This is a genomic window from Kribbella sp. NPDC050241 (genome assembly GCF_044459685.1).
GTDB lineage: Bacteria > Actinomycetota > Actinomycetes > Propionibacteriales > Kribbellaceae > Kribbella.
This window is the reverse complement of sequence record NZ_JBITJE010000001.1, coordinates 1,585,491-1,640,812: the sequence shown is the minus strand read 5'-3', so window position 1 is coordinate 1,640,812 and position 55,322 is coordinate 1,585,491. Positions and strand designations below refer to the sequence as shown.

55 protein-coding genes, 1 pseudogene and 1 riboswitch (2 of these 57 cut by a window edge) are annotated in these 55,322 nt (G+C 68.7%); of the genes and pseudogenes, 38 read left to right on the top strand and 18 right to left on the bottom strand.

Translation table 11 applies throughout. The features are described from left to right. A protein-coding gene (locus ACIBG5_RS07760) for a LysR family transcriptional regulator (RefSeq protein WP_396390729.1) crosses the window boundary here: on the bottom strand, window positions 1-473 show its 5' portion. 388 nt of this gene lie to the left of the window's left edge; only the first 473 of its 861 coding nucleotides appear in the window; the start codon lies at window positions 471-473; its stop codon lies beyond the left edge, outside the window. Between the two features lie 73 nt (window positions 474-546). Here ACIBG5_RS07760 and ACIBG5_RS07755 point away from each other — a divergent pair, with 73 nt between their 5' ends. Both ACIBG5_RS07755 and ACIBG5_RS07750 read left to right on the top strand, forming a co-directional pair. Next, window positions 547-1,752, top strand: a complete 1,206-nt coding sequence (locus tag ACIBG5_RS07755; protein ID WP_396390728.1) for an MFS transporter — start codon at window positions 547-549, stop codon at window positions 1,750-1,752. Continuing rightward, window positions 1,712-2,452 carry an N-acetyltransferase gene (locus ACIBG5_RS07750; RefSeq protein ID WP_396390727.1) on the top strand — a complete coding sequence of 247 codons (741 nt, stop codon included), beginning with the start codon at window positions 1,712-1,714 and terminating at the stop codon, window positions 2,450-2,452. The genes ACIBG5_RS07755 and ACIBG5_RS07750 overlap by 41 nt, the downstream gene beginning before the upstream one ends. A gap of 3 nt (window positions 2,453-2,455) precedes the next feature. Here ACIBG5_RS07750 and ACIBG5_RS07745 read toward each other — a convergent pair whose 3' ends face one another. The 3 genes from ACIBG5_RS07745 to ACIBG5_RS07735 are packed head-to-tail and all read right to left on the bottom strand — an operon-like array spanning window position 2,456 to window position 4,528. After that, window positions 2,456-3,274 (bottom strand): ABC transporter permease, encoded by an 819-nt coding sequence (locus ACIBG5_RS07745; RefSeq protein WP_396390726.1) that lies wholly within the window; start codon window positions 3,272-3,274, stop codon window positions 2,456-2,458. Then, on the bottom strand, window positions 3,234-4,061 hold the full coding sequence (locus ACIBG5_RS07740) for an ABC transporter ATP-binding protein (protein ID WP_396390725.1): 828 nt from the start codon (window positions 4,059-4,061) through the stop codon (window positions 3,234-3,236). The genes ACIBG5_RS07745 and ACIBG5_RS07740 overlap by 41 nt, the downstream gene beginning before the upstream one ends. Then, window positions 4,058-4,528 (bottom strand): MarR family winged helix-turn-helix transcriptional regulator, encoded by a 471-nt coding sequence (locus tag ACIBG5_RS07735; protein ID WP_396390724.1) that lies wholly within the window; start codon window positions 4,526-4,528, stop codon window positions 4,058-4,060. The genes ACIBG5_RS07740 and ACIBG5_RS07735 overlap by 4 nt, the downstream gene beginning before the upstream one ends. Window positions 4,529-4,630: 102 nt before the next feature. Between ACIBG5_RS07735 and ACIBG5_RS07730 the strand changes: the two genes are divergently transcribed. Beyond that, window positions 4,631-5,050: an ester cyclase gene (locus tag ACIBG5_RS07730; RefSeq protein WP_396390723.1), complete on the top strand. Its 420-nt coding sequence runs from the start codon at window positions 4,631-4,633 to the stop codon at window positions 5,048-5,050. Between the two features lie 10 nt (window positions 5,051-5,060). Continuing rightward, window positions 5,061-6,083 carry a LuxR C-terminal-related transcriptional regulator gene (locus ACIBG5_RS07725; RefSeq protein WP_396390722.1) on the top strand — a complete coding sequence of 341 codons (1,023 nt, stop codon included), beginning with the start codon at window positions 5,061-5,063 and terminating at the stop codon, window positions 6,081-6,083. On the opposite strand, the gene ACIBG5_RS07720 is transcribed toward ACIBG5_RS07725, so the two are convergent. Then, window positions 6,058-6,243, bottom strand: coding sequence for a DUF5703 family protein (locus ACIBG5_RS07720; protein ID WP_131356698.1), 186 nt, complete (start codon window positions 6,241-6,243; stop codon window positions 6,058-6,060). The two genes, ACIBG5_RS07725 and ACIBG5_RS07720, sit on opposite strands and share 26 nt — an antisense overlap. A 31-nt stretch (window positions 6,244-6,274) precedes the next feature. Beyond that, window positions 6,275-7,216, bottom strand: coding sequence for an aldo/keto reductase (locus tag ACIBG5_RS07715; protein ID WP_360446827.1), 942 nt, complete (start codon window positions 7,214-7,216; stop codon window positions 6,275-6,277). A gap of 51 nt (window positions 7,217-7,267) precedes the next feature. Between ACIBG5_RS07715 and ACIBG5_RS07710 the strand changes: the two genes are divergently transcribed. After that, window positions 7,268-8,320 (top strand): LLM class F420-dependent oxidoreductase, encoded by a 1,053-nt coding sequence (locus ACIBG5_RS07710; protein WP_396390721.1) that lies wholly within the window; start codon window positions 7,268-7,270, stop codon window positions 8,318-8,320. Continuing rightward, window positions 8,320-9,147, top strand: coding sequence for an undecaprenyl-diphosphate phosphatase (locus ACIBG5_RS07705; RefSeq protein ID WP_396390720.1), 828 nt, complete (start codon window positions 8,320-8,322; stop codon window positions 9,145-9,147). The genes ACIBG5_RS07710 and ACIBG5_RS07705 overlap by 1 nt, the downstream gene beginning before the upstream one ends. Here ACIBG5_RS07705 and ACIBG5_RS07700 read toward each other — a convergent pair. Next, window positions 9,144-10,115: a magnesium and cobalt transport protein CorA gene (locus ACIBG5_RS07700; RefSeq protein WP_360446833.1), complete on the bottom strand. Its 972-nt coding sequence runs from the start codon at window positions 10,113-10,115 to the stop codon at window positions 9,144-9,146. The two genes, ACIBG5_RS07705 and ACIBG5_RS07700, sit on opposite strands and share 4 nt — an antisense overlap. 49 nt (window positions 10,116-10,164) lie before the next feature. Between ACIBG5_RS07700 and ACIBG5_RS07695 the strand changes: the two genes are divergently transcribed. Genes ACIBG5_RS07695 through ACIBG5_RS07685 form a run of 3 tightly spaced genes read left to right on the top strand, consistent with a single transcriptional unit; the run spans window position 10,165 to window position 12,237 of the window. Beyond that, window positions 10,165-10,860: a histidine phosphatase family protein gene (locus ACIBG5_RS07695; RefSeq protein ID WP_396390719.1), complete on the top strand. Its 696-nt coding sequence runs from the start codon at window positions 10,165-10,167 to the stop codon at window positions 10,858-10,860. A 13-nt stretch (window positions 10,861-10,873) separates the two neighbouring features. Further along, window positions 10,874-11,449, top strand: a complete 576-nt coding sequence (locus ACIBG5_RS07690; RefSeq protein ID WP_360446837.1) for a DUF3090 family protein — start codon at window positions 10,874-10,876, stop codon at window positions 11,447-11,449. Then, entirely contained in the window at window positions 11,446-12,237 is a 792-nt protein-coding gene (locus tag ACIBG5_RS07685) for an SCO1664 family protein (protein WP_396390718.1), read from the top strand. Before ACIBG5_RS07690 ends, ACIBG5_RS07685 begins: the two co-directional genes overlap by 4 nt. A gap of 7 nt (window positions 12,238-12,244) precedes the next feature. Here the strand turns inward: ACIBG5_RS07685 and ACIBG5_RS07680 are convergent, their stop codons facing one another. Then, complete coding sequence (locus ACIBG5_RS07680; protein WP_396390717.1) at window positions 12,245-12,733, bottom strand: DUF1269 domain-containing protein; 489 nt, start codon at window positions 12,731-12,733, stop codon at window positions 12,245-12,247. A 203-nt stretch (window positions 12,734-12,936) separates the two neighbouring features. Here ACIBG5_RS07680 and mshC point away from each other — a divergent pair, with 203 nt between their 5' ends. Then, window positions 12,937-14,157 (top strand): cysteine--1-D-myo-inosityl 2-amino-2-deoxy-alpha-D-glucopyranoside ligase, encoded by a 1,221-nt coding sequence (gene mshC / locus ACIBG5_RS07675; RefSeq protein ID WP_396390716.1) that lies wholly within the window; start codon window positions 12,937-12,939, stop codon window positions 14,155-14,157. Window positions 14,158-14,262: 105 nt separating this feature from the next. On the opposite strand, the gene ACIBG5_RS07670 is transcribed toward mshC, so the two are convergent. Next, entirely contained in the window at window positions 14,263-15,108 is an 846-nt protein-coding gene (locus tag ACIBG5_RS07670) for a polysaccharide deacetylase family protein (protein WP_396390715.1), read from the bottom strand. 58 nt (window positions 15,109-15,166) lie between these two features. On the opposite strand from ACIBG5_RS07670, the gene ACIBG5_RS07665 reads away from it, so the two are divergent. Then, complete coding sequence (locus ACIBG5_RS07665) at window positions 15,167-15,529, top strand: MerR family transcriptional regulator (protein ID WP_396390714.1); 363 nt, start codon at window positions 15,167-15,169, stop codon at window positions 15,527-15,529. Between the two features lie 26 nt (window positions 15,530-15,555). Here ACIBG5_RS07665 and ACIBG5_RS07660 read toward each other — a convergent pair whose 3' ends face one another. Further along, window positions 15,556-16,404 carry a PAC2 family protein gene (locus ACIBG5_RS07660; protein WP_396390713.1) on the bottom strand — a complete coding sequence of 283 codons (849 nt, stop codon included), beginning with the start codon at window positions 16,402-16,404 and terminating at the stop codon, window positions 15,556-15,558. A 238-nt stretch (window positions 16,405-16,642) separates the two neighbouring features. On the opposite strand from ACIBG5_RS07660, the gene ACIBG5_RS07655 reads away from it, so the two are divergent. The 7 genes from ACIBG5_RS07655 (at window position 16,643) to ACIBG5_RS07625 (ending at window position 25,283) form a co-directional block, all read left to right on the top strand. Continuing rightward, entirely contained in the window at window positions 16,643-17,278 is a 636-nt protein-coding gene (locus ACIBG5_RS07655; RefSeq protein WP_396390774.1) for an HAD family hydrolase, read from the top strand. A 63-nt stretch (window positions 17,279-17,341) separates the two neighbouring features. Further along, window positions 17,342-18,913 (top strand): ABC transporter substrate-binding protein, encoded by a 1,572-nt coding sequence (locus tag ACIBG5_RS07650; protein WP_396390712.1) that lies wholly within the window; start codon window positions 17,342-17,344, stop codon window positions 18,911-18,913. A 243-nt stretch (window positions 18,914-19,156) separates the two neighbouring features. Then, on the top strand, window positions 19,157-20,149 hold the full coding sequence (locus ACIBG5_RS07645; protein ID WP_396390711.1) for an ABC transporter permease: 993 nt from the start codon (window positions 19,157-19,159) through the stop codon (window positions 20,147-20,149). A gap of 66 nt (window positions 20,150-20,215) precedes the next feature. Further along, window positions 20,216-21,988 carry an ABC transporter substrate-binding protein gene (locus ACIBG5_RS07640; protein WP_396390709.1) on the top strand — a complete coding sequence of 591 codons (1,773 nt, stop codon included), beginning with the start codon at window positions 20,216-20,218 and terminating at the stop codon, window positions 21,986-21,988. Window positions 21,989-22,090: 102 nt separating this feature from the next. Further along, complete coding sequence (locus ACIBG5_RS07635; RefSeq protein ID WP_396390708.1) at window positions 22,091-23,104, top strand: ABC transporter permease; 1,014 nt, start codon at window positions 22,091-22,093, stop codon at window positions 23,102-23,104. Window positions 23,105-23,166: 62 nt separating this feature from the next. Further along, complete coding sequence (locus ACIBG5_RS07630; protein WP_396390773.1) at window positions 23,167-24,195, top strand: ABC transporter ATP-binding protein; 1,029 nt, start codon at window positions 23,167-23,169, stop codon at window positions 24,193-24,195. Window positions 24,196-24,263: 68 nt separating this feature from the next. Next, on the top strand, window positions 24,264-25,283 hold the full coding sequence (locus ACIBG5_RS07625; RefSeq protein ID WP_396390772.1) for an ABC transporter ATP-binding protein: 1,020 nt from the start codon (window positions 24,264-24,266) through the stop codon (window positions 25,281-25,283). A 4-nt stretch (window positions 25,284-25,287) separates the two neighbouring features. Here ACIBG5_RS07625 and ACIBG5_RS07620 read toward each other — a convergent pair whose 3' ends face one another. From ACIBG5_RS07620 to ACIBG5_RS07610, 3 genes are all read right to left on the bottom strand, one after another. Beyond that, window positions 25,288-27,711, bottom strand: a complete 2,424-nt coding sequence (locus tag ACIBG5_RS07620; RefSeq protein WP_396390707.1) for a tetratricopeptide repeat protein — start codon at window positions 27,709-27,711, stop codon at window positions 25,288-25,290. A 62-nt stretch (window positions 27,712-27,773) separates the two neighbouring features. Next, window positions 27,774-28,949, bottom strand: a complete 1,176-nt coding sequence (locus ACIBG5_RS07615) for a hypothetical protein (RefSeq protein ID WP_396390706.1) — start codon at window positions 28,947-28,949, stop codon at window positions 27,774-27,776. Then, window positions 28,946-29,470 carry a SigE family RNA polymerase sigma factor gene (locus ACIBG5_RS07610; protein ID WP_396390705.1) on the bottom strand — a complete coding sequence of 175 codons (525 nt, stop codon included), beginning with the start codon at window positions 29,468-29,470 and terminating at the stop codon, window positions 28,946-28,948. The genes ACIBG5_RS07615 and ACIBG5_RS07610 overlap by 4 nt, the downstream gene beginning before the upstream one ends. Before the next feature lie 231 nt (window positions 29,471-29,701). On the opposite strand from ACIBG5_RS07610, the gene ACIBG5_RS07605 reads away from it, so the two are divergent. The 3 genes from ACIBG5_RS07605 to ACIBG5_RS07595 are packed head-to-tail and all read left to right on the top strand — an operon-like array spanning window position 29,702 to window position 33,855. Next, complete coding sequence (locus tag ACIBG5_RS07605) at window positions 29,702-30,538, top strand: MIP/aquaporin family protein (protein ID WP_360446863.1); 837 nt, start codon at window positions 29,702-29,704, stop codon at window positions 30,536-30,538. A 39-nt stretch (window positions 30,539-30,577) separates the two neighbouring features. Continuing rightward, window positions 30,578-32,095: a glycerol kinase GlpK gene (gene glpK / locus ACIBG5_RS07600; protein ID WP_396390704.1), complete on the top strand. Its 1,518-nt coding sequence runs from the start codon at window positions 30,578-30,580 to the stop codon at window positions 32,093-32,095. 47 nt (window positions 32,096-32,142) lie between these two features. Further along, entirely contained in the window at window positions 32,143-33,855 is a 1,713-nt protein-coding gene (locus ACIBG5_RS07595) for a glycerol-3-phosphate dehydrogenase/oxidase (RefSeq protein WP_396390703.1), read from the top strand. Window positions 33,856-33,861: 6 nt separating this feature from the next. Here the strand turns inward: ACIBG5_RS07595 and glpK (ACIBG5_RS07590) are convergent, their stop codons facing one another. From glpK (ACIBG5_RS07590) to ACIBG5_RS07580, 3 genes are all read right to left on the bottom strand, one after another. Continuing rightward, the gene (glpK, locus tag ACIBG5_RS07590) at window positions 33,862-35,379 is read right to left on the bottom strand and encodes a glycerol kinase GlpK (RefSeq protein WP_396390702.1); all 1,518 of its coding nucleotides are present in this window, start codon (window positions 35,377-35,379) and stop codon (window positions 33,862-33,864) included. A gap of 60 nt (window positions 35,380-35,439) precedes the next feature. Then, complete coding sequence (locus ACIBG5_RS07585; RefSeq protein WP_360446871.1) at window positions 35,440-36,198, bottom strand: IclR family transcriptional regulator; 759 nt, start codon at window positions 36,196-36,198, stop codon at window positions 35,440-35,442. A 77-nt stretch (window positions 36,199-36,275) separates the two neighbouring features. Then, a complete protein-coding gene (locus tag ACIBG5_RS07580) occupies window positions 36,276-37,163 on the bottom strand; it encodes a RecB family exonuclease (RefSeq protein WP_396390701.1) in 888 nt (295 codons plus the stop codon). Window positions 37,164-37,288: 125 nt separating this feature from the next. On the opposite strand from ACIBG5_RS07580, the gene ACIBG5_RS07575 reads away from it, so the two are divergent. The 5 genes from ACIBG5_RS07575 (at window position 37,289) to ACIBG5_RS07555 (ending at window position 43,075) form a co-directional block, all read left to right on the top strand. Beyond that, window positions 37,289-38,164: an intradiol ring-cleavage dioxygenase gene (locus tag ACIBG5_RS07575; protein ID WP_396390700.1), complete on the top strand. Its 876-nt coding sequence runs from the start codon at window positions 37,289-37,291 to the stop codon at window positions 38,162-38,164. Between the two features lie 35 nt (window positions 38,165-38,199). Beyond that, window positions 38,200-39,354: a site-2 protease family protein gene (locus ACIBG5_RS07570; RefSeq protein ID WP_396390699.1), complete on the top strand. Its 1,155-nt coding sequence runs from the start codon at window positions 38,200-38,202 to the stop codon at window positions 39,352-39,354. 405 nt (window positions 39,355-39,759) lie between these two features. Next, window positions 39,760-40,716 (top strand): tRNA (adenine-N1)-methyltransferase, encoded by a 957-nt coding sequence (locus ACIBG5_RS07565; protein ID WP_396390698.1) that lies wholly within the window; start codon window positions 39,760-39,762, stop codon window positions 40,714-40,716. 69 nt (window positions 40,717-40,785) lie between these two features. Further along, window positions 40,786-42,531: a proteasome ATPase gene (gene arc, locus ACIBG5_RS07560; protein ID WP_396390697.1), complete on the top strand. Its 1,746-nt coding sequence runs from the start codon at window positions 40,786-40,788 to the stop codon at window positions 42,529-42,531. A 202-nt stretch (window positions 42,532-42,733) separates the two neighbouring features. Then, window positions 42,734-43,075 carry a hypothetical protein gene (locus ACIBG5_RS07555; protein WP_396390696.1) on the top strand — a complete coding sequence of 114 codons (342 nt, stop codon included), beginning with the start codon at window positions 42,734-42,736 and terminating at the stop codon, window positions 43,073-43,075. Between the two features lie 7 nt (window positions 43,076-43,082). Here ACIBG5_RS07555 and ACIBG5_RS07550 read toward each other — a convergent pair whose 3' ends face one another. Further along, entirely contained in the window at window positions 43,083-44,315 is a 1,233-nt protein-coding gene (locus ACIBG5_RS07550) for a phosphotransferase (protein ID WP_396390771.1), read from the bottom strand. 82 nt (window positions 44,316-44,397) lie between these two features. On the opposite strand from ACIBG5_RS07550, the gene dop reads away from it, so the two are divergent. The 8 genes and pseudogenes from dop to ACIBG5_RS07510 all read left to right on the top strand — a co-directional run bounded on the left by dop (window position 44,398) and on the right by ACIBG5_RS07510 (window position 51,312). Next, complete coding sequence (gene dop, locus ACIBG5_RS07545; protein WP_131515973.1) at window positions 44,398-45,918, top strand: depupylase/deamidase Dop; 1,521 nt, start codon at window positions 44,398-44,400, stop codon at window positions 45,916-45,918. A 75-nt stretch (window positions 45,919-45,993) separates the two neighbouring features. Further along, a complete protein-coding gene (locus tag ACIBG5_RS07540) occupies window positions 45,994-46,203 on the top strand; it encodes a ubiquitin-like protein Pup (RefSeq protein WP_130448384.1) in 210 nt (69 codons plus the stop codon). A gap of 8 nt (window positions 46,204-46,211) precedes the next feature. Then, entirely contained in the window at window positions 46,212-47,054 is an 843-nt protein-coding gene (prcB, locus tag ACIBG5_RS07535) for a proteasome subunit beta (protein WP_360446891.1), read from the top strand. A gap of 36 nt (window positions 47,055-47,090) precedes the next feature. Further along, window positions 47,091-47,948 (top strand): proteasome subunit alpha, encoded by an 858-nt coding sequence (gene prcA, locus ACIBG5_RS07530; RefSeq protein ID WP_396390695.1) that lies wholly within the window; start codon window positions 47,091-47,093, stop codon window positions 47,946-47,948. Continuing rightward, window positions 47,945-48,559: an NUDIX hydrolase gene (locus tag ACIBG5_RS07525; protein ID WP_360446895.1), complete on the top strand. Its 615-nt coding sequence runs from the start codon at window positions 47,945-47,947 to the stop codon at window positions 48,557-48,559. The genes prcA and ACIBG5_RS07525 overlap by 4 nt, the downstream gene beginning before the upstream one ends. Before the next feature lie 7 nt (window positions 48,560-48,566). Then, window positions 48,567-49,577, top strand: a pseudogene (locus tag ACIBG5_RS07520) (beta-N-acetylglucosaminidase domain-containing protein); the annotation flags it as partial. A gap of 166 nt (window positions 49,578-49,743) precedes the next feature. Next, window positions 49,744-50,349 (top strand): beta-N-acetylglucosaminidase domain-containing protein, encoded by a 606-nt coding sequence (locus ACIBG5_RS07515; protein ID WP_396390694.1) that lies wholly within the window; start codon window positions 49,744-49,746, stop codon window positions 50,347-50,349. After that, window positions 50,350-50,439, top strand: a riboswitch (ZMP/ZTP riboswitch). It begins immediately after the preceding gene. 30 nt (window positions 50,440-50,469) lie between these two features. Continuing rightward, window positions 50,470-51,312: a bifunctional 5,10-methylenetetrahydrofolate dehydrogenase/5,10-methenyltetrahydrofolate cyclohydrolase gene (locus ACIBG5_RS07510; RefSeq protein ID WP_396390693.1), complete on the top strand. Its 843-nt coding sequence runs from the start codon at window positions 50,470-50,472 to the stop codon at window positions 51,310-51,312. Between the two features lie 22 nt (window positions 51,313-51,334). On the opposite strand, the gene ACIBG5_RS07505 is transcribed toward ACIBG5_RS07510, so the two are convergent. Next, window positions 51,335-52,210 carry a phytanoyl-CoA dioxygenase family protein gene (locus ACIBG5_RS07505; protein WP_396390692.1) on the bottom strand — a complete coding sequence of 292 codons (876 nt, stop codon included), beginning with the start codon at window positions 52,208-52,210 and terminating at the stop codon, window positions 51,335-51,337. A gap of 101 nt (window positions 52,211-52,311) precedes the next feature. On the opposite strand from ACIBG5_RS07505, the gene ACIBG5_RS07500 reads away from it, so the two are divergent. The 4 genes from ACIBG5_RS07500 to cmk form a co-directional block, all read left to right on the top strand. Next, complete coding sequence (locus ACIBG5_RS07500) at window positions 52,312-53,217, top strand: helix-turn-helix domain-containing protein (RefSeq protein WP_396390691.1); 906 nt, start codon at window positions 52,312-52,314, stop codon at window positions 53,215-53,217. A gap of 106 nt (window positions 53,218-53,323) precedes the next feature. Continuing rightward, a complete protein-coding gene (gene aroH / locus ACIBG5_RS07495; RefSeq protein WP_360446905.1) occupies window positions 53,324-53,692 on the top strand; it encodes a chorismate mutase in 369 nt (122 codons plus the stop codon). A 3-nt stretch (window positions 53,693-53,695) separates the two neighbouring features. Then, entirely contained in the window at window positions 53,696-54,760 is a 1,065-nt protein-coding gene (locus tag ACIBG5_RS07490) for a prephenate dehydrogenase (protein ID WP_396390690.1), read from the top strand. A gap of 39 nt (window positions 54,761-54,799) precedes the next feature. After that, window positions 54,800-55,322, top strand: the 5' portion of a protein-coding gene (gene cmk, locus ACIBG5_RS07485) for a (d)CMP kinase (RefSeq protein WP_396390689.1). 158 nt of this gene lie beyond the right edge of the window; only the first 523 of its 681 coding nucleotides appear in the window; the start codon lies at window positions 54,800-54,802; its stop codon lies off the right edge, out of view.

The window sequence follows — 55,322 nt, the reverse complement described above, 5'->3', positions numbered from 1 at the left end:
GCGATGGCGCCGCGGGGGAGCGTCATCTGGTCGGCGATCGCGATGAAGGCAGCGTCCATGGTGCCCTCGGCAACACGTTCGACCAGGAAATGGCCGTGGTCGACCTGCTGCTCGATGTCCAGGTCCGGCAGGTCGGCGTCCAGGATCGGGAACAGGATGGCCGCGATGCTGGCGAACGTTCCGACCACCAGCCGCTGACCGGTCGCGGCCGCTCGGGTGGCGTCGTACACCTCCTCGAGGTGGCCGAGGATGTGGTCGGCCCGGCGGCTGAGCTCGGCGCCGGCTGAGGTCGGCCGGGCGCCGCGGGTGTCGCGCTCGAACAGCTTGGTACCGCACATGCGTTCGAGGCGGGCCAGTCGCTGGGACGCGGAGGGTTGGGAGATGCGCAGTTCACGCGCGGCGGTGCCGACCGCGCCGGTCCGCACGATCGTCTGCACCAGCTGGAGATCCTCGACCGATGGCAATGAGGCCATAGGTTCAGCCTATGGCAAGCACCAAGCATCGGATACCTACCGAGGGCAGCTGATACGTCAAAGAATCAAGGGCATGAGAGCGCGGACCGAGGCGCTGGCGTTACTGGCCGGCGGGGGAGTGGCGGACCTCGCGCTCCGGTTCACGCAGGTCGCGTTGCCGCTGGTCATCCTGCACGAGACCGGCTCGGTCGCCGCGACCGGTCTGGTCGGTGGTGCCGCCGGCGTACCAGTACTGCTCTCGCCATGGTGGGCCCGCCGAGCCCGCCAATGGGTCGACTCCGGCACCCGGCTGGCGGTCATCGCGGTCGTTCAGGCCGTCGCCTTGGCAATGGTGCCCGCAGTTGCGGCCCTCGACCTGCTCACCCCCGGGGTCCTGATCGTCAGCGGCCTGCTGCTCGGTTGCGGTGAGGCACTCGCCGGGCCCGGCAGGTCGGCGCTCCTTGCCGACACCGGAGACCGCTGGGCCAAGGACAGAGCCGTCGTGCTCCTCACCTGGCAGGACGGCCTCCGCAGGATCGGTATGACGATCGGCCCGATGATCGCAGCATTCGCGGTGTCCGCCGGCGTGACCAACGGCCTCCTGTGGACCGAAGCGGTGGCGGTGCTCGGGTCGGGCCTCCTGGCCTGCACGGTGAAAGCCGAACGCACGCCCGCCACCAGCGAGCCACCCTCGATCCGCGCCAGCCTCACAGGTCGCCGCGACGTGCTCTACGGATGGATCACCCGCGGAACCGGCTGCGTGACGTGGTTCGCGTTCACCCTCGGCCTGTCGGTCATCGGTGCCGAGAGGGACCGGCCGGGCCTCTACCTGGCCGCCGGGATGACCGGGTACGGCGTCGGCTCCGTCATCGGCACCGCAATCTCGCTCGCCGTCGTACGTCGTATCCCGCCGGTACGGCTCGCGGCCTTCGCCTGGATCTGGATGGGCGGGTGCTGGATCGGTATGGGCCTGTGGAGTACCCCACCGGTGATCGCGGTGCTCGGGGCGCTCGCGGGTGTCGCCGTCGTACTGGGCATCGCGGCGATCTCGATCCTCATCACCCGGTCGTCAACGGGCGCCGAGCGCAGAACGCTGTTGTCCGGCCAGACGGTCGTGGTGAACGCGGGGAGCTCTGCCGGCCTGCTGATCGGCGGGCCGATCATCGCGGTCGCCGGAGCCGAGAGCACGCTCGTCGGTGCCGGACTGCTGACGGCAATTGTCGCGACAGGCGTCCTGGTGCGCTGTCAGACTGCCGAGCATGTCGGAGATCGTGATCACCACCCTCGCCGCGCGGCCTGAGTACCTCGAGCGGATGTACGAGTTCGCGGACGCGTGGCCGGCGTTCATGCACAACGACCCGATCGGCAACGCCTTCATGGGTCAGGTACCGCGCCAGTTCCCGGACCAGTGCGTCGTCGCCACCGAGGACGGTGAACTGATCGCGCACGGCCGGAGCATCCCGTTCGTGTTCCCGGACGAGCACCGCACCGAACTGCCAACCGGCGGCTGGGACCGGGTCCTGCACTGGGGCTTCATGGACCTGCGCAACGGACGCGAGCCGAACGTCTCGAGCGCCTTGGAGATCCTGATCCGGCCCACGCACCTGGGCCGCGGCCTGTCGCACGAGATGCTCCAGGCCATGCGCGCTGCGGTGAAGGCCAAGGGCCACACCGCCTTGTTCGCGCCCGTCCGTCCGAATGGGAAGACGGACGCCCAGCTACCGATGACGGAGTACATCAAGCAGGTCAGGGAGGACGGTCTCCCCATGGATCCATGGCTGCGCGTGCATGTGAAGGCCGGTGGGACGATCGTGCAGGTCGCGCCACGGTCGATGGTCATCGCAGGCAGCCTGGCCGAGTGGCGTGAGTGGACCGGTCTGCCGTTCGACACCACCGGGGACGTCATCGTGCCGAAGGCGCTTGTGCCGGTGCATGTCGACGTCGAGCACGATCACGCGGTGTACGTCGAGCCCAACGTCTGGATCCGCCACGACCTCTGAGCCTCAGCGAGCAAGCCGGTGCAGCAGTGAGGAAGCCGCGCAGATTCCTGCGACAGCAGCCACGATGAGGACGCCGAAGTCCAGCCAGTAGTTGGTGGGCTGCCCGATCAGCAACCCGCGCAGGGCGCTGACCTCGTACGTGAGCGGATTGGCATGGCTGAGGACCTTCAGCCAGCCGGGCATGATCGCGATCGGGTACAGCGCGCTGGACGCGAAGAACAGCGGCATCGTGATCGCCTGTCCGATCCCCATCAGCCGATCACGCCGCAGTACCAGACCAGCGATGGTCATCGACAGGCACGAGAAGAACGCCGCACCGAGGACAACCACCACGAGAACCGCCAGCAGCTTCAGCGGATTCCAGGTCATACTGACGCCGAGCAGCGCGGCGACGATGATGACGACGATCGCCTGGGAGATCGTTCGTACGCCGGCCGCGAACGCCTTCCCCGCCACCAGCGCGGACCGCGGGCTGGGCGTGACGAGGAGCTTGGTGAGGATGCCCGCGTCGCGTTCCCAGATGATCTGGATGCCGTAGAAGATCGCGACGAACAAGGCGGACTGCGCGATGATGCCCGGCGCGAGATAGTCCAGGTACGGCACGTCTCCGGTCGGGATCGCGCGGATCCGGCTGAAGGTCTGGCCGAAGATGACCAGCCACAGGATCGGCTGGATCGCACGGGTGATCAGCTCGGTCCGGTCGTGCTTCAGCTTCTGCAACTCAACCAGGCAGAACGTGGCGATCCGGGAGAACAACCGGGTCGTGGCCCGGAGCCGGGTCTCAGCCCATGCGCTGGGCGGTGCGGCGGGTGCCACGGACATCGCGCAGACCTCCCTTCTCGCCGGCGGCGAGGCTCTCGCCGGTGTGGTGACGGAAGACGTCTTCGAGGCTGGCGTCGGGTCCCAGCTCGGTCTTGAGATCGGCCGGACTCCCGACAGCGCGCAGCCGGCCGAGGTGCATCAGGGCGACCCGGTCACACAGGATGTCGGCCTCCTCCATGTAGTGCGTGGTCAGCAGCACGGTCATCCCGTACTTGTCCTGCATGTCCTGAACGCGTGCCCAGACGGAATCCCGCGCGACCGGGTCGAGACCGACCGTTGGCTCGTCCAGCACGAGCAGCGCCGGCCGGTTGACCAGCGCCTGCGCCAGCTCCAGACGGCGCACCATTCCGCCGGAGTACGTCGAGGCCAGCCGGTCAGCGGCGTCGGTCAGGTCAACGATCTCCAGCACCTCGGCGACCCGACCGGCCCGTTCCCGGCGCGGTACGTCGAACAGGCGCGCGAACCAGGACACGTTCTCCCGGCCGGTCAACGCTCCCTCGATCGACAGCTGCTGCGGGACGTAGCCGAGCATCCGTCGTACGGCCATCGCCTGGGAACGCACGTCCAGCCCGAAGACCCGGACCGTGCCGGACTGCGGCGGGTAGAGGGTGTTGAGCACCCGGAGCGTGGTCGTCTTGCCGGCACCGTTCGGACCGAGCAGACCGAAGCACTCGCCCGGCGACACGGTCAGGTCCAGGTCCTCGACGGCGAGATGATCGCCGAACCGGTGGCTCAACCCGTCGATCCGCACGGCCGGCACCGGCTCGATCGCCTCTTCCGCACTCATACGCGCTCCTTGCTCGGCTCGATCTCGGGATGCAGTCGCTCCGCCAGTACGCCGAGGACCGGTAGTGCTGCCCGCAGTACCTCTCGTTCGTCCCGCTCGAGGCCGTCGAGGGCTTGAGTGACGAGCGCGGTACGGCGGTCGCGCCAGGCCTCGACCTGCTCGCGGGCCGGCTCGGTCAACGTGAGCCGGGCGACGCGGCGGTCTGACTCGTCCGGTGCCCGCCGCAGCAGCCCACGCTCGGTGAGCTGTCCGACCAGGGTCGACACCGTGTTCGCGACCAGCCCCAGCTCGGCGGCGGCCTCGGCGACCGAGATCCCGGGGTTGCGGCGCACCGTCCGCACCAGCTCGGCCTGTGAGCTGGTCAGTGCCGACAGCGGCGAGGGTCTCCCGGCCGATCGGCGCAGGTGCCGGCGGACCAGCCCGATCGCGCCCAGCAACTCCTCCGCGAGGACGTCGGTGGTGTTCACGCGTCCACGATACCTCTGTCGCAGAGATATTTCCGCGACACGAAGACGAACCCCAACTATTCGGGGTACGACGCTCCGGCGAACGGCCGCAGCATCGAAGACATGAGTACGACAGAGAGCAACAAAGCCGTCGTCAGGGACTTCATCGACGGGCTGTTCACCAAGGGGGACCCGGGCGCGGTCGACGTGTACCTCGCCGAGGACTTCATCAACCACGACCCGCCGTTCGGGGTCACGCCGGATCGCGAGGGGATGCGGGCGGCCGGCGACCTGATGCGGTCCGCGTTCCCCGACTGGCACAGCGAGTTGCACGCGCTCGTTGCCGAGGGCGAGATCGTGGTCGAGCGCTTCACGGCCGCGGGGACGCACGAGGGCGAGGTGATGGGCGTCGGCCCGACCGGGAACACGGTCAGCCTGCCCGGGATCAACATCTTCCGGCTGCGCGACGGCCGGATCGTCGAGCGCTGGGGCCGTCTGGACGAGCTCGGCTTCCTGCGGCAGCTCGGCGTCGTACCGGCGTAGCATCGCGATCATGGGGGCGGCGGATCGCCTGGAAGTGCTGATCCAGCGCTGTTACGCGGGGCTGGACGCCGATGAGCTGCGGTCCGAGCTGCTGACCCGGCTGCGGTCCCTGATGACGATCGACGCCGCGTTCTTCGCGACCGTCGACCCGGCCACCTTGCTGTTCACCTCGGCGAGTGCGGACGCGCCGCTCGGCGAGGTGACCGAGCAGTTCCTCGCGAACGAGTTCGGCCAGCCGGACGTCAACAAGTTCGTCACGCTCGCCGCCGCGCGAGATCCGGTCAGCTCGCTCACCCACGCGACGAAGGGCGACTGGCAGAGCAGCAGCCGGTACGTCGAGGTGATGCGGCCGATCGGCTTCGGTGACGAACTCCGGGCCGCGCTGATCTCGAACGGCCGCTGCTGGGGCGTGATCTGCCTGCACCGGGAAGATGCCGCGACCGGGTTCTCGGAGCAAGAGCTCCAGCTGGTACGGCGTCTTGGACCGCACGTGGCCGAGGGACTGCGGCGTGGTCTGCTCACGCGGTCCGGCGAGGACAGTGAGGTCGGCCCAGGCGTGATCGTGCTCGATGCCGGCCTGCACCAACTGTCGGCGAACGCGGAAGGCGAGCACTGGGTGGCCGAGTTGCAGCCGGATCGGCGGACGGAGCTACCGGTCGCTGTCAGAGCGGTCGCAGCCAGGCTGACACCTGGGCCTGCGCCTCGGTTGAAGGTCAGGACACGAGCCGGTCGATGGCTCGCACTGCATGCGTCGAGGCTCGGCGAGGACGGGCAGATGGTCGTCGTGATCGAGCCGGTGACTCCGGCGCAGCTCGGGTCGCTGCTGTTCGATCTGCACGGGTTGACGCCCGCTCAGCAGCGGGTGACGGAGCTGTTGTTGCGGGGGTATTCCACGCGGCAGATCGTCGAGCGGTTGTGCCTCTCACCACACACCGTGCAGGAACACGTGCGGGCGGCGTACGAGAAGGTCGGCGTCGGCAGTCGCCGCGAGCTGGTGTCCGCGTTGCTCAGAGGGTCCGCATCACGCGGATGATGCGGCGGCGGAGCCAGACTCGGCGAGTGCCGTCCGGATAGCGACGAAGTCGGGCCAGTTCCCAGCCGCCGTACTCGGCGTGCTCGGTCAGCAACCGGCGCACCGCGCCGCGCGACTCCGTCCTGGACAACTCGAACTGCTGCAGTTCGTATTCGGCCATCCGCACCTCCACCTGCCCAACGACATCTACCTCACGACACATCCTCCAGCGCCGCCACGATGGCCGGCGGAAGAGTGAGTTCCTCCACACCGAGCACGGACTTCAGTTGCATCGCCGTCCGGGCCCCGACGATCGCCGCCGACACCCCCGGCCGGTCCCGCACCCAGGTGAGTGCCACCTCGAGCGGGGTCCAGCCGAGCCCGTCGGCGGCTCGCGCGACCGCTTCCACGATGCCCGAACCGCGGCCGTCGAGGTAGGGGTCGACGAATCTGGACAGATGCTGAGACGCTGCCCGGGAGTCCGCCGGGATCCCCGTGCGGTACTTTCCAGTCAACACACCGCGCCCAAGTGGCGACCACGCGAGTACGCCGATGCCCAGCCCGCCGGCCGCCCGGATCGCGTCCGCCTCGGCATCCCGAGCGAGCAACGAGTACTCCACCTGGTTGGACACCGGGACCGCGCGCCCGGGCCACGCCTGCTGCCAGGTCACCGCCCTGGCCGACTTCCAGCCGGCGTAGTTCGAGACGCCGACATACCGCACCTTGCCCGAGTTCACCGCGTGGTCGAGCGCCGACAGCGTCTCCTCCAGCGGTACGTCGTCCGACCAGGTGTGCAGCTGCCACAGGTCGATGTGGTCGACGTTCAGCCGCCGCAGCGAGCCCTCCAGGTCGCGCAGCAGAGCGCCCCGGGACGTGTCGGTGATCCGCTCACCCCGGCGGACGCTGAACCCGGCCTTGGTCGCGATGACCAGGTCGTCCCGCTCTACCACGTCTCCCAGCAGCGAGCCGATCAGTCGCTCGCTGTCGCCGTCGCCGTACGCCGCAGCGGTGTCGATCAGCGTGCCACCGGCGGCCACGAACGCGGCCAGCTGCTCGCGCGCCTCGTGCTCATCGGTGTCGCGGCCCCAGGACATGGTGCCCAGGCCGAGCCGGCTCACCGCCAGGCCACTGTGACCGAGATAGCGCTGCTGCATGTGCCGAGCCTATTGCGGAGGACCGACAACGGCTCGTTAGGCTCGCCTGTCATGCGACTCGGACTCAACATCGGCTTCGTCTTCGGTGGCACCGATCATCTGGATCATCTGAGGCTGGTCCAGGAGGCCGAGCGACTCGGCTTCTCGGTCACCTGGGCCGCGGAGGCGTACGGCTCGGACGCGGCCACGCTGCTGACCTGGATCGCCGCCCAGACCTCCACCATCGACGTCGGCGCGGCGGTCTTCCAGATCCCGGCCCGGACGCCGGCGATGACCGCGATGACGGCGGCCACCCTGGACCGCCTCTCGAACGGCCGGTTCCGGCTCGGCCTCGGCGTGTCCGGCCCACAGGTGTCCGAGGGCTGGCACGGCGTCCGGTTCGCTCAGCCGTTGCTCAGGACGCGTGAGTACGTTGCCATCGTGAACTCCGCCCTCCGCCGCGAGACCGTGACCTTCGAGGGCAAGTACTTCACGCTGCCGCTGCCCGACGGCCCCGGCAAGGCGCTGAAGCTGACCGTGCACCCGATCCGCGACCATGTACCCGTCTACCTGGCCGCCGTCGGCCCGAAGAACCTCGAGCTGGCCGGTGAGATCGCCGACGGCTGGCTCGGTATCCTCAACGACCCCGCCTATCTGGGAGAGCAGTTGAAGCACATCAAGTCGGGTCGCGAGATCCGTCAGCAAGGACTCGACGACTTCGACGTCGTCGCGTCCGTGCCGGTGATGACCGGCGACGACCTGCACGCCGCGGCCGACCCGATCCGTGGGTACGCCGCCTTGTACATCGGCGGCATGGGCAGCCGGGAGAAGAACTTCTACAACGCCCTTGCGATCCGGATGGGGTACGCCGAGGAGGCCAAGGAGATCCAGGACCTGTACCTGGACAGGAAGCACCGCGAGGCGATGGCCGCCGTACCGCACGGGTTCATCGACTCGATCTCGCTGCTCGGCAGCAAGGAGCGGATGGCCGAGAAGCTGACCGCGTACGCCGAGGCCGGCGCGACGACCGTCGCGATCACCCCGTTCGCGTCCACCGTGGACCAGCGGATCGCCGACCTGCGCACGGTCGCCGAGGCGCTCGAACTCGCCGGAGTCGGCAACTGATGACGATCTGGGACTCCATCATCCTCGGCATCGTCGAGGGCCTGACCGAATTCCTGCCGGTCTCCAGCACCGGCCATCTGACCATCGTGGCGAAGATGCTCGGCCTGCAGATCGACGACCCGTCGATCACGGGCTTCACCGCGGTGATCCAGATCGGTGCGATCGCGGCGGTCGTGCTGTTCTTCTGGAAGGACATCCAGCGGATCGCGATCGCCTGGGTGCGCGGTCTGGTCAAGCCCGAGCACCGCGGCGAGTTCGATCACCGGATGGGCTGGTACGTGATCGTCGGCTCGACGCCGATCGTCATCGTCGGGTTCCTTGCCCGCGACATCATTTCGGGCCCGCTCCGCAGCCTGTGGTGGGTGGCCGCGGCCCTGATCGGCTGGTCGGTCGTGATGGTGGCGGCCGAGCGGGTGGGCAGCAAGTCCCGGCCGCTGACCCGGATCACGCTGGTCGACGCGATCGTGATGGGCCTGGTCCAGTGCCTGGCACTGATCCCTGGCATCTCCCGCTCGGGTGCGACGATCTCGGCCGGGTTGTTCTGCGGTCTCGAACGGGTCGCAGCCACCCGGATCTCGTTCCTGCTCGGCATCCCGGCGCTGGTCGGCGCCGGCGTCTACGAGCTCAAGGACGCCCTGAACGGCGACGTCGGTGCGGTGCCGCTGATCGTCGGGACCATCGTGAGCTTCGTGGTCGCGTACGCGTCGGTCGCGTGGCTCCTGCGCTTCGTCGCCAAGCACACGATCGAGGTCTTCGCGTTCTACCGGTTGCTGCTCGGCATCGTCCTCGTGATCCTGCTCGCCACCTCAACCATCACGGCAACCTAGAGCCAGCCGACCTTGCGGAAGAAGCGGTACAGGGTGAAGCAGACGGTGGCCATCAGGAGCAGGATGCCGTAGTACCCGTAGTGCCAGGTGAGCTCGGGCATGTAGTCGAAGTTCATCCCGTAGATGCCGGCCAGCATGGTCGGCACCGCGGCGATTGCGACCCAAGCCGAGATCCGGCGCATATCGTCGTTCTGCTGCACCGAGACGCGAGCCAGGTGGGCGCCGAGCGCCGAACTGAGCAGCGTGTCGATGGATTCCGTCTGGTCGGCCACTCGGTTGACATGGTCGGCGACGTCGCGGAAGAACGGCGCCGCCTTCGGGTTGATCCCGGGGACGCCGTGCGCGAACTGCTCCATCGGCTCGCGCAGCGGCAGGACCGCGCGGCGCATCTCGAGCACCTCGCGCTTGAGCCGGTAGATCCGCTCCGCGTCGCTGGTCCGGTCGGCGGAGAAGACCGACGACTCGATCTCGTCGACGTCGACCTCGACCGACTCGGCGACCGTCTCGTACCCGTCGACGACCGAGTCGCAGATCGCCCACAGCACCGCGGCCGGGCCGTGGCCGAGCATCGAGGCGCGTTCCTCGAGATCCTGCCGGGTCGTTGCCAGCTCACCGCCTTCGCCGTGCCGGACGGTGACGACGTACCGCGGGCCGATGAAGACGCTGAGCTGGCCGGTCTCGACGGCGTCGCCGTCGTCGACGTACCAGAGGGTGCGGAGTACGACGACGATCGCGTCGCCGAACCGCTCGACCTTGGGTCGCTGGTGGGCCTTGAGTGCGTCCTCCACGGCGAGTTCGTGCAGGTCGAACAGCCGCTGGACGCGGCGCATCTCGGCGTCCGACGGCTCGTGCAGGCCGACCCAGCCGAAGCACTCGCCGTGGTCGTCGATGGCCTGGGCAACGGTCTCGGGGTCCTTGGGCAGGTCCTGCCGTTCGCCGTCGGCGTACACCCCGCAGTCCACGATCACAGCCCCATCATGGCACCGTGACTTGCGCGCACCGGATAACGTGCAGGTCATGCCCACGGTGATTCTGGTCCGCCACGGCCGCAGCGCCGCGAACACCTCCGGCACGCTGGCCGGCCGCACTCCCGGAGTGAAGCTGGACGAGACCGGTGTGCGCCAGGCGGAGGCGGTCGCACAACGACTGGCCGAGCTGCCGCTGGCCGCGATCGTCACCTCGCCGCTGGAGCGGTGCAAGCAGACCGCGGCAGCGATCGCGAAACTCCACGAAGGGTTGCGTCCGGCAACGGACCGGCGGCTGACCGAGTGCGGGTACGGCGACTGGACCGGGAAGAAGATCGCCACACTGGCGAAGGACCCGCTGTGGGCGGTCGTGCAGCAGCACCCGTCCGCGGTGACGTTCCCGGGTGGCGAGTCGATGCGCGCGATGCAGCAGCGTGCAGTGGACGCGGTTCGGGCGCACGACGCCGCGCTGGCGAAGAGCCATGGCCCCGGCGCTCTGTGGGTGGCGGTGTCGCACGGAGATGTCATCAAGGCGATCGTGGCGGACGCACTCGGCCAGCACCTGGACACGTTCCAGCGGATCGTGGTCGACACGGCGTCGACGACGATCATCACCTACACCACGACCCGCCCGTTCCTGGTTCGACTCAACGACTCCGGCAGCGAACTGGAGTCCCTGATCCCCAAACCCCCGGCCAAGGGCCGGACCAAGAAGCAGTCTTCCGACGCAGTGGTCGGTGGACGGTAATAGGGTTCGACATATGGCGCGCGTTGTTCATTCGTACGACGATCCGGATCGGTTCGTCGCCGGCACCGTGGGGGAACCCGGTGCCAGGACTTTCTTCCTGCAGGCCCGGGCCGGTGCCCGGCTGACATCGGTGGCCTGTGAGAAGGAGCAGGTGATGGCGCTCGCGGAGCGGCTGGACGTGATGCTGGACGAGGTGGCCCGGCGGTTCGACCGGGATCCGGTCACACCGGCCGGAGCGGACGACACCGACCCGCTGGAGCAGCCGATCGAGGAGGAGTTCCGGGCCGGCACCATGACGCTGGCCTGGGAGGCCGACGCCGAGCGCGTGGTGATCGAGGTGTTCTCGGTCGTGCCCGGCGAACAGGCCGAGCTGGAGGAGACCGACCCGGTCCAGGCCGCGATGGACTCCGAGGACGCCGAGGTGTTCATCGTCCGGATCAGCGAGGAGCAGGCCCGGGCGTTCGCCCGGCGGGCTGTCGCGCTGGTCGCGTCCGGGCGGCCGAGCTGCCCGTTCTGCGGCCGGCCGATCGACCCGGAGGGGCACATCTGCCCGCGCGCCAACGGCTACCGCAGGCACCTGCCGGAATGATCGACCAGGACCTGCTCACCCACGGGGAGCTGTCCCTGCACGGCCGCTTGGTGGCCGCGTCGAACGGGACGTTCCAGGGCTCGGTGAGTCTCGAGGACCGTACGGCGACGGTGGTCTACAAACCGGTCCAGGGCGAGCGGCCGCTGTGGGACTTCCCCGACGGCACGCTGGCCCAGCGCGAGTACGCGGCGTACGTCGTGTCCGAGGCGCTGGGCTGGTCGGTCGTGCCGCCGACGCTGCTGCGGGACGGGCCGCTCGGCGAGGGCATGGTGCAGCTGTGGATCGACGAGGTCGAACTGCCGGCGGGGGAGACCGAGCTGGTCGACATCGTCCCGCAAGGCCGGGTGCCGAAGGGATGGGTCGGCGTCTTCGACGCGCTCGACGGCCGGCACAACCCGGTGACGCTGGTGCACGCGGACAACCTGGCGCTGCAGCGGATGACGGTGTTCGATGCCGTGGTCAACAATGCCGACCGCAAGGGCGGCCATGTGCTGAACCCGGGGGACGGCCGCGTGTTCGGGGTCGACCACGGGGTCACCTTCAACGCCGACGACAAGCTGCGGACCGTGTTGTGGGGCTGGGCCGGTGACCCGATCCCGGCCGACCTGCTGGACGACGTACGGACGCTGGCCGACCGGCTCGCCGGCGGGCTCGGGACGCAGCTGTGCGAGCTGATCACGGCGGTGGAGCTGACCGCGACCCGCGAGCGGTGTGCGTCGCTCCTGAAGACCGGGATCTACCCGTACCCCAGTGAGGACTGGCCGGCCATCCCCTGGCCGGCGTTCTAGTACGGCGTCAGCGGCCGCCGAAGGTTTCCAGCAGCACCTGACGCTCGGCATCGGTCAGATTCGTGTCGATGAGCTTGCTGTGCATGCCATGGAACCGTTCGCCCACCCGGTCGAGATCGCCCTGCTCGGTGACCGCGAACAGGGCCGAGGTTCCCGGCGTCACCTCGGTGCGGATCTTCTGCAGCTGCTCCTTGGTGATGCCGGCATCCTGGGTCGACTTGCTGATCGCGCCGATCGCGGCCCCGGCGACGCCACCGATCAGCGGCACGAAGAAGAGGGCACCGAGGAGGACGCCCCACAATGCCCCCCAGCCGGTCCCGCGCCAGGTGTCTTCATGCCCCTGCTTGGTGGTCGGATGCGCATCGTCCTTCGGCCACGAGATGATCGCGTGATCGAGGATCTTCACCAGTCCGTCCCGCTCGCAGCCCTTGAGAACGGATTCGGCGTGCCCGGCGCCGTCCGGACCATCGAACTTCCACACCGTAAAGGCGGTCATGGTGCACTCCTTGCCGTCGATTTGCCGTCGATCGAACCGAACGCGCGCCCGGAACGCGCGGCGAGCGTCGCCGTCGCAAACCCATCGTGTGCGCCGAACGACCGTGCAACGTCACCCGGCCCGGATGAATCTTCGGGTGGGAGGCGACCGGAGAGTGGAACCGTGTCGCGGCACTGAAATCGGGCTGGCATAAGCTCCAGGACATGCAGGCGTGGACAACTCCAGACATCCCGGTCGTCCCGGGTCCGGCCCGGCGGCTGCGGCTCCACGACACCGCCTCGGGCGGACTGGTCGAGGTACCACCGGCCGACGGCGGCACCGCCCGGATGTATGTGTGCGGCATCACGCCGTACGACGCCACGCACATGGGCCATGCGGCGACGTACGTGACGTTCGACCTGATCAACCGGATGTGGCGCGACGCCGGGTACGACGTCCGCTACACGCAGAACATCACCGACGTCGACGACCCGCTGCTCGAGCGGGCGGCCGAGACCGGGATCGACTGGACCGATCTGGCGCACCGCGAGATCCAGCTGTTCCGCGACGACATGACCTCGCTGCGGGTGATCCCGCCGCAGCACTACATCGGCGTGGTCGAGTCGGTCGACCTGGTGGCGAACGCGGTCGACGAGCTGCGCCGGGCCGGCGCGGTCTACGCGGTCGACGGCGACCTGTACTTCGCGGTGAAGGCGGACGCGGCGTTCGGCGGCGTGTCCGGGTACGACCGCCAGACGATGACGGAGCTGTTCGCCGAGCGCGGCGGCGACCCGGAGCGTGAGGGCAAGCGGGACCCGCTGGACAGCCTGCTGTGGCGTCACGAGCGCCCGGGGGAGCCGGCCTGGGATTCGCCCGTCGGCCGCGGCCGACCCGGCTGGCACGTCGAGTGCTCGGCGATCGCACTGGAGTACCTCGGGATGTCGTTCGACGTCCAGGGCGGCGGGACAGACCTGATCTTCCCGCATCACGAGATGTCGGCCAGCGGCGCGCAGGTCGCGACCGGCGAGCACCCGTTCGCCCGCGCGTACGTGCATCAGGCGATGGTCGGCCTGGACGGCGAGAAGATGTCGAAGTCCAAGGGCAACCTGGTGCTGGTCTCGAAGGAGCGGCAGGCCGGGTCGGACCCGATGGCGATCCGGCTGGCGCTGCTCGCACACCACTACCGCACCGAGTGGTTCTGGACCGAGTCGGTGCTGCTCGATGCGCAGGAGCGGTTGGACGTCTGGCGCGGTGCGGTCAGCCGGGGTTCGGGTCCCGACGGTGCGGCCGCGGTCGACGCCGTACGGGCCGCGCTGACGAACGACCTGGACAGCGTCGCCGCGCTGTCCGCGATCGACACCTGGGCCGAGACCAACGGCGACGACCCCGAGGCCCCCGCACTGGTGGCTCTGGCGATCGACGCCTTGCTCGGCGTCAAGCTGTAGGTGTAGCGGTCAGCCCGTCCCGGCTGGTGGGTCTTGACCGGCGTCGGGGGCAAGGCCGGAGCCGAGCTCCCGCCCTTCCCCTCGCCCATAACCCGCTCCCCGTGATCAGGCCGTCACATAGTGCGCCGCGATCTCGTCACTCGTGGTCAGCCAGACGTCGCTCTGCGAGGCAATGTACTCGAGCGCGAGGTCGAGGTACTTCGCCAGGAACGGCTGACCGATCACGAACGGGTGCAGCGCGAGCGCCATCACCCGGCCGGTGTGCTCGGAGTCGGCCCGGAGTACGTCGTACTGGTCCTTGACCATCTGGAGAAACTCGGGCCCGGACGTACCGCGGAGGAACAGGCCGAGGTCGTTCAGCCCGAGGGTGTACGGGACGCTGAGCATGCCGGGGACGTTCAGCCGGTAGGGCTGGTCGTCGTTGGTCCAGTCGAGCACGTACTGCAGGCCGAGTTCGGCGAGTAGTTCGGGCGTCTTGAACGTCTGGGTGAGAGCGGGGCCCATCCAGCCCTTCGGCCGGGTCCCGGTGGCGTTCTCGATCGTCTCGACGATCTCGGTCAGGACCTTGCGCTCCTCGTCCGGCTCCAGGGCGGTGTGCAGGATCGAGTTCGTGCTGCCGTGGGCGAGCCACGCCCAGTCGCGCTCGACCCCGGCCGTGACGATCTGCGGGTTGTGCTCGGCAACCATCGAGTTGAGCAACGTGCTGGCGCGGAGGCCGTGCTTGTCCAAGATGTCGATGACGCGCCAGATGCCGACCCGGGCGCCGTAGTCGCGCCAGCCGTAGTTGAGCGGGTCCGGGATCACGTCGAGTGGCCAGATGCTGGTGGACGGCCGGTCGACGAGGAAGTGCTCGACGTTCAGGCCGACGTAGAAGGCGACCTTCTTGCCGTCCGGCCAGGTGAGCTTGGGGCGCTCGGTGATGGGGCTGTAGTCGAAGAGTTCGAGTGTCATACCGGCACGGTAGAATCTGACATCAGTGTCAAGTTCAAGTCCCGCGGAAGGATCGGCGATGCGGATCGGTGAGCTGGCCCGGCGGACCGGGGTGAGCGAGCGGTCGCTGCGGTACTACGAGCAGCAGGGACTGCTGGTGTCGGAGCGGAGTCCCGGCGGACAGCGCGAGTACGCCGATCGCGCCGTCGACCGGGTGATCCTGATCCAGGAGCTGTTCGCGGCCGGCCTGCACAGCAAGAAGATCGCTGAGCTGCTCCCGTGCATGCGCGACCCGGACGGCGGCCCGAACGAACGAGCCACCCCGCAACTCGTCACCGACCTGACCGCCGAGCGCGACCGCATCGACCGCATGATCGCCGACCTGGCCACGTCCCGCGCGGTCCTGGACGACGTCATCACCACGGCCGCCCAGGAGCTGTAGGCCGTGTCCGGCAATCCCGACACGACCTAATCGCTCGGGTGGTTCTTGTTCCGCCGTCGTAGGTAGCGCTCGAACTCGGCGGCGATCGCGTCGCCGGTGGCCTCGGGCAGGTCCGCTGTGTCGCGCTGCTCCTCGAGCGAGTGCACGTACTCCGCGACCTCCGGGTCTTCCTCGCTGAGTTCGTCGGCGCCGCGCTGCCAGGCGCGGGCCAGCTCGGGCAGATCGCCTTCCGGGATCTGCAGGTCCAGCAGCGCCTCGATCTTGGTCAGCAGCGCGAGGGATGCCTTCGGGCACGGCGTACTGGCGATGTAGTGGGGGATCGCGGACCAGATCGACACCGACGGCGCGCCGAGCGTGCTGCAGACGTCGGCGAAGACGCCGGTGATCCCGGTCGGGCCCTCGTACGTCGACGGCTCGAGGCTCCACGAAGCAGACAGCTCGGGGTCGGACGAGGTCGCCGAGACCGGGATCGGCCGGGTGTGCGGGGAGTCCGCGAGCAGTGCGCCGAGCACCACCACGAGCTGGGCGTTCGACTCGTCGACGACCTCGAGCAGCTCCTGGCAGAAGCCGCGCCAGCGCATGTTCGGCTCGATGCCGCGGATCAGCAGCACGTCGCGGTCGGTGTCCTCGGGCCGGGCGACGTACACCCGGGTGGTCGGCCAGGTCAGCTGCCGCCCGCCGTCCTCGTCGAAGCCGACCATCGGGCGGTTCACCTGGAAGTCGTAGTAGTCCTCGGGGTCGATCGCGGTGACGAGCTCCGCGTCCCACTCGTCGATCAGGTGGTCGACCGCGCCGGTGGCCGCCTCGGCCGCGTCGTTCCAGCCCTCGAACGCGGCGATCACGACCGGGTCCCTCAGGTTCGCGAGGTCAACCACTCGCAGGCCCCCTGTCGTCTGTGTGCCATCCGGCGGGGTCGCCGGAATCCGGACTGCCAGCCTACGTGGTCGCGCCGACGGGCGTGCCGGGTTTCACGCCCAGCGGAACGTGTCGCCGTCCTTGGCCCGGACCCGGCGGCGGCCGGTCGGGGTGGACCAAGGAAAATGGTTCCGCGAACCGATCGCGCCAGGCCTGACGAAGGAGCTGCACTTGCACCCGGAACAATCCCTCCAAGCGGTGCTCTGGGACATGGACGGAACCTTGGTCGACTCCGAGAAGACCTGGGCCGAGGTGCAGATCCGGTTCCTCGCCGAGCTCGGGGTGACCTGGACCGAGCAGGACTGCCTGACCCTCATCGGCAGTGACCTGCGGGACGCGGTCGAGGTCTGGATGGCGCGGGTCCCGGCCGGTGTGATCACCGCCGAGGAGCTGGCCGAGCAGATGTTCGGCCGGGTGGTGGACGAGCTCCGCAAGGAGGTCAGCTTCCAGCCGGGCGCGGTCGAGCTGCTCCGGGCACTGCGCAAGGAGGACATCCCGTGCGCGCTGGTGTCGGCGTCGTACCGGGTGATGATCGACGCGGTGCTCGGCCATCTGCCGCCCGACCCGTTCGACGTGATCGTGGCCGGCGACGAGGTGACGCACGGCAAGCCGCACCCGGAGCCGTACCTGACCGCGGCCCGCAAGCTGGGCGTCGACCCGGCCCGGTGCGTGGTGATCGAGGACTCGAACACGGGTACCGAGTCCGGTACGGCGGCCGGCGCGTACGTGGTCGCCGTACCGCAGTGGGTGACGATTCCGGACGCGCCGCGACGGCTGGTGGTGCGTTCGCTCGAGCCGCTCACACCGGAGGCCCTGCGCGACCTGCTCCGTTGACGGGTTACCGTCACTTGGTGCCCTCGGGGGCGTTGTTCGGGTAGCGGGCTGGGGAAGGGTGAGATGTTGACCGAGTGGTGGCGCCGGGGTGCGGTGACGGCCGCGGTGGGTGTGCTGAGCGTGTCGTTGGTGGCGTGTGGTGAGCCGGACGACAACGCGCCGCATCCGGGTGAGCCGACGCCGAAGGCGATGGTGCTCCGGCTCGCGACCACGGACCAGGTCACCTCGCTCGACCCGGCCGGTCCGTACGGCGTGGGTTCGCGGACCGTCCAGGCGAACCTGTACCAGACGCTGCTCACGATCATGCCGGGCAAACCGACCCCGGTTCCGGACGCAGCCGACTGCCAGTTCGACTCGCCGACGACGTACACCTGCAGCCTGAAGGAAGGGCTGAAGTTCCCGAACGGGCACAAACTGACCTCGTCGGACGTGAAGTTCAGCTTCGAGCGGATGCTGAAGCTGAAGACCCCGAACGGCCCGGCCCCGCTGTTCTCCTCGCTGACCTCGGTCAGTACGCCGGACGACCTCACCGCGGTGTTCCACCTGAAGACCCCGGATGCGCGGCTGCCGTACCTGCTGACCACGACGGCCGGGTCGATCGTGGACGAGGAGTACTACCCGGCGAACAAGCTGCTCGACACCAAGGCGATGGGCAGCGGCCCGTACCAGCTGACGGCGTACCGGCCGGGGGAGCGGATCATGCTGGCCCGCTTCGACGGGTACCGCGGTCCGCGCGGGCCGCAGAACGACGGCGCCGAGATCACGTTCGTGAAGGACTCGACCGCGCTGTACCAGGCGATGACGACGGGCAAGACGGACCTTGCGTTCCATGGGTTCGGGCCGAACCTGCTGGACAAGCTGCGGACGTCGGACCGGGTCCAGCTGGTCGAGTCCGACTCCGCGGCGATCCAGTTCTACTCGTTCCAGATGAAGTCGCTGACGTCGCGCAAGCTCGCAGTACGCCGTGCCTTCGCGCAGCTGCTCGACCGGCAGACGCTGGTGAAGAAGGTGTACGGCGACCACGTCACGCCGCTGTTCTCACTGGTGCCGCCCGGGTTCGGCGGGCAGGTGGACGCGTTCAAGACGGAGTACAAGCAGCCGAACAAGGTCGCCGCGGCCGCGATCCTCAAGGAGGCGGGCATCGCCGTACCGGTGCCGCTGACAGTGGGGTGGACGCCGGTGCAGTACGGCACGACCGCGAAGGCGGAGGTGCTCGAGCTGAAGCGCCAGCTCGACGCGTCCGGGCTGTTCCGGGTGACGCTGCGGAACGCGGACTGGCCGGAGTACCAGACGCTGGCCCGCGCGGGTGCGTACGACCTCTACTACGGGAGCTGGATCCCGGAGTCCCCGGATGCCGACGACTACCTCGCGCCGTTCGTCCGGACCGGTGGCGTGTTCCAGAACGGCTACCGGTCCTCGGCGGCGGCCAAGCTGCTGCAGCAGGAGACGACCGAGCAGAACGGGCTGGAACGCGACGACCTGATCGGTCAGCTACAGGGAGTGCTGGCCCAGGAGGTTCCGGCGGTCCCGGCGTGGCAGGGCCGGTTCACGGTGGCGGCCGGCAAGGACATCGAGAATGTGCCCGCGGCGCTCAATTCGCTGTCGTTCCTGTACCTGTCCGGTCTCCGCAAGTAATCACCGCCGCGTGACACAAAGATGCCATGACAGTAACGGTTCGCAAGGCTCCGGCGACCGTGGGTACGGCGCCGTGGTTTACTGCGGAATGTCCACGATACGGGACGATTTCCTGACGGTCACGATCGGGCAACGCAGCACTTTCCGCGTTTGACTCCAGCCTGTAATGGCGGCAGGTTAAGGCGGCAGCCATACCGGATTCGTCCCGGTTCCATCGAACATCGAGGCAGGGGAACCCATCGCGTGAGCACGCCACTCGAGGTCGAGCCGGGAGCATCGGCAGCGCAGCCTGAGGCCATCCTCAAGGGCGCCGGCAAGATCGAGGGTCGCTCTCTGTGGCAGATCTCCTGGATGCGGCTGAAGCGCGACAAGGTCGCGCTCGCCGGTGGCGCCTTCGTGGTCTTCCTGGTCCTGGTCGCGATCTTCGCCCCGTTGTTGTGCAAGCTCCTCGGCGTCACCCCGAACGACTTCCACCAGGATCTCGTCGACCCGTCACTGCAGACCCCGATCGGCAAGTGGGGCGGGATCAGCGCGGACCACCCGCTCGGGATCGAGCCGGTGAACGGCCGCGACATCTTCGCCCGGATCGTCTACGGCGCCCGGATCTCATTGCTGATCGCGTTCCTGGCCACGATGGTGTCGGTCGTGATCGGCGTCGTGGTGGGCGTCGTCGCGGGGTACTTCGGCGGCTGGATCGACTCGCTGCTCAGCCGGATCATGGACATCTTCCTCGCCTTCCCGCTGTTGCTGTTCGCGCTCGCGCTGGTCGGTGCCCTCCCGGACAAGCTGCTCGGCATCCAGGGTGACGCGCTGCGGGTGGCGCTGGTCGTCTTCATCATCGGCTTCTTCAGTTGGCCCTACATCGGCCGGATCATCCGCGGGCAGACACTGTCGCTGCGGGAGCGGGAGTTCGTCGACGCCGCCCGGAGCCTCGGTGCCCGGCGTCCGTACATCCTGTTCACCGAGCTGCTGCCGAACCTGATCGCCCCGATCCTGGTCTACGCGACGCTGCTGATCCCGACCAACGTGCTCTTCGAGGCCGGCCTGTCGTACCTGGGTGTCGGGATCCGCCCGCCGACGGCCAGCTGGGGCGACATGCTGTCGATCGCCGCGAACTGGTACCAGGTCGACCCGATGTACATGGTCCCGCCCGGTCTGGCGATCTTCCTGACTGTGCTCGCCTTCAACCTGTTCGGCGACGGATTGCGCGACGCGCTGGACCCGCGGTCGCGATAGGACTTCTCTCCAACCAGGGAGCCCACGGATGTCACAGCTCTCACGAAAAAAGGGGTGCAACAAGAGATGAGATGGAATCGCATCAGGACGGCAACCGCCGTCAGTGCGGCCGTCGCCTTGAGCCTGGTGGCTTGCGGGGGACCCAAGGCGACGCCCGGAGGAGGGACCAGCAGCGAAGGCGCCGCTACCCCGGAGGCCAATGCGGCTGTCAACAAGGTGTTCAGCCCGAGCGACAAGAAGGGCGGCACGCTGCGGATGGCGATCACCGAGCTGTGGGACTCCACAGACCCCGGTGACACCTACTACGGCCTGTCCTGGAACCTGGTTCGGAACTACGTCCGGCCGCTGATGACGTTCAAGGCCGCTCCGGGCGCCGAGGGCGCCAAGCCGGTCCCGGACCTCGCCGAGGCTCCCGGTGTGCCGAGCGACGACGCCAAGACGTGGACCTACAAGATCCGCAAGGGCGTGAAGTTCGAGGACGGCACCGAGGTCACCTCGAAGGACGTGAAGTACGGGGTCGCGCGCTCGCTGGACAAGGCGACGCTGCCGAGCGGCCCGACGTACTTCAACGACTTCCTGCTGGACGTCCCGGCGAACTACAGCGTCTACAAGGACAAGTCGCTGGCCGGTGTGGCCAAGGCGATCGAGACGCCGGACGACCAGACCATCGTCTTCCACCTGAAGAAACCGTTCGCCGGCTTCGACTACTTCGCCCAGCTCCCGTCGACGGCTCCGGTGCCGCAGGCCAAGGACACCGGCGCGAAGTACAAGGAACACCCGATCGCGACCGGCCCGTACAAGTTCGAGAGCTACGACGCGAACAAGGGCATGGCACTGATCCGCAACGATCAGTACGACGCCTCGACCGACCCGGACTCCGGGCGTAAGGCGCTGCCGGACAAGATCACGGTCGCGTTCAACGTGAACGGCACCGACATCGACAACCGGCTGATCGCCGGTGACCTCGACGTCGACATCGCCGGCACCGGTGTTCAGGCCGAGACCCAGGCGAAGGTGCTGGCCGACCCGAAGCTGAAGGCGCACACCGACAACGTGCCGGCGCCGCGACTCAACTTCACCGTGCTGAACAGCGACGTCCCGCCGCTGGACAACCTGCACTGCCGCAAGGCGGTCCTGTACGCCGCCGACCACGAGGGCTACCAGCGTGCGTACGGTGGTCCGATCGGTGGTGACATCGCGACGAACCTGATGCCGCCGCTCGTCACCGGTGCGCAGAAGTTCGACGACTACGGCTTCTTGACCGACAAGAACGGCAACGTCGACAAGGCGAAGGACGAGCTGAAGCAGTGCGGTCAGCCGAACGGCTTCGCCACCAACATCACCTACCGGGCCGACCGGCCCAAGGAGAAGGCTGTCGCCGAGACGCTGCAGCAGTCGCTGAAGCGGGCCGGCATCACCCTGAGCACCAAGCCCTACCCGACCGGTGACTACACCAAGCTGTACGCGGGCAAGCCGGACTTCGCGAAGAACAACAAGCTCGGCCTGATCGTCTACAGCTGGGGTGCGGACTGGAGCGACGGCTTCGGCTTCCTGAGCCAGATCGTCGACAGCCGGGTGATCAAGCCGACTGGTGGTAACTCCAACCTCGGGATCAAGATCCCCGAGGTCGACCAGCTGATCGACAAGGCGCTGTCCACCACCGACGAGGCGGCGCGCAACCAGATCTGGGTTGACGTCGACAAGAAGGTCATGGAGCAGGCGGCTGCGCTGCCGGGAATCTGGGCCAAGGGCCTGCTGTACCGCCCGGACACCCTGGCCAACGTGTTCTCCAACGACGGTCAGAGCATGTACGACTACGCCGCGATCGGTCTGAAGTAGTCGTCGATAGCCCTGACCAACCATCATTTCGCCAGCAGAGGTAGGTGAAGGCTGACGGTGGCCGGTGATCAGCGATGATCACCGGTCACCACGCCGAGCACGGTGTTCGCATATCTGGTCCGCCGGGTGATCGGAGCAGTGATCCTGCTCTTCATCGTCACGGCCGTCACGTTCGGGATCTTCTTCCTGGTACCCAAGCTCGGCGGTGCGACCGCCGACGACCTGGCCTCGCGCTACGTCGGCAAGAGCGCGGGTGAGGCACAGATCCACGACACGGCGGTGCGACTCGGCTTCACCGACCCTCTCTATGTCCAGTACGGGCGCTTCGTGAAGGGCCTGATGGTCGGATCGGACTACGACTACGGCGCGGGGATCGAGCACTGCCCGGCACCGTGCTTCGGCTACTCGTTCCTGACCTCGCAACCGGTCTGGCCGGACCTGGTCGCGCGAATACCGGTGACCGCCTCGCTGGCGGGCGGTGCCGCGTTCATCTGGCTGGTCACCGGTGTCGGTACCGGCGTCATCTCGGCACTCAGACGCGGGTCTGCCTTGGACCGATCATTCATGTCGGTGGCGCTGGCCGGTGTCTCGCTGCCGATCTTCTTCACCGGTCTGCTGGCGTTGTCGATCTTCAGTTACGGCCTCGGCTGGACCGCCCAGGGCGGCACCAATCCGATGGACGAAACCAATCCGATCTGGTGGGCCTACGACCTGATCCTTCCCTGGGTCACGCTGGCCTTCCTCTACGCCGCGGCGTACGCACGCCTCACCCGGGCCGGCATGCTCGAGACGATGAACGAGGACTACGTCCGCACCGCCCGGGCCAAGGGCCTGACCGAACGCACGGTGGTGATGAGGCACGGCCTGCGCTCGGCGCTGACCCCGATCCTGACCATCTTCGGTCTCGACCTGGGTCTGCTGATGGGCGGCGCGATCCTCACCGAGACGACGTTCTCGCTGCCCGGGATCGGTCAGTACGCCGTGATCGCGCTGCGGGCGAACGACCTGCCCAAGGTGCTCGGCGTGACTCTGGTCGCCGCCTTCTTCATCGTGCTGGCGAACCTGATCGTCGATCTCCTGTACGCCGTCGTCGACCCGAGAGTGCGGATCTCGTGACCGAGCCCCAAGACGTGACCGAGCCCCAGGACCAGACTCCGCCGCAGGACACCGTCCAGCGGATTCCCCGCGGCGAGGCGTTCCTCGACGTCCGCGATCTCAGGGTGCAGTTCCCGACCGACGACGGTCTGGTGAAGTCGGTGGACGGGATCTCGTTCAAGCTCGAGCGGGGCAAGACGCTCGGCATCGTGGGGGAGTCCGGCTCCGGCAAGAGCGTGACCAGCCTGTCGATCATGGGCCTGCACCCGCCGGGTGTGGCCGAGATCAGCGGCGAGATCTTCCTCGACGGCCAGGACCTGGTCTCGTCGAGCCGCGAAGAGGTCCGGCTGCTGCGCGGCAAGCGGATGGCGATGATCTTCCAGGACCCGCTGTCGGCGATGCACCCGTTCTACACCGTCGGGCAGCAGATCATCGAGGCGTACCGGGTGCACAACGAGGTGAGCAAGTCGGTCGCGCGCAAGCACGCGATCGAGATGCTCGACCGGGTCGGCATCCCGCAGCCGGACCGGCGGGTGGACGCCTATCCGCACCAGTTCTCCGGTGGTATGCGGCAGCGCGCGATGATCGCGATGGCGCTGTCCTGCGACCCGGACCTGCTGATCGCGGACGAGCCGACCACGGCCCTCGACGTCACCGTCCAGGCGCAGATCCTGGACCTGATCCGGGACCTGCAGCGCGAGTTCAACTCCGCGGTCATCATCATCACCCACGACCTCGGCGTGGTTGCCGAGCTGGCCGACGACATCCAGGTGATGTACGCCGGCCGCGCGGTCGAGTACAGCACCGCGGAGGACATCTTCGACCGGCCGCAGCACCCGTACACCTGGGGTCTGCTCGGCTCGATGCCGCGGATCGACCGGGAGCGCAGTGAACGGCTGATCCCGATCAAGGGCACGCCGCCCAGCCTGATCCATGTGCCGACCGGGTGCGCGTTCAATCCACGCTGCAACTACGCCCACCTGAACGGCGGCGCCAGTGAGACCGACCGGCCCGAGCTGCTCGACGTCGGCGACGGCCACATGGTTGCCTGCCATCTCTCCCCGAAGAACCGCCAGCAGGCGTGGGAGACCGACATCAAGCCGAAGCTGTGAACGGGACGACGACTGTGACGACTGCTGACACCGAATCCGACGCCGTCCCGGGCGTGATCGAACCGGCGATGGGCGAGGAGCTCCTGTCGGTCGACAGCCTGGTGAAGCACTTCCCGATCCGCAAGGGCGTGCTGCAGCGCCAGACCGGCGCCGTCCAGGCGGTCGACGGGCTGACCTTCAGCGTCACTCGCGGCGAGACGTTCTCGCTGGTGGGGGAGTCCGGCTGCGGTAAGACCACCACCGGCCGGCTGCTGACCCGCCTGCTGGAGCCGACGTCCGGCCGGATCGTGCTCGAGGGCCGCGACATCAGCCACCTCCGCGAGGGCCAGATGCGGCCGCTGCGGCGCGACGTACAGATGATCTTCCAGGACCCGTACGGCTCGCTGAACCCGCGGCACACGGTCGGCAAGATCGTCGGAGCGCCGTACCGGCTGCAGCACGTCAAGACAGAGCACGGCGTGAAGAAGGCCGTGCAGGAGTTGCTCGAACTGGTCGGCCTGAGCCCGGAGCACTACAACCGCTACCCGCACGAGTTCTCCGGAGGTCAGCGGCAGCGCATCGGTATCGCCCGCACCCTGGCGTTGCGTCCGAAGCTGATCGTCGCCGACGAGCCGGTCTCCGCGCTGGACGTGTCGATCCAGGCCCAGGTCGTGAACCTGCTGGAGGACCTGCAGAACGAGTTCGACCTGACGTACGTGATGATCGCCCACGACCTGTCCGTCGTACGGCACGTGTCGGACCGCGTCGCGGTGATGTACCTGGGCAAGATCGTCGAGATCGCCGACCGGGTCAGCCTGTACGAGAAGCCGATGCACCCGTACACGGTCGCGTTGCTCTCGGCGGTCCCGGTGCCGGACACCAAGCGGAAGGCCAAGCAAGAGCGCATCCGCCTGCAGGGCGACGTGCCGAGCCCGATCAACCCGCCGCCCGCGTGCCGCTTCCATACCCGGTGCTGGAAGGCCCAGGAGATCTGCAAGACGGAGGAGCCGCCGCTGCTGCAGCTGGCTCCCGGTCACCAGACCGCCTGCCACTTCCCGGAGAACCAGCCCGCCAAGCAGGTCGAGCCTCCAGTCACTGACGCGAGTTGACTGCTCAGCGCCTGACGGTCGGCGTCAGGCGCTGAGTGCTTTCCTTGGCCGCGGCGAACAGGTCCTCGGTCTGCTCGGCCAGCGCGCTGTCGTGCTCGCGATAGAAGCCGAGTGCGAACTCCAGGTTCGGTACGGCGTCGTCGTGCTCACCGATGTCGTTCAGCACCCGGCCGAGCTCCAGCCGGGTCTGCGCCTCGCGCCGGAGGTCACCCACGTCCAGAGCGATCTCGAGGGCGTCTTCGGTCTGCTCGATCGCCGACTCGAAGTCGCCGAGCCGGGCATGGACCAGGCCGAGGACGTAGTGCGCGTCACTGACGTTCTTGCGGTGGCCGAGCGCTTCGAGCTCGGCCATCGCCTGGACGATTTCGGGTACGGCGGACTCGGGTCGGCCCGACTTCGCCCGCGCCCAGGCCCGGTCGATCCTGCCGTTGGCGGCGCCTCCCTTGTCGCCGACCGCGGCGAACAGTTGCATCGCGGCGGTGCTGGCAGCCTCGGCCGCGGTCCAGTCGCCGAGCTCGGTGTAGACCTCGGTCAACGTGAGGTTGGTTGCCGCCAGCCCCCGTTGGTTGTCCAGCTGCTGGTTGACGGCCAGCGCGTGCTCGACGAGTGGCAAGGCCTCGCGGTAGCGATGCATCCGGATCAGCAGCCGCGCCTTGTTGTTCGTCGCGAGTGACACCCCGCGGAGATTGCCGATCGACTCGAAGAGGTCGCGGGCGAGACCGAAGCGCACCGCCGACTCGTCGTACCGTGCCAGCTCGGCCAGGGCGATGGCAGCGTCGGCGTGGAGCTGGGCCAGGGTCCAGCGGTCGAGCTGTCCGGCGGCGACCCGGTCGATCGCCGGCAGCCAGTCGGACATGCTGCCGCGCATCGCGAAGTAGTTGTAGAGGCCGACGATGAGGCCGGCCGCGAGTTCGTCGCGGCCACCGAGGTCGCGGACCTGGTCGATCAGGGCCAGGCAGTTGCGGAGCTCGTCGTCGATCCACGCCAGCGCCTGCTCCGAGCGATCGAACGCCGGAGAGGCCGGCGCCGGTGGACGGCCGGGCCAGGCCATCCGGGCGGCGTTCGGATCGCCGATGCTGGTCGCCCGCCAGGCGACGGCGACGTAGAACGCGAGGCTGCGGTCGAGCGCGGCGGCCTGCTCGTCCCCGGGGAGCCGGGCGGCGAGCTCGCGGCCGAAGGCGCGGACGAGGTCGTGGAACTGGTAGCGACCGGGCGCACGAGACTCGAGCAGGTGCAGGTCAGTCAGGCGTTCCAGCCAGCGGTCGGCGTCGGTCGGCCGCGTGTCGATGAGGGCCGCTGCCGTCTCCGCGGTGAAGTCTTCGGCGTCGCTGAGGCTGAGCAACGTGAGGGCTTGTGCGGCGCTGTGGTCGAGTGGGTCGGAGCTGCGGGTCAACTGCTCGATCGACAGCGAGAGGCTCGCCCGGACGTCGAGGTCGTCGACGCCGAGGAGGTCGAGTCGGCGGGACTCGTCCTCCAGTCGCTGCGCCAACTCGGTGCCGGAAGCGGACGGATGCCGGACGAGCCACGCGCCGGCCACCGAGAGCGCGAGGGGGAGGTGCCCACACAGCTCCGCGACGCGAGCCGCGGCCGAGGCGAGCCGGTCTGCTCCGGCGATGGTCTCGAGCAGACGGAGTGACTCATCCACCGGCATCGGTTCGAGCTGCAGGTGCAGGCTCGCCGGCAGGGCCGTCAGCGTGGCGCGACTGGTGATGAGTACGGCGGACCCGCTCGCGGCCGGGATGAGGTCGGCGACCTGACCGACGTCCTGCGCGTTGTCGAGAACCAGTAGCACGCGGCGGTCGGCCAACCGGCTCCGAAGGGCTGCGACGGCCTCGGCGAGACTGCCCGGCACGGCATCGGGCGGTACGCCGGTTCCGCGCAGGAGCTGACCGATCGCGTGCAGCGGGCTGACCGGCGTACCGGCGCCGAAGCCGCGCAGGTTTACCAGCAGGGTGCCGTCGGGGTACAGGTCAGCGCTCGCGTGGGCGGCGTGGATCGCCAGTGCGGTCTTTCCGACGCCTGCCATGCCGCGGATCGTGGCGACGATGGGTGAGCCGGGCTGTGCCGGAGTTCCGCGGAGGAGATCGGTCAGCTGGTCGACCTGCTGCGTGCGGCCGGCGAACCCCGCGTTCGCGGACGGCAACTGGCGAGCCACGACCCAGGCCGGACCTGCGGGCTTGGCTTGGGTGGCTGTCGGGCCGGCGGCGCCGCGTGAAGCCAGCCGCTTGAAGGCCGCGAGCTCCTCCGGGGCGAGCTGGAGCGCCTCGTCCAGCTTGTCGATCGTGGTCGGGTGCGGGAACCGGCGGACGCCGCGTTCCAGCAGACCGATGGCCTGCGCGCTGAGACCCGCCAGCTCCGCCAGGCTCTCCTGGGTCAGACCCCTGGCCCGGCGTGCGTCCCGCAGCCGCGCCGCGAACGTATCCTCCACCCTGCCCCTTTCGTCGCCCAGATTCTGGCAGGCCACGCCTCAACAGCACGGACGACCCCAGGTCAGCCGAAGTAGTGGGTGATCCGTACGCCCAGGGGTACGGCGAACGGCAGGTCCCGGGGTGGGGTCGGGTCGAAGGTGAACGTGGAGAAGGCCGCTGTGCTGACCTGGCAGGCCAGGGTGGTGGCGGAGCAGGTGAGCAGGTCGACGGCAGCGTTCTGCCCGGCGCGGACACCGACGGCGGTGAAGGTGCTGTCGTTGAGCCACTGGCCGAAGATCAGGCGCGGATGATCTGGGTGACGTAGCGCGAGCCTCGCGCCGGATCTCACCGAGTACAGGTCGAGCGCGGCGGCGGCCGGCTCGGCCCGCTGATTGTCGGCCGGACCCGCGACCAGATAGTCCGCGGTGGGGGAGAGGTAGCCCTGGCGGCCGGGGAAGGTACGACGGGCGGAGTCGCTCGGTGCCGGACCGACCGCCAGGCCCGTCCCACTCGTCGGGTGCTGCAGCGGCCGTTGGAACAGGTACTGCCCGGACGAGACGCCACGCACGACGTTGGGAGCCAGTTGGGCGATGAACCGGCCGGTGCCGGCCTTCAGGTCCCAGCGATAGAGCCCCTTGAGGGTGCCGAAGTACGCCGTGTCGCCGTCGATGGCGACGACCCGGGGTCCCATCACGGCGTCGAGCAAGGGGCCGCGCAGGTTGCCGATCGCGGTCCGGGCGACCTCGCGGTCCGCGGCCACGTCGTAGACGACCGACTCGCTGCGGTCGGTGTAGTCCTCGACCCAGCCGACCAGGCTGCCGTGGCCGTCGGCGGTCAGACGCCCGGTGCCCTTGCCGGGCGCGATTCGGCGTACTCCGGCGGGACCGGCGACGTAGATGTGGTTGTCGTCGTCGAGGAAGACGAAGCCCGCGTCGGTCTGGACGAGGGCGCTGACCCGGTGCGGCGCGACCGAGATGACGTCCTTGCCGTAGTGGATCTGGCTGCCGATGGCGTACGTCGCGCGGCGTTCGGCGAAGGGAGGAGGTGTGGCCGGTGCCGGGCGACGGTCGAGCGACCGGGCGGCGGTGACCCCACCGGCGATGGCGGCGAGCGTGACCACCGCGCCGCCGAGGACCGCGGTGGCCCGGCGGCGGCTGATCCGGCGGTCGCCGGCCGCGACGATCCCGTCCAGGTCGAGAGCGGGCGGCTCGGCGCTGTCCGCGTGCTCGGCGAGGGTGTCCCTGAGCAACTCGTTCATTCCGTCATCCCTGCCTTCTCCACGATCAGTGCGACGTCGCCACCCAGGCGGCTGCGCAGCTTCTTCAGCGCGTCGGAGACCTGGCTCTTCACGGTGCCGACGCTGCAGCCGAGCGCCTCGGCGGTCTGTACCTCGGTCAGGTCCTCGTAGTACCGCAGGACCAACGCCGCTCGTTGCCTCGGCGGCAACTGCCGGAGTTCGTTCCACAACCAGATCCGCGCAGTGGTGTCGCCCGCATCCACCGGCCGATCCGGTACGTCGTCATGGGGCCGCTCGGCATGCCACGACTTCCGCCGCCACCAGGTGATCGCGGTGGTGGTGATGACCCGGCGGGTGTAGGCCTCCGCGTTGCCGGGGTCGCGGAGGCGTCGCCACCCGACGTACGTCTTGACCAGCGCCTCTTGGACCAGGTCGTCCGCCAGGCCGCGATCACCGGCCAGCAGGTAGGCGTAGCGGTACAGCGCGCGGTGCCGGGTGGTCGCGAACTCCGCGAACCCGGCGGTGTCCCGCTCGTCGGCCATCTGGTCCCCTCTGTCGGCCCGGGTCGATTCAACCCTTGTGACGCGGTCAGACCGTCGAAGCGTTGGGTCCTGGATTGATCAGTCTGCGAGTACGCGCGATCACTGAGTGTCGCAGCCGGGTGGTGGGGTTGCGGCGTTCGACAATGTCGAACGACCGGCGTTGTGCCGCCCCGCTAACGCTTCTACATTCCAGCCAGCCGTGGTCGTCACGGCGTGGAGGGGAGGTTCGGCATGGCTACGACGGAAACAGTCAAGGCAAGAACCCTTCTGGCTGAATGCTCGGCGGAGTTCGCGGGGACATTCATCCTGATCCTGTTCGGCGTGGGTGTGGTGGCCCAAGTGGTCGCCGGTGGTATCGGGGATCACGACTCGATCTCGTGGGCGTGGGGTATCGGCGTGACCATGGGCGTGTACGTGTCGGCCCGGATCAGCGGTGCCCACATCAACCCCGCGGTCACGATCGCCCTCGCGGCGTTCCGCGGGTTCGCCTGGCGGAAAGTGCTGCCGTACATCGGCGCACAGTTCCTCGGTGCGTTCGCGGCGGCGCTGGTGGTCCGCTGGAACTACGACAAGGTCCTGGAGAAGTTCGACCCCGGCCTGACCATCAAGAGTCAGGGCGTGTTCTCGACCCTGCCTGGCAACGGCAGCACGGAGCTCGGTGTCGGCATGTGGGGTGGATTCCTGGACCAGATCATCGGTACGGCGATCCTGATGCTGGTCATCCTGGCCATCGTCGACCTCCGCAACACCGCGCCGATGGCGAACCTCGGCCCGTTCATGATCGGTCTTCTGGTCGTCGGCATCGGCATGGCCTGGGGCACGCTGGCTGGCTACGCGATCAACCCGGCCCGTGACTTCGGTCCGCGGTTGGCGTCCTACCTGACCGGGTACGGGGGAGCGTTCAAGGACCAGTTCGGGGATCCCTATTTCTGGGTCCCGATCGTGGGACCGATCATCGGCGCGCTCATCGGCGCGTTCCTCTACGACCTGCTGGTCGGCCGGAACCTGCCGGTGAGCGACGCGGACGAGGAGCCGGGCCGAGTGCCCGACGAGGAGACCACGGCGTGACGCGCCGTACCACTGAGCAGTGTGAGGAGAGGACTTTCCATGGCTGACTTCGTCGGTGCCGTCGACCAGGGCACCACGAGCACCCGTTTCATGATCTTCGACCACTCCGGCAACGAGGTGGGCATCCACCAGCTGGAGCACGAGCAGATCCTGCCGCAGGCCGGCTGGGTGGAGCACAACCCGGTCGAGATCTGGGAGCGGACCAACTCGGTCGTCCGGACCGCGATGAACGCGAAGGGGTTGCAGGCAAGCGACCTCGCCGCGCTCGGCATCACCAACCAGCGCGAGACGGCGGTGGTCTGGAACCGCAAGACCGGGCGGCCCTACTACAACGCGATCGTCTGGCAGGACACCCGGACCGACCGGATCGCCTCCGCGCTCGAGCGCGAGGGCAAGGGCGACGTGATCCGGCAGAAGGCCGGCCTGCCGCCGGCGACGTACTTCTCGGCCGGCAAGGTGCAGTGGATCCTGGAGAACGTCGACGGGGTGCGCGAGGCGGCCGAGGCCGGTGACGCCGTCGTCGGCAACACCGACACCTGGCTGCTGTGGAACCTGACCGGCGGGACGGACGGCGGCGTACACATCACCGACGTCACCAACGCCAGCCGGACCATGCTGATGAACCTCGAGACGCTCGACTGGGACGACGAGCTGATCTCGTTCTTCAACATCCCGCGGCAGATGCTGCCGGAGATCCGGCCGTCGTCGGATCCGAACAAGTACGGCGAGACCCTCGCGAACGGTCCGGTCGGCGGCGTGGTGGCACTGACCGGCGACCTCGGCGACCAGCAGGCGGCGACCGTCGGCCAGGTCTGCTTCAACCCGGGCGAGGCCAAGAACACCTACGGCACCGGCAACTTCATGCTGTTGAACACCGGCACCGAGCTGGTCCGGTCGAAGGCCGGTCTGCTCAGCACGATGTGCTACAAGTTCGGCGACGCGGCGCCGATCTACGCGCTCGAGGGATCGATCGCGGTGACCGGGTCCGCGGTCCAGTGGCTGCGCGACCAGCTCGGCATCATCTCCGGTGCGAGTGAGACCGAGACGCTGGCCCGGCAGGTCGAGGACAACGGCGGCGTGTACTTCGTGCCGGCGTTCTCCGGACTGTTCGCGCCGTACTGGCGGTCCGATGCCCGCGGCGCCATCGTCGGTCTATCCCGGTTCAACACCAACGCGCACCTGGCCCGAGCAACACTGGAAGCGATCTGCTACCAGAGCAAGGACGTCGCCGACGCGATGGAGAAGGACTCGGGCGTGAGGCTCGACGTGCTCAAGGTCGACGGCGGCGTGACGGCGAACGAGCTGGCCATGCAGATGCAGGCCGACATCCTCGGCGTCCCGGTGAGCAAGCCGGTCGTCGCGGAGACCACCGCGCTCGGTGCGGCGTACGCGGCCGGCCTGGCGGTCGGCTTCTGGAAGAACACCGACGAGCTGGTCCAGAACTGGAACGAGGACAAGCGGTGGGAGCCGCAGTGGACGGACGAGCAGCGGACCAAGGGGTACGCCGGCTGGCAAAAGGCGGTCCAGCGGACGCTGGACTGGGTCGACGTCGACTGACCCTGCCCGCTCGGTAGCAACGTAACGGAATCGGAAGGAACAGCACAGTGGGCGTAGTGGCTCTGTCACCGCAAGCGAGGGCCGACGCGATCGACGCGATGGCCGACGGACGGGAACTGGACGTCCTGGTGATCGGTGGCGGGGTGGTCGGCACGGGGTCGGCGCTCGATGCCGCCACCCGGGGCCTGACCACCGGACTGCTGGAGGCCCGCGACTACGCGAGCGGCACCTCCAGCCGGTCCAGCAAGTTGATGCACGGTGGCCTGCGCTACCTGGAGATGCTCGACTTCCGATTGGTGCACGAGGCGTTGCAGGAGCGCGGCCTGCTCCTGCAACGCCTGGCACCGCACCTGGTGAAGCCGGTGCCGTTCCTCTACCCGCTCCAGCACCGCTGGTGGGAGCGGTTCTACGCCGGAGCCGGTGTCGCCCTGTACGACGGCATGGCCGTCAGCTCCGGGCACGGTGCCGGGCTCCCGCTCCACCGGCACCTGACCCGGCGTGGCGCGATGCGGCTGGTGCCGAGCCTGAAGAAGTCGGCCCTGGTCGGCGCCTTGCAGTACTACGACGCCCAGGTCGACGATGCCCGCCACACGATGGAGCTGGCCCGGACGGCGGCGTCGTACGGCGCTCATGTCGCGAACCGGGTCAAGGTCACCGGGTTCCTGCGCCAGGGTGAGCGGGTCACCGGGGTGCAGGCGAAGGACCTGGAGAGCGGCCGCGAGTTCGAGGTCCGGGCGAAGCAGGTCGTGAACGCGACCGGTGTCTGGACCGACGACACCCAGGCGATGGTGGGGGAGCGCGGCCAGTACCACGTCCGGGCCTCGAAGGGGATCCACCTGGTCGTCCCAAAGGACCGGATCCAGTCCAGCACGGGGATGATCCTGCGCACCGAGAAGTCGGTGCTGTTCATCATCCCGTGGGGCCGGCACTGGCTGATCGGCACCACGGACACCGACTGGAACCTGGACAAGGCTCACCCGGCCGCGACCAGCAAGGACATCGAGTACCTGCTCGACCACGTGAACGCCGTACTCACCACGCCGCTGACCCGGGAGGACGTCGAGGGCGTGTACGCCGGACTCCGGCCGCTGCTCGCGGGTGAGTCGGAGAGCACGTCGAAGCTGTCCCGTGAACACGTCGTGGCGCACGCGGCGCCGGGTCTCGTGGTGGTTGCCGGCGGCAAGTACACGACGTACCGGGTGATGGCCAAGGACGCGATCGACGCGGCCGCCGCGGCGCTGGATGGCCGGGTGCCGAAGTCGGTCACCAAGACCACGCCGCTGGTCGGTGCCGACGGCTACCACGCGCTGTGGAACCAGCGGCACCTGATCGCGCAACGCTCCGGCCTGCACGTGGCCCGGATCGAGCACCTGCTCAATCGGTACGGCGCTCTGGTCGACGAGGTACTGCAACTCGTCGAGGAGGACCCGTCGCTGGGTGAGCAGCTGCCGGGCACGCAGGACTACCTGAAGGCCGAGATCGTGTACGGCGCGAAGGCCGAAGGGGCACGGCACCTGGACGACATCCTGGCTCGCCGGACCCGGATCTCGATCGAGGCCTGGGATCGTGGGGTCGGGGCAGCTGAGGCGGCCGCCCGGCTGGTGGCCCCGATCCTCGGCTGGGACGAGGCGACGATCGAGCGTGAGGTCTCGTTCTACATCCGCCGCGTCCAGTCCGAACGCGCCTCCCAGGACCAGCCCGACGACGAGTCCGCCGACAAGGTCCGCCTGGAGGCCCCGGACATCGTGTCCCCGGCCTGAGGCGGATTACTCGGCGACCTGTTCGGGGCGGATCCAGCCGAAGGTGCGTTGGACTGCGGCCTTCCAGTTGGCGTACTCGGTGGCGCGGCGGTCCGGATCCATGTGCGGCAGCCACTGACCGGCGCGGTGCCAGTTGCTCCGTAGTCCTTCCAGATCGGGCCAGTAGCCGACGGCCAGCCCGGCGGCGTACGCGGCGCCGAGGGAGACTGTCTCGGTCACCATCGGGCGGACCACGGGGACGTCGAGCAGGTCGGCGAGGAACTGCATCAGCAGGTTGTTCGCGGTCATGCCGCCGTCGACCTTCAACGCGGTCAGCGCGATGCCGGAGTCGGCGTTCATCGCGTCGACCACCTCGAGGGTCTGGAAACCGGTCGCCTCCAGCACCGCGCGGGCCAGGTGCCCCTTGGTGATGTAGCCGGTGAGGCCCGCGATCACCCCGCGCGCCTCGCTCCGCCAGTGCGGTGCGAAGAGTCCGGAGAACGCCGGCACGATGTACGCGCCGCCGTTGTCCTCGACCGTCCGGGCCAGCGTCTCGATCTCTGCGGCGGTGTGGATCAGCCCGAGCCCGTCGCGGAACCACTGCACGAGCGAACCGGTGACCGCCATCGACCCTTCGAGCGCGTACGACGCCTTCTCGTCGCCGATCTGGTACGCGACCGTGGTCAGCATCCCGTGCGTGGACCGGACGATCTCGTGGCCGGTGTGCAGCAGCAGGAACGACCCCGTGCCATACGTGCACTTCGCCTCACCGGGACTGAAGCAGGTCTGCCCGAACAACGCGGCCTGCTGGTCCCCGAGCGCCGCCCCGATCCGCACCCCGGGCAGGACGTCGGTCGCTGTCGCGAACACCCCGGACGACGGGCGGATGTCCGGCAGCACAGCCCGCGGTACGTCGAACGCCTCGAGCAACTTGTCGTCCCACTCGAGGGTCTCGATGTTCATCAGCATCGTGCGGCTCGCGTTCGTCACGTCGGTGACGTGCAGCCCGCCGTTCGCGCCGCCGGTGAAGTTCCAGATCAGCCAGGACTCCATCGTGCCGAAGTACACCTCGCCCCGCTCGGCGCGCTGCCGCAGCCCCGGGGTGTGGTCGAGCATCCACTTGAGCCGCGGCGCCGAGAAGTACGTCGTCAGCGGCAGACCACACAGATCGGCGAACCGGTCCGGGCCCTCGGTGCCGGCCAGGTCGCTCACCAGCCGAGAGGTCCTGGTGTCCTGCCAGACCACCGCATTGCCGATCGGCCAGCCGGTCGAGCGGTCCCACAGCAGGCTGGTCTCGCGTTGATTGGCGATGCCGATGGCAACGATCTGCGACGGCTCGGCGCCGATCTGCCGGACCGCGGTCGGGACCACCCGGGTCACGTTCCGCCAGATCTCGGCCGCGTCGTGTTCCACCCAGCCCGGTCTCGGAAACAGTTGCCGGTGCTCGCGCTGTGCGACCGACACCAACCGCCCGCGGCGGTCGAACAGGATGCACCGCGTCGAGTTGGTTCCCTGGTCCACCGCGGCCACGTATTGCTCAGCCATCGAGCCACCCCCCGATCTCTCGCCGGCCGGATCGCTCAGGTCGAACCGGCCGCCTTCTCGTCAAGTGTCCTCCCGGAGGTCACGCGCGATGGCTTCGGCGGTGGCCCGGACCATACTGATCAGGTCGGGGCGGTGGCGGAGCTTGCTGTCACAGATGCGTTCGAGCCGTCCGGCGAGACCGACCGCACCGACGACCAGACCGCCCAGCCCGCGGATCGGGGCCGCGATGCTGGCGAGTTCGACGGTGTGTTCCTCGAACTCACTGGCCCACCCGCGCGCACGAACGGTGGCCAGCTCCTCGGCCAGGCGGTTCGGATCAGTGATCGTCCGGGTCGTGTACGCCTCCAGCCGGCGCGGTCGGGCGGCTCCGCTGGTGTCGAACGCCAGCACGGCCTTCCCAAGGGCGGTGGCGTGGGGCGGGAGCGTCGTACCGACGTCGAGGTCCTGGTCGCTGTCGTCAGGGCGGAAGACGTGATGGACGACCTCGACCTTGCCGTCGACGAGTCTGCCGACCCGGACGACCTCACCGCTGCGGGAGGCGAGCGAGTCGGCCCAGTTGATCGCGCGGCTGCGCAACTCGTTCGGGTCCAGGTAGCTCTCGCCGAGCCGACCGAAGATGTCGCTCAGGTGGTAGTGCGCGCCGGTGTGGTCCTGCTCGACGAACCCGACCTGCTGCAGGGTCCGGAGTATCCCGTGCACAGTCGGCTTCGCCAGGCCGAGCGCGTTGCCGAGGTCGGCGACGCCGAGCCCGTCCGGTGCGGCCGCGAGCAGTCGCAGCACAGCGGCAGCCCGCTCGATGGACTGCACTGTGCCCGGCACAATGGCAGGCTATCTAGGAATCCGACGTGTGGCTGTAGGCCAAGTCGCCCTTGCGGACCGCGAGGCAACGATCGCGTTCAGCCGTCGACATCGACGAGGTCCACGCCCGCCGACTCGGCGGCGACCTCTTCAACCGAACGGGTCGGGAGCGGCGGCGGGGTGCCTCCCCAGGCCGGGCAGATCGCCTTGTGGTCGCACCACTCGCAGAGCGGACCAGGGCTGGGCCGCCAATCGCCGGACTCGAGCGCCCGGCTGATCGCCTTCCACAACGCCGAGACCTTCCGCTCACAAGCGCGCAGATCCGCCTCGTCGGGCACATACCGGACGATCTCCCCGTTGCCGAGATAGACGAGTTGCAGCATCGCCGGCACGACGCCCCGCAGCCGCCACAGGACCAGCGCGTAGAACTTCATCTGGAACAGAGCCTTGGCCTCGAAGAACTCCGACGGCGACCGGCCGGTCTTGTAGTCGACCACCCGGATCTCGCCGGTCGGCGCGACATCGAGCCGGTCCACGTAGCCCCGCAGTACCAGACCGGACTCGAGCTCGGTCTCGACGTACAGCTCGCGCTCGGCGGGCTCCAGCGCGTTCGGGTCCTCGAGCGTGAAGTACTTCCCGAGCAGCTGGTGCGCCTCGGCCAGCCACTTGGCCAGCTCCTCGCCGCTCGCGTCCTCGGCGAACAGCTCCGCGACCTCCGGCTCCTCCTCGAGCACGTGCTGCCACTGCGGCTCCAGCAGCTCCGCCGCCTGCTCCAGCGTGCGCTGCCCGCGAGGCAGGTCGAACAAACGCTCCAGCACACCGTGCACCACCGTGCCCCGGACCGCGGCCGAGGACGGCTTCTCCGGCAGCCGGTCGATGACGCGGAAGCGGTACTTCAGCGGGCAGCTCATGAAGTCCGCGGCCCGCGACGGCGACAGGGCTCCGCGTGGATGCCCGTGCACGTCAGCTTCGGCTGCAACACTCATGCCAGCACCCTAGGCGAGTCCACCGACACTTCGTCGGTGCACACCCGGACCTGTGGAGAACCGTTCGCAGCGAACTCCCAGCCGGCTTTCGGGAAACCATCGGCTCCCTTTGTCACGCTCGACTCATGACGCCACCACCGAAACCACCCCGTGAACACGATCTGGGCCTGGAGTACGACCTCGGCACCCTGCACCGCCGGCGGTTCCTCGGCCTCTTCGCCGGCGCTGGCCTGGCCGCGGTGGCCGGCTGTACTCCGGACGACGCCACCGACTCGGCCACGTCCGGCTCGACGACGACCACGACATCCAGCACGCCCTCAGCCAGTACTACCTCGGCCAGTACTCCCTCGGGCAGTACGACGACCAGCAGCACCGACGTCGACGAGATCCCACAGGAGACCGGCGGACCCTATCCGGGTGACGGCTCCAACGGGCCGAACGTGCTGACCGAGTCCGGCATCGTCCGCAGCGATCTCACCAAGTCGTTCGGCTCCGCGTCCGGCGTGGCAACCGGCGTACCGCTGACCGTGACGCTGTCGATTCTGGACGCCGACAAGGACACCCCACTGGAAGGTGCGGCCGTCTACCTGTGGCACTGCGACGCGCAGGGTCGCTACTCCCTCTACTCCGACGGCGCCACCAACGAGAACTACCTGCGAGGTGTCCAGGCGGCGGACTCGTCCGGCAAGGTCACCTTCACGACGATCTTTCCGGCGGCGTACATGGGCCGCTGGCCGCACATCCACTTCGAGGTCTACGCGAGCCTGTCCGAGGCCACCGCGGCCGGCAAGATCACCCGTACGTCGCAACTGGCCCTGCCGAAGGACGTCTGCGACACCGTCTACGCCACCGACGGGTACGACGGCAGCGCCGAGAACATGTCCAGGACGTCGCTCGAGAACGACAATGTGTTCGGCGATGACGGCGGTGTCCATCAGCTCGCCACGGTCAGCGGCGACGTGGGCAAGGGGTATGTCGCGTCGCTACAGGTGGGTGTGTAGCACGGAGTTACCTGCGGGCAAGTAGCGTTGGGTCGATGCCAGAATCGCGTGATCCTCAGAATCCCGCCCAGCCGGCCGGCCCGCCGCCGCCCGGGACCTGGGTGCTTGGTCGTATCCGCGGCATCCGGCTCACCATGCGATTCACCTGGCTGCCGGTGGCGATGCTGCTCGCGATCGGGTTCGCCGCGATCATCGGGCAGCAGTTCCCCTCCCTGGGCGGCTGGCGCTATCTGGCCGCGCTCGCGTTCGTCGTCGCGTTCACGCTGTCGATCCTGGTCCACGAGCTGGCGCACGCCCTGATGGCGATGCGGTTCGGCATCGGGGTCTCGGAGATCAACCTCGGCTTCTTCGCGGCCGGCACGCACATCGAGGGGGAGCGGAAGTCACCGCTCGAGGAATTCGCGGTCTCGGTGGTCGGCCCGGTCGCGTCCCTGGTCGTCGGCGGGCTCGCGTACCTCGGCTCGCGCGCGTTCGACGAGGGCGTCGGGTACGTCGCTCTGTGGGAACTCGGCATCGCGAACCTCATCGTCGGTGTGACCAACCTGCTGCCCGGCCTGCCGCTGGACGGCGGCTGGGTGCTGCGCGCGGTGGTCTGGAAGGTCACCGGCAACATGCACACCGGCACGATCGTGGCGGCGTGGGCCGGCCGGATCCTCGCGATGCTGGTGCTGGCGGCCCCGGTGATCCTCGAAGAGGTCTGGAATCGCCCACCGACCATGATCGACTTCCTGATCGCGCTCGCGGTCGGGTTCTTCCTCTGGATGGGGTCGACCGCGTCACTGATGCAGGCGCGGCTCCGCCGCAAACTGCCCGCGCTCCAGGTCCGCACGATGGCCCGCCGCGCGATCGCCGTCCACTCCGGTACGCCGATCTCCGAGGCGGTCCGGCTGGCCGCGGACGCGCAGGCCGGGGCGGTCGTCGTGATCGACGGCGAGGGCAAGCCGCACGCGCTCGTGTCGGAGACCGCGGTGAGCGCGGTCGCGCCGAACCAACGCCCCTGGACCACCGTCAGCGAGGTTTCGACCCGCATCGGCGCGGGCCACATCATCGGGATCAACGACACCGGTGAAGAGATCCTCAAGACCATCCGCGAGCACCCGGCATCGGAGTACCTGGTCCTGGACGCGGCCGGCGCGGTGTACGGCGTGCTGGCGACCAGCGACATCGAACGAGCCTTCCGCGGCCGCTGAGCCACCCCCTCCCAACCCCCTCGGCCCACTCTCGGCGTCCCCTGCCCCGCGCCCGCCCATCCTCCGCCAGCCCCCGCGCGCGCCCCGCCTCGCCTCGGCTGGTGGGTTGGCCCATCAGCCGGCGGGTTGGCCCACGGCACCCGGTTGGCCAACCCACCAGCTGCCTGGCTGACCCTTTGCCCGGCGGCATGCCTGCGTGGGATTCGAGCGGTGCGTGTGGGAGGTGGTCGACTGGCGGGTTGTTTCGTGGCTGGCGCCGTACGAACCCGGCCGCGGTGACGAAAGCCGCCATCCACCGAGAGGCTGCTCGTCGTCGTGATGGGTCTGGTGGGTCAACCCGTGAGAGGTTGGTGGGGAGGGCGGGATTCGGGGATCGCGGTGACTGAAAGTTAAGGTGAGCGCCTTATGGCTGACTTGCGCGACTTTCCCGACCAGGCGTACTCCGGGGTCCATCACGGCCCCTTGCAGGCGGGGGAGTGGATCACCCTGCAGGACTCCAAGGGCCGCCGGCACTCGGTCTTCCTGGAGCGCGGGAAGATCTTCCACACCACCAAGGGCGGGATCGCGCACGACGACCTGATCGACGGGCCGGACGCCGTGGTGATCAAGTCCAAGGGCGGCGTGGAGTACCTCGCGCTGCGCCCGCTGATGGCTGACTACTCGGTCTCGATGCCGCGCGGCGCGGCCGTGATCTACCCCAAGGACACCGCGCAGATCGTCACGATGGCCGACATCTTCCCAGGTGCGAAGGTGGTCGAGGCCGGCGCCGGCTCCGGCGCGCTGACCACGGCACTGCTGCGCGCGGTCGGCATCCAGGGCCAGGTCATCTCGTTCGAGCGGCGCGAGGACTTCGCCGAGGTCGCGCGCAAGAACGTGACCGGCTTCTTCGGTGCTGAGCACCCGGCTTGGAGGCTCGAGGTCGGCGACCTGGTCGAGAAGCTGAACGAGCAGGATGTGGACCGCATCATCCTCGACATGCTGGCGCCGTGGGAGTGCGTTGACGCCGCCGCTGAAGCCCTGTCGCCCGGTGGGGTGTTCTGTGCCTATGTAGCCACCACGACGCAGCTGAGCCGTGTTGTGGAGACGCTGAGGGCACATGGTGAGTTCACCGAGCCGCGCGCCTGGGAGTCACTGGTGCGGGATTGGCATGTCGAGGGTCTGGCCGTGCGCCCGGGCCACCGGATGCAGGGGCACACCGCTTTCCTGGTCACCGCACGACGGATGGCACACGGAGTTCAGGCGCCGCGCAAGAAGCGCCGGCCGGCGCCGGGTGCGTACGGCGACGACTACGCCGGACCGCGTCGCGCCGAGAGATCGGAAGACGTGCCGAAAGCAACTGATTCATCCGCAACCGACACGTGATGGGATTCAGCTTGCCCAGCGACGTTTTCTGGGTAAGGTCCATAAGGTCGAGCCCCACATGGTGAGGTGATGATCGTGGCTGGAGACGAGAGTCCTACCGCGGCAGAGCTGCGTAACCAGGTCCGTTACCTGGAAGCCGAGGTCGCAGCGTTGCGGCGTCGGTTGCTGGAGCATCCGGCTGACAGCCGGTCGCTCGAGAGCAGGCTGTCCGAAACCCAGGCCTCCTTGGCGAGTGTCACCGCTCAGAACGAGCGGCTGGCAGAGACGCTGCGGGAGGCGCGAGAGAAGATCATCGCCCTGAAGGAGGAGGTCGACCGGCTGGCCCAACCGCCGTCCGGTTTCGGCACCTTCCTCGGCCGCAATGACGACGACACGCTGGACGTGTTCACCGGGGGCCGCAAGCTCCGGGTCGCGGCCAGCCCCTCGGTCGACCTGGACGGGCTGAAGCTCGGCCAGGAGCTGATGCTGAACGAGGCGCTGAACGTGGTCGAGGCCTGCGATTTCGAGGTCGTCGGCGACGTGGTGATGCTCAAGGAACTGCTCGCCGACGGCGAGCGGGCGCTGGTGATCGCGCAGGCCGACGAGGAACGGGTCGTCCGGCTCGCCTCGCCGCTGCTCGACATCGCCCTGCGGGCCGGTGACTCGCTGCTGCTGGAGCCACGCTCCGGATACGTCTACGAGAAGATCCCGAAGTCCGAGGTCGAGGAGCTGATCCTCGAAGAGGTGCCGGACATCGACTACACGCAGATCGGTGGCCTGTCCGGTCAGATCGAGCAGATCCGGGACGCGGTCGAGCTGCCGTACCTGCACAAGGACCTGTTCCTCGAGCACGAGCTCAAGCCGCCGAAGGGCGTCCTGCTGTACGGCCCGCCGGGCTGTGGCAAGACCCTGATCGCGAAGGCGGTGGCCAACTCGCTGGCGAAGAAGGTGGCCGAGCGGACCGGGGTGGACGGGCAGAAGTCCTTCTTCCTCAACATCAAGGGCCCGGAGCTGCTGAACAAGTACGTCGGCGAGACCGAGCGGCACATCCGGCTGGTCTTCCAGCGGGCCCGTGAGAAGGCCTCCGAGGGCATGCCGGTGATCGTGTTCTTCGACGAGATGGACTCGCTGTTCCGCACCCGCGGAAGTGGTGTCTCCTCCGATGTCGAGAACACCATCGTCCCGCAGTTGCTGAGCGAGATCGACGGTGTCGAGGGCCTGGAGAACGTCCTGGTCATCGGTGCCTCGAACCGTGAGGACATGATCGACCCGGCCATCCTGCGACCCGGCCGGCTGGACGTGAAGATCAAGATCGAGCGCCCGGACGCCGAGGCGGCCCGGGACATCTTCTCGAAGTACCTGACCACCACCCTGCCGCTGCACACCGACGACCTGAGCGAGTTCGGCGGCGACAAGGCGGAGTGCGTGAACGGGATGATCCAGCGCACCGTCGAGCGGATGTACACCGAGGCCGACGAGAACCGGTTCCTCGAGGTCACCTACGCCAACGGTGACAAGGAGGTCCTGTACTTCAAGGACTTCAACTCGGGCGCGATGATCCAGAACATCGTCGACCGGGCCAAGAAGATGGCGATCAAGGCCTACCTGGACGAGAACCAGAAGGGTCTGCGGGTGCAGCACCTGCTGCAGGCGTGCGTGGACGAGTTCAAGGAGAACGAGGACCTTCCGAACACGACCAACCCGGACGACTGGGCCCGCATCTCCGGCAAGAAGGGCGAGCGGATCGTCTACATCCGGACGCTCATCTCCGGCAAGCAGGGCACCGAGCCCGGCCGCTCCATCGACACGGCCACCAACACCGGTCAGTACCTGTAGGGACGAAGGCGAAGGCGACGTGTGTCCGCGAACAGCGCGGACCACGTCGCTTCGTCGTGTTGTGCGGCTCGCTCCGCTCGCCGCGAGCGGGGGCTTCGCCACCCGCACCCCCTTGGCGCCGGGTCGGTGTCGGCGTCCAAGAGGGGACGGCCGGGGTTTCCCCTGATTCGACAGGGGCTCGGGCGGGCTTAACTTGGGAAGTATGGCGACGGACGAGGAGCGGAAGGACCTGCGGGCGGCTGTGGCCGCACGGCAGGAGCTGGGGCCGGAGTACGAAGCTGAGATCATCGACAGCTTCCTGGAGAAGCTGGACGCGCGGGAAGCGCATCGGCACCGGCAGGACGACGTACTGGAGGCCGTCGGCCTGAAGCGGCGCGAGACGGACCCCGGCGGCCTGGCGCTCGCGATCATCACAATCGTCGCCGCTATCCCGATCACCGCGATCGCCGCGGACATGCTGGGCCTGATCGGCGTGATCGTCTGCTGGGCCGGCCTGGTCGGCATCAACCTCGCCCGCACCGCCGGCCGCCACACCGGCCGCTGAGCGGTCCTCAGAGGCTGGAGACGATGTCTCTGAGTCCGGTCGCCACGTCGTCGGGCAGGTCCAGCAGCAAGCCGCGGTGAACGCCGTACCAGGGCGACAGGCGCGCCCAGTCCCGGGCGCGCTCGCGCAGCTCGGGGGTGAGGTCGTACGTCTCGGCCGCGCCGGCCGCCACCGCGCTCGGAGCGCCGTCGAGAAGCCACGCCAGGTCGAGGGCGGGATCACCGATGACCGCGTCGGTCCAGTCGATGACGCCGGTGACCCGGCCGTCGGTGACGAGGATGTGGTCCGGACCGAAGTCGCAGTGGATCAGGCTGCTCCGGTGCCGGGCGACGCGGTCGAGCAGGTCCAGGGCCATCGGCCGCAGCTCTGCGGGCAGCAGTGGCACGATCAGGTCCCGGAATTCGTCGAGAGCGATCGCCTTCTCGGCAGCGGCGGTCGCCGCGTCGACGACACCGTGTTCGACTGCTTCGCCGGGGTCGACAGAGTGCAGCGCCGTCAGGAACTCGCCGAGCTTGCGGCCCATGGCCGTGCCACCGTCCTCGAAAGGGATTCCAGGGAGCAGGAGGTGGCGTACGCCGTCCGGTGTCCGCTCGGGCACTGGGACGGGTAAGGGGAGCTGTGGGGCGAGCCAGTGCATGAGTGTGACCTCGGCCAGGAGACGGGGTTCGACCGCCGGGCGGCGAGGGGACCGGTAGAGCCACGGACCGTCGATCCAGGCGTCGCTGTCCCAACCTTCGCTGACGGTCACACCAGGCAGGCCGCGGACGAGGGGACCGAGCAGGGCGGCGGTGTCGGGCATGAACGACCACTCGGGGTCGTCCAGCTTGGCGACGAGGTCGGCGGGGGACATCCAGGCTCCCCACTCGACCTCCTCCGGCTGGTGCTTCACCGGGCCGTCCCAGACGCACGTGTACAGGTACGCGTGGTACCTGGTGTGGTCGTCGGCGAAGTCGTCCTCCGGCAGCCGGGTCAGCTCGGCGCCGGTGATCCCCAGTTCCTCGGCCAGCTCCCGTACGACGGCGTCGTACGGGTCCTCGCCGGCCGCGACGACGCCGCCGGCCGAGAAGTCGTATCGGCTCGGGTAGAGATCCTTGGTCGGCGTACGGCGATGCACGTAGATCTCACCGGCCGGATTCCGGACGAGTACGCCGGTCGCGGAGTGTCGCAGGTTGTCCCGTCGCATCTCCGACCGTGGCCGCGCGTCGATGACCACGTTGTCGTCGTCCAGAATGGCCACCATTTCGTCCACCCGCGAAGTCTCACACGTAACCCTGTGGACACAGCAACGGATTTCGTCGCGGACACCGCGTAGGCTCGTTCGCATGAGTGTTCGGCGGATCATGGGAACCGAGACAGAGTTCGGGATCTCGGTACCAGGCCAGCCCGGGGCGAACCCGATGCTGACCTCGAGCCAGGTGGTGAACGGCTACGCGCAGACGCAGCCGCTCGCGCGCAAGACCCGATGGGACTTCGACGAGGAGCACCCGCTGCGGGACGCGCGCGGCTTCGATCTGAGCCGGGAGGTGGCCGATTCGAGCCAGCTCACCGACGAGGAGACCGGGCTGGCGAACGTGATCCTGACCAACGGCGCGAGGCTGTACGTCGACCACGCCCACCCGGAGTACTCGGCGCCCGAGACGACCAATCCGCGCGACGTGGTGGTCTGGGACAAGGCCGGCGAACTGGTGATCATGGAGGGCGCGCGGCAGGCCCGGCAGATCCCCGGCGCCCCGCCGCTGAACCTGTACAAGAACAACGTCGACAACAAGGGTGCGTCGTACGGCTCGCACGAGAACTACCTGATGCGCCGGTCCACGCCGTTCGCCTCGATCGTGCGGCATCTGACGCCGTTCTTCGTGAGCCGTCAGGTGGTCACCGGCGCCGGCCGCGTCGGGATCGGCCAGGACGGCGCCGCGAACGGTTTCCAGATCAGCCAGCGGGCCGACTACTTCGAGGTCGAGGTCGGCCTGGAGACGACGCTGAAACGCCCGATCATCAACACCCGCGACGAGCCGCACGCGAATCCGGACCGGTACCGCCGGCTGCACGTGATCATCGGCGACGCCAACCTGTCCGAGATCTCGACGTACCTGAAGGTCGGCACCGCATCGCTGGTGCTGGCGATGATCGAGGACGGCTGGTTGACCGACGACCTGAGCGTGGACCGCCCGGTCACCGCGCTGCACGAGGTCAGCCACGACCCCACCTGTACGCACCTGATGACGCTGAAGGACGGCCGCAAGCTCACCGCCGTCCAGCTGCAGACGGAGTACCTGGAGCAGGCCCGCAAGTACGTCGAGGACAAGTACGGCGACGACGCGGACCGGCAGACCAAGGACGTGCTGCACCGCTGGGAGCAGATCCTGGACCAGCTGGCCATCGACCCGATGAAGCTGGCCGACCAGCTCGACTGGGTGGCGAAGTACAAGCTGCTCCAGTCCTACCGCGACCGCGACGGCCTGGAGTGGGACGACCCGAAGCTGCACCTGGTCGACCTGCAGTACGCCGACCTGCGCCCGGACAAGGGGCTTTACTACAAGTTGGTAAAGGCCGGCCGGATGCAGCGACTCGTCTCCGACGAGGAGATCCGGATGGCGGTCTCACACCCGCCGACCGACACGCGGGCGTACTTCCGCGGCCGGTGCATGCAGCAGTACGCGCCGCAGGTCGCGGCCGCCTCCTGGGACTCGGTGATCTTCGATCTGCCCGGCAAGGAGTCGCTGCAGCGGATCCCGACACTGGACCCGCTGAGGGGCACGAAGGCGCATGTCGGGGCACTTCTTGACCAATGCGACACCGCGAGTGACCTGGTTCGCACCATTACTGGGGGCGCCGCCGGGTAGGGTCGCCGTATAAGGAAACACTGCGGGGGTCGGTTGGGCGGCCGCCGCAGGCGGCGGTTCTAGGAGGTGTGTGCCATGGCGAAGGACGGCGGTCAGCAGCACAAGCAGCCGAAGCGTTCGTCGACCGAGGAAGAGGTCGAGCAGGTCGAGGCGTCCGAGGACGTCCAGGAGCGCAAGGAACGGCTCGACGAGGACGTCGATTCGATCCTGGACGAGATCGACGAGGTGCTCGAGGAGAACGCCGAGGAGTTCGTCCGCGGATTCGTGCAAAAGGGTGGGGAGTGAACCGCTCGATGACTTTTGATGCCTCCGGCCGGTTGCCGGAAGCCTTCCTGATCCCAGGTGGCTCGTCGTTCATGGACTTCCTGGCCGGGCACGCGCCCGACCTGTTGCCTGGACGGCGCAGCCTGGGGTCGGCCGATTTCTCCCACGACGTCCCGCACGGTACGACGATCGTCGCGGCCACCTTCCCCGGTGGCGTGGTGATGGCCGGCGACCGGCGGGCCACGATGGGCAACATCATCGCCCAGCGTGACATCGAGAAGGTGTTCCCCGCCGACGAGTACTCCGCGGTCGCGTTCGCGGGCTCGGCCGGCTTCGGGATCGAGATGGTCCGGCTGTTCCAGGTCGAGCTCGAGCACTACGAGAAGCTCGAGGGCGCGACCCTCAGCCTGGACGGCAAGTCCAACCGGTTGAGCGCGCTGATCCGGGGCAACCTGGCGATGGCGATGCAGGGCCTGGCCGTGGTGCCGTTGTTCGCGGGCTACGACGAGGACATCAAGGGCGGCCGGATCTTCTCCTACGACCCGACCGGCGGGCGCTACGAGGAGACCCACTTCCACAGTGTCGGCTCGGGCTCGCTCTTCGCCCGCGGCGCGCTGAAGAAGCTGTACCGCGAGGACCTGTCCGCGACCGACTGCGTGACGGTGGTGATCCAGTCCCTGATCGACGCCGCTGACGACGACTCGGCGACCGGTGGCCCGGACATGCTGCGGCGGATCTTCCCGGTGGTCGGCGTGGTCACGGCGGACGGCTACAAACGGCTGCCCGAGGACGAGGTGGCCGCGATCGTGGACCGCGTCTGGGCCGAGCGGCACCAGCGCCCCGACGGCCCGGCCTCGGCCTCCCTCACCTGACCTGACCCCATCGACCGATAGAGGACGACACCTTCGATGAGCGTTCCGTTCTACGTCTCGCCCGAACAGCTGATGCGGGACCGGGCCGACTTCGCCCGCAAGGGCATCGCCAAGGGCCGCAGCGCGATCGCACTGCAGTACGCCGACGGCATCCTGTTCGTCGCGGAGAACCGCTCGCCCGCGCTGCACAAGGTGGCCGAGATCTACGACCGGATGGCGTTCGCCGCGGTCGGCCGGTACAACGAGTTCGAGAACCTGCGGATCGCCGGCGTCCGGCTGGCCGACATGCGTGGGTACTCCTACGACCGGCGCGACGTGACCGGCCGGGCGCTCGCCAACGCCTACGCGCAGACGCTGGGCGCGATCTTCTCCTCCGGCGGTGAGAAGCCGCTCGAGGTGGAGATCCTGGTCGCCGAGGTCGGTGCCAGCGCCGCCGACGACCAGGTCTACCGGCTCACCTACGACGGCTCGATCGCGGACGTCCGCGGGTACGCCGTGATGGGCGGGCCGGCCGAGCAGGTCGCGGAGTACGTCGGCGAGCACTTCCAGGAGGGCATCTCGCTGGCCGGGGCGCTCCGGCTGGCTGTGGATGCGCTCGGCCACGACGGCACCGAGGTCCGGCAGCTGACGTCGGACCAGATCGAGGTCGCGGTTCTGGACCGGACCCGGACCCAGGTCCGGAAGTTCAAGCGGATCTCCGTGGAGACGCTGGAGCGCATCCTGTCCGAGTCCCGCCCGGCCGAGGACGCGAAGCCCGCGGCCGACGGCAAGGCGAGCGAGGACACCCCGGCCGCGGAGGACAGCACAGCATCCTCCTCGTCCGACGACGCCCCGCCGGCGGACGACGTACCCATTGCTCCACCGGAGGAGCCGGACGACGACCGGCCGCTGTGAGCGAGCCGGAATGGCGTTCAGCCGCCGCGGACTCCGCGGCGGCTGAACTGTCTCGGCCCGGTGACCCGACGGCCTGGGAATTGGTGGGTGAGGAGCTGGGCTTCCACCGGTTCCTGACGGTGAAGTTGCGGCGGTACCGGCTGCCGGACGGGCGTGAGGTCGAGTGGGACGTGTTCGGCCCGAAGTCCGACGCTGGGATCAGCGCCGGTGTCACGGTGCTGCCGTTGACGCCGGAGGGACGGATCGTGACGATCCGGATGTTCCGGGCCGGACCCGACCGGATCGTGACGAACCTGCCAGGTGGGCTGGTCGAGCCGGGGGAGGACCCGGCGCTGGCCGGTGCGCGGGAGCTCGAGGAAGAGACCGGGTACACCTGCGAGACGCTCGACCTGGTCGGCTGGCAGTGGTCCTCGGCGTCGTCGACGTACCGGAAGTACATCGCGATCGCGCGCGGCTGCCGGCCGGACGGCAAGCAGTCACTGGACGAGACCGAGGACTGTGTGCCGGTCGAGCTCACTGTCGATGCGTTCCGTGCCGAGCTGCGCACACCAGGCGCGATGACCGGAGTCGACGCGGCCTATCTAGCGCTGGATCACGCCGGACTGCTGTAGTAGGGCAATGACGCCTGAGCCTCAGCAGACCACCCACCGCGACGACGGCTTCGACCTCGGCGACACCGTCGGGCTGGTACACGGCCCGACGACCGATGCGGACGCCGAGCGCGTCGTCCGCGAGACCCTGGCACGGGCCGGCGTACGGACGATCACCGACGGCGAGTCTGCTGTCACTGTGCGGCTCGGAGGCACGAACGCGGCTGCCGACGGGTTGCCGCTCGAGGGGTACGTCGTTGCCGTCGGCGACGACCAGGTCGTCCTGGACGGTGTCGATCAGCGCGGCACCTTCTACGCCGCGCAGACCTTCGCACAGCTTGTCCAGGGCAACCATGTGGAGGGCGTCGAGATCCGCGACTGGCCGACGATGCGGTACCGCGGCTCGATCGAAGGCTTCTACGGTACGCCGTGGTCGCACGCGGACCGGCTCGACCATCTGGACTACCTCGGCACGCACCGGATGAACACCTACGAGTACGCGCCCAAGGACGACCCGTACCACCGCGAGCAGTGGCGCGACCCGTACCCGGCCGACAAGCTGGCCGAGCGTGCGGTGCGGAACAAGGTCGACTTCACCTTCGCGCTGTCACCCGGCCTGTCGATCCGCTACACCGACGACAGCGACTTCCAGGCGCTGATCGCCAAGTTCGAGGCCCTGTACGCGCTGGGTGCGCGCGCGTTCAATGTGGCCCTGGACGACATCGAGTACGAGAAGTGGCACAGCGCCGAGGACGAGGAGAAGTACGGCGCCGGCGGTGGCGGAGCCGGGCGCGCACAGAGCGAGTTGCTGAACCGGATCCAGCGCGAGTGGGTCGCGACCAAGCCGGACCTCGCCCCCCTGCAGATGGTCCCGACCGAGTATTACAACGTCGACGAGACGCCGTACAAGCAGGCGCTGCGGGAGCAGCTGGACAGCGCGGTGGTCGTGCACTGGACCGGTATCGGCGTCGTACCGGAGACGATCACGAGCGCACAAGCGGCCGAGGCGAAGGCCGTGTTCGGGCACGACATCCTCATCTGGGACAACTACCCGGTCAACGACTACGCGGCCGCCCGGATCCTGCTCGCGGCGGAGGTCGACCCGGAGACGGTTGTTGAGAATGACCCTTTGCAGTCCGTTGCCGGCCTACAGCGGTCGCGAGCCTGGTCTGGCCGACCAGGTCGTCGGCGTGATCTCGAACCCGATGAACCAGGCCGGGGCCAGCAAGATCGCGCTCTACTCGTTCGCCGAGTTCGGCTGGAACCCGGCGACGTACGACGAGCAGGCCTCGTGGCACCGCGCGCTCGCCGAGCGGGCCGGGGGAGACGCCGAGACGATCGCTGCGCTGGAGGTCTTCGCCGACCTCACCACCTATGACGGCCGGCTGCACCTGGTGAACGCGCCGGTCCTCGCCGCGCAGACCGCCGCGTTCTGGAAGACCTGGAAGACGGGCGACCTGGCCGGGGCCATCGCGCAGCTCGAGCCGTACCTCGAGGCGATCGAGAACGCTCCGGCCCGGATCCGCGCCGGGGTGTCCGACCCGTCGTTCGCCGACGAGGCCGGAGCCTGGCTCGATGCGACCTTCCTCTGGGCGCAAGCACTCCGCGAGTCCCTCCGGCACCTCGAAGCAGTGGCCGAAGGCAACAGCTCGGACGCCGCCACGACCCGGGACCAGATCGACCACCTGGTCACCCAGGCCAAGACGATCCGCGACACCCGCCTGCCACACTCCAAGACCCATCCCCAACTCGGTGACCCTGTCATCGAGACCTTCCTGACCGAGGCGACGGAGGGTGGCCGGGTATCCTGAGCGGTGGACCGCGACTGGCGCTGAGGTGGACGACCACCGGGGAACGGTCCGCCGGAGGATCCGGCCGAGCCGCGCGCCTGGGCACTTGACCTGTTGTCGACGCCCAAGGGAGCGCGCGCTATGACTGCCACTTTGATGACCGGTACCGACGTTGCCGCCGAGATCGTGGCGAAGACGGCCGACCGGGCCCGTGCACTGCAGGAGCGGACCGGGGTCCAGCCGTGCCTGGCCACCGTGCTGGTCGGTGACGATCCCGCGTCGGCGACGTACGTGCGGATGAAGCAGAACCGGTCGAAGAAGGCCGGCATCGGGTCGCGGAGCGTGGTACTGCCCGCGGAGACGACGACCGAGGAGCTGGTCGCTGAGCTGACCAAGCTGTCCCAGGACGCGGCGGTGCACGGGATCCTGCTGCAGCACCCGGTGCCTGCGCAGATCGATGAGCGGGCCGCGTTCGAGGCGATCGACCCGGCCAAGGACGTCGACGGCGTGACCACGCGGTCGTTCGGTGCGATGGCGTTCGGTGAACCAGGCTTCCGGTCCGCGACGCCCGGCGGGATCATGCGCCTGCTCGAGGCGTACGACGTGCCGATCGCCGGGGCGCACGCGGTCGTGATCGGCCGCAGCCCGATTCTCGGCAAGCCGGCCGGGATGTTGCTGCTGGCATCGAACGCGACCGTCACCTACACGCACTCCCGAACCACCGACCTGCCCGCGATCGTCCGGACCGCGGACATCGTGGTGGCCGCGGTCGGCCGGCCGAACTTCGTCCAGGGCGACTGGCTCAAGCCCGGCGCGGTCGTCGTCGACGCCGGCTACAACGAGGGCAACGTCGGGGACGTCGACTTCGCCGCCGCGGCCGAGGTCGCGAGCCTGATCACACCGGTCCCCGGCGGGGTCGGTCCGATGACGATCGCCCTGCTCCTGGAGCAGGCCGTCGACGCCGCCGAGGCGCAGACCCGCTAGGGCACGGCTCTAGCGACGTGTCCTAGCGGTCGCAGCCGCCGTCCTTGTCGGCGCGGGAATGCGGGCGCGCGATGTCGTCGATGCCCTTGTAGGCGTACGGGTCGGTCCCGGCTACCATCACGATGTCGCGGTAGTCGTGCTTGCCGACATGGACGCCGGCCGGCACGGAATGCCACGGGAGCAGCGACTCCGCGCTCATGTAGTGGTTGGCGAGGGCCCGGCGGAGTCCGCGCCGCGTGGTGTTCGGCAGTGATCGGTGCAGCAGGTAGCCGTTGAAGATCACCGCCGAACCCGCCGGCACCTCGACCGGTACTGCGTCGTCGTCGGTGTAGGGGAAGTCGAACAACTCCACCGTGCAGTCGAAGCGGAGATCGTCCTGCTCCCGATCGGGATAGATGACACCGCGCCGGTGCGAGCCCGGAAGCACCCACAGGCAGCCGTTCTCCACGGTGGCGTCGTCGAGCGCGATCCACACCGCGGTCAGCGAGCGGTCCCTGGTCGGGATGAAGAACTCGTCCTGGTGCCAGGCCTGGCCCGGCTTGCCCTCGGACTTGATGAACAGCATCGACTGCATCGCCTTCACGTTCGGCCCGATCAGCGCGGTCAGTGCGGTCACCACGCGCGGTGCGCGCAACGCGGCCAGCGCCACGTCGGACACCTTGTGGGGCTGGTGAATGCACAGGTACTTGCGCACGACGTCCTCGCCCGGCTCCGTGCTCGGGCTGCCTTCGACGGCTCCGAGGTCACCGCGGCACAGGTGCTCGGCCGCTGTGTGGAGCGCGGCGACCTGGTCGGGTGGGAGGGCTTGATCGAGGACCACGAAGCCGTCGCGCCGGAACGACTCGATCAACTCGTCGGTGACCTCGGTGAACCTGCGTACGGCGGTGACAGGCTGCATTGGGGCGCTCCATCCGGCCTGGGGTTGGCGATGACCGGCTTCACAATCTCAGAGCACGACCGGACGGCCAATGTCGCCGGCGCGCGCTCTACTATCTGTTCGTGACATCGCGACCACCGGTGATCAGCGTGAACTCCGTGGTCCAGGTCGCGGACTATGCGCCCGGGGCAACCTACGGTCCGCGCTGGTTGCCGAACTTCGAATTGCTCTGGCTCCTGCACGGTTCGGCGCTCTGGCGGACCGAGCTGTACGACGACGCCGGAGTCCATCAGGCGACGGTGGAGGAGGAGTTGCGCCCCGGAACGGTGGCGTTGGCCCGGCGCGGCAACCGGGACTCCTATATCTGGGACTGTGATCACTGGTCCCGGCACGCCTACGTGCACTTCCAGATCGAGGACTTCGGCGGACTCGGCGCTGCGTCGAGTTGGCCCTCGGTGCGATCGAGATCCGATCCGGGGCTGCTCGACGAACTGTGCACCTATCTGCTGGACCTGACCGGCGTGCCGGAGTCGGTTCCGGGACACAGCGACCGGCTCGTGGCGACGATGCTGGAGGTCTTCGTCAGTGCTCCGGTCGGCCCGTCGCGTGACGAGCTGCCGGATGGCGTTCGGCGCATGGTCGACCACGTGGCGAGCGTGTGGGCCAGGCGCGGGCCGCGGATCATTTCCGTCCCCGAGTTGGCCGCCGCGGCCAACATGTCGGCCGGACACCTTCACCGGCTCTTCCGGGAGCGGTACGACTGCGGACCGGCGTACGCGCTGGATCTGATCCGGCTGGCCCGCGCGGCGACCGCTCTGCTGCGCACCAACGCGACGATCGCGGAGATCGCGTCCGACGGCGGCTACAGCAATCCGTACCACTTCTCACGCCGCTTCTCCCTCGCGTACGGCGAACCGCCTGGCACGTTCCGGCGTCGACGGCAGCTGTCCGATCCGCTCGCGCCGGTCCGCGAGGCCGGGCTGCTTCCGGTGGCTAGGCGGCTGCTGGAGGCGGCCCGGAGTGGCTGACTCCAGGGGTCTGCAGGAGCGCGGAATCCGAGACGGCTGTCCACTCTGTGGCGGCTCTGGCCTAGTGTTGAGACAGACAAGAAGACCTGAGCGAGGAGGCCGACACGTGGCGGTACGGGCGATCCGGGGTGCCACCCAGCTCGACGTGGACGAGCGCGAGCATCTGCTCGAGCGGTCCGCCGAGCTGGTGCGGGCGGTCCTGGAGGCGAACGATCTGGAGAACGAGGATCTGATCAGCATCCTGTTCACCGTCACGCCGGACCTGCACTCGGAGTTCCCGGCGGTGGCGGGCCGGCAGATCGGCCTGACCGACGTACCGCTGATGTGCATGCAGGAGATCGCGGTACCGCACGCACTGCCGCGGGTGGTCCGGATGATGGTGCACACCGAGACCCCGCGGTCGCGGGAGAAGATCCAGCATGTCTACCTGCACGGCGCCGTGGCGCTCCGCCCGGATCTGACGGGCGCCCAGTGACCAATGAGTGAGCTGCGGGGTCCGGTCCGGATCGTCGGTACCGGCCTGATCGGTACGTCGATCGGCCTGGCGCTGGCCCGGCTCGGTGTGGTCGTGGAGTTGGTCGACGCCAACCCGGACAGCGCGCTGATGGCCGAGCGGATCGGGGCCGGCTCCCGGCTGGTCCAGATCGAGCCACAGCTCGTGGTCGTCGCCGTACCGCCTGACCATGTCGGCGCGGTGATCGCGGAGCAGCTCGAGCAGACCGACGCGATCGTGACCGACGCGGCCAGCGTGAAGTCCAAGCCGCTGGCCGACGCGCGCAAGCTCACGACCGACCTCAGCCGGTACGTCGGGAGCCACCCGATGGCAGGGTCGGAGCGGAACGGCCCGTTGGCCGGACGCGCAGACCTGTTCGACGGCGCGACCTGGGCGATCACGCCGCACGAGACCAGCGCTCCGGAGGCGGTCGAGCTGGTTCGGCGGCTCGCCGAGGCGTCGGGCGCGCGGACTGTCGAGCTGTCGGTCGAGGACCACGACCTCGCCGTCGCCCGGGTGTCGCACCTGCCGCATCTGATGTCGGCGCTCGCTGCCGGGACGCTGGCCGACGCCCCGAGCTCACACCTGCAACTGTCGGGCCAAGGTGTCCGTGACGTCACCCGGATCGCGGCCGGCGACCCGAAGCTGTGGACCCAGATCGTGTCCGCGAACTCGACCGCGCTGACCGGCCTGCTCGAGCAGATCCGCGGCGAACTCGACCGCGTTCTCGTTGCTCTGGGCAAGGAAGAGGCGGGCGAGGAGCTGACCTCGATTCTGGGCCAAGGCGTGTCCGGTGCGGTCCGCGTACCCGGCAAGCACGGTACGCCGCACATCGATCTCGTCACCGTTCTGGTCACGATCCCGGACCGGCCGGGACAGCTGGCCCGGCTGTTCGCCGACGCCGCCGAGTCCGGTGCGAACGTCGAGGACCTGCGGATCGACCACAGCCCCGGCCGCCCGGTCGGTGAGGTCGAGTTGGCGGTCAAACCCGCCTCGGTCGACCAGCTGGTCGACGTACTGACCGACCGAGGCTGGGTCGTGCACCGGTAGGTGCCGAGGTTGTCCCCGGCCACAGGTAATCTCTGGGCCATGATCATCGCTGTGGACGGCCCGAGCGGCTCCGGCAAGTCGAGTACCGCCCGCGGCGTCGCCAGCCGGCTGGGGTTGCGCTTTCTGGACACCGGTGCGACGTACCGCGCGGTGACGTGGTCGGCGATGGAGCACGGTCTCGATCTCGACGACACCGCGGCGGTCGCCGAGCGGGCGCGGGAGCTGCGGCTGGAGATCAGCACCGACCCCACGCGGCAGTTCGTCATCGCCGACGGCACCGACGTGACGGCCGCGATCCGGGAGCCTCGGATCAGCGAGACGGTCTCCAAGATCGCCACCAACCTGGACGTCCGCAAGGAGCTGATCCGGCGGCAGCGCGCCGTCATCGACGCTGCCCAGCCAAGCGGCGGGATCGTGGTCGAGGGCCGAGACATCGCCACCGTGGTCGCGACCGACGCCGAGCTGAAGGTGCTGCTCACCGCCGACCAGGCCGCCCGGATGGCGCGCCGTGGCGCGGAACTTGCGGCCGGTTCGGTGACAGCCGAGCAGCTCCGCGACCAGA

What these genes read in the sequence shown, in the direction of transcription:
- ACIBG5_RS07755 (WP_396390728.1), top strand. Translation starts at nt 547, where the DNA reads ATGAGAGCGCGGACCGAGGCGCTGGCGTTACTGGCCGGCGGGGGAGTG.
- ACIBG5_RS07750 (WP_396390727.1), top strand. Translation starts at nt 1,712, where the DNA reads ATGTCGGAGATCGTGATCACCACCCTCGCCGCGCGGCCTGAGTACCTC.
- ACIBG5_RS07745 (WP_396390726.1), bottom strand. Translation starts at nt 3,274, where the DNA reads ATGTCCGTGGCACCCGCCGCACCGCCCAGCGCATGGGCTGAGACCCGG.
- ACIBG5_RS07740 (WP_396390725.1), bottom strand. Translation starts at nt 4,061, where the DNA reads ATGAGTGCGGAAGAGGCGATCGAGCCGGTGCCGGCCGTGCGGATCGAC.
- ACIBG5_RS07730 (WP_396390723.1), top strand. Translation starts at nt 4,631, where the DNA reads ATGAGTACGACAGAGAGCAACAAAGCCGTCGTCAGGGACTTCATCGAC.
- ACIBG5_RS07725 (WP_396390722.1), top strand. Translation starts at nt 5,061, where the DNA reads ATGGGGGCGGCGGATCGCCTGGAAGTGCTGATCCAGCGCTGTTACGCG.
- ACIBG5_RS07720 (WP_131356698.1), bottom strand. Translation starts at nt 6,243, where the DNA reads ATGGCCGAATACGAACTGCAGCAGTTCGAGTTGTCCAGGACGGAGTCG.
- ACIBG5_RS07715 (WP_360446827.1), bottom strand. Translation starts at nt 7,216, where the DNA reads ATGCAGCAGCGCTATCTCGGTCACAGTGGCCTGGCGGTGAGCCGGCTC.
- ACIBG5_RS07710 (WP_396390721.1), top strand. Translation starts at nt 7,268, where the DNA reads ATGCGACTCGGACTCAACATCGGCTTCGTCTTCGGTGGCACCGATCAT.
- ACIBG5_RS07705 (WP_396390720.1), top strand. Translation starts at nt 8,320, where the DNA reads ATGACGATCTGGGACTCCATCATCCTCGGCATCGTCGAGGGCCTGACC.
- ACIBG5_RS07695 (WP_396390719.1), top strand. Translation starts at nt 10,165, where the DNA reads ATGCCCACGGTGATTCTGGTCCGCCACGGCCGCAGCGCCGCGAACACC.
- ACIBG5_RS07690 (WP_360446837.1), top strand. Translation starts at nt 10,874, where the DNA reads ATGGCGCGCGTTGTTCATTCGTACGACGATCCGGATCGGTTCGTCGCC.
- ACIBG5_RS07685 (WP_396390718.1), top strand. Translation starts at nt 11,446, where the DNA reads ATGATCGACCAGGACCTGCTCACCCACGGGGAGCTGTCCCTGCACGGC.
- ACIBG5_RS07680 (WP_396390717.1), bottom strand. Translation starts at nt 12,733, where the DNA reads ATGACCGCCTTTACGGTGTGGAAGTTCGATGGTCCGGACGGCGCCGGG.
- mshC (WP_396390716.1), top strand. Translation starts at nt 12,937, where the DNA reads ATGCAGGCGTGGACAACTCCAGACATCCCGGTCGTCCCGGGTCCGGCC.
- ACIBG5_RS07670 (WP_396390715.1), bottom strand. Translation starts at nt 15,108, where the DNA reads ATGACACTCGAACTCTTCGACTACAGCCCCATCACCGAGCGCCCCAAG.
- ACIBG5_RS07665 (WP_396390714.1), top strand. Translation starts at nt 15,167, where the DNA reads ATGCGGATCGGTGAGCTGGCCCGGCGGACCGGGGTGAGCGAGCGGTCG.
- ACIBG5_RS07650 (WP_396390712.1), top strand. Translation starts at nt 17,342, where the DNA reads ATGTTGACCGAGTGGTGGCGCCGGGGTGCGGTGACGGCCGCGGTGGGT.
- ACIBG5_RS07640 (WP_396390709.1), top strand. Translation starts at nt 20,216, where the DNA reads ATGAGATGGAATCGCATCAGGACGGCAACCGCCGTCAGTGCGGCCGTC.
- ACIBG5_RS07625 (WP_396390772.1), top strand. Translation starts at nt 24,264, where the DNA reads ATGGGCGAGGAGCTCCTGTCGGTCGACAGCCTGGTGAAGCACTTCCCG.
- ACIBG5_RS07615 (WP_396390706.1), bottom strand. Translation starts at nt 28,949, where the DNA reads ATGAACGAGTTGCTCAGGGACACCCTCGCCGAGCACGCGGACAGCGCC.
- ACIBG5_RS07610 (WP_396390705.1), bottom strand. Translation starts at nt 29,470, where the DNA reads ATGGCCGACGAGCGGGACACCGCCGGGTTCGCGGAGTTCGCGACCACC.
- ACIBG5_RS07605 (WP_360446863.1), top strand. Translation starts at nt 29,702, where the DNA reads ATGGCTACGACGGAAACAGTCAAGGCAAGAACCCTTCTGGCTGAATGC.
- glpK (WP_396390704.1), top strand. Translation starts at nt 30,578, where the DNA reads ATGGCTGACTTCGTCGGTGCCGTCGACCAGGGCACCACGAGCACCCGT.
- glpK (WP_396390702.1), bottom strand. Translation starts at nt 35,379, where the DNA reads ATGGCTGAGCAATACGTGGCCGCGGTGGACCAGGGAACCAACTCGACG.
- ACIBG5_RS07580 (WP_396390701.1), bottom strand. Translation starts at nt 37,163, where the DNA reads ATGAGTGTTGCAGCCGAAGCTGACGTGCACGGGCATCCACGCGGAGCC.
- ACIBG5_RS07575 (WP_396390700.1), top strand. Translation starts at nt 37,289, where the DNA reads ATGACGCCACCACCGAAACCACCCCGTGAACACGATCTGGGCCTGGAG.
- ACIBG5_RS07570 (WP_396390699.1), top strand. Translation starts at nt 38,200, where the DNA reads ATGCCAGAATCGCGTGATCCTCAGAATCCCGCCCAGCCGGCCGGCCCG.
- ACIBG5_RS07565 (WP_396390698.1), top strand. Translation starts at nt 39,760, where the DNA reads ATGGCTGACTTGCGCGACTTTCCCGACCAGGCGTACTCCGGGGTCCAT.
- arc (WP_396390697.1), top strand. Translation starts at nt 40,786, where the DNA reads ATGATCGTGGCTGGAGACGAGAGTCCTACCGCGGCAGAGCTGCGTAAC.
- ACIBG5_RS07555 (WP_396390696.1), top strand. Translation starts at nt 42,734, where the DNA reads ATGGCGACGGACGAGGAGCGGAAGGACCTGCGGGCGGCTGTGGCCGCA.
- ACIBG5_RS07550 (WP_396390771.1), bottom strand. Translation starts at nt 44,315, where the DNA reads ATGGTGGCCATTCTGGACGACGACAACGTGGTCATCGACGCGCGGCCA.
- dop (WP_131515973.1), top strand. Translation starts at nt 44,398, where the DNA reads ATGAGTGTTCGGCGGATCATGGGAACCGAGACAGAGTTCGGGATCTCG.
- ACIBG5_RS07540 (WP_130448384.1), top strand. Translation starts at nt 45,994, where the DNA reads ATGGCGAAGGACGGCGGTCAGCAGCACAAGCAGCCGAAGCGTTCGTCG.
- prcB (WP_360446891.1), top strand. Translation starts at nt 46,212, where the DNA reads ATGACTTTTGATGCCTCCGGCCGGTTGCCGGAAGCCTTCCTGATCCCA.
- prcA (WP_396390695.1), top strand. Translation starts at nt 47,091, where the DNA reads ATGAGCGTTCCGTTCTACGTCTCGCCCGAACAGCTGATGCGGGACCGG.
- ACIBG5_RS07515 (WP_396390694.1), top strand. Translation starts at nt 49,744, where the DNA reads ATGAACCAGGCCGGGGCCAGCAAGATCGCGCTCTACTCGTTCGCCGAG.
- ACIBG5_RS07510 (WP_396390693.1), top strand. Translation starts at nt 50,470, where the DNA reads ATGACTGCCACTTTGATGACCGGTACCGACGTTGCCGCCGAGATCGTG.
- ACIBG5_RS07505 (WP_396390692.1), bottom strand. Translation starts at nt 52,210, where the DNA reads ATGCAGCCTGTCACCGCCGTACGCAGGTTCACCGAGGTCACCGACGAG.
- ACIBG5_RS07490 (WP_396390690.1), top strand. Translation starts at nt 53,696, where the DNA reads ATGAGTGAGCTGCGGGGTCCGGTCCGGATCGTCGGTACCGGCCTGATC.